At 70.2% G+C, this 41,074-nt stretch carries 33 protein-coding genes, 1 tRNA gene and 1 pseudogene; 12 read left to right on the top strand and 23 right to left on the bottom strand.

Annotation, left to right across the window (positions count from 1 at the left end):
• The 5 genes from AB0J58_RS34015 to AB0J58_RS34035 form a co-directional block, all read right to left on the bottom strand.
• Window positions 1-502, bottom strand: a 502-nt coding sequence (locus tag AB0J58_RS34015) for a hypothetical protein (RefSeq protein WP_364223654.1), incomplete at its 3' end; no start/stop codon positions are given.
• A gap of 26 nt (window positions 503-528) precedes the next feature.
• Complete coding sequence (locus AB0J58_RS34020) at window positions 529-1,470, bottom strand: glycosyltransferase (RefSeq protein ID WP_343962563.1); 942 nt, start codon at window positions 1,468-1,470, stop codon at window positions 529-531.
• Window positions 1,467-2,399, bottom strand: a complete 933-nt coding sequence (locus AB0J58_RS34025; protein WP_364223656.1) for a sulfotransferase — start codon at window positions 2,397-2,399, stop codon at window positions 1,467-1,469. The genes AB0J58_RS34020 and AB0J58_RS34025 overlap by 4 nt, the downstream gene beginning before the upstream one ends.
• A 218-nt stretch (window positions 2,400-2,617) precedes the next feature.
• Window positions 2,618-3,748 (bottom strand): virginiamycin B lyase, encoded by a 1,131-nt coding sequence (locus AB0J58_RS34030; protein ID WP_364223658.1) that lies wholly within the window; start codon window positions 3,746-3,748, stop codon window positions 2,618-2,620.
• A gap of 396 nt (window positions 3,749-4,144) precedes the next feature.
• Window positions 4,145-4,714 (bottom strand): hypothetical protein, encoded by a 570-nt coding sequence (locus AB0J58_RS34035; RefSeq protein ID WP_364223660.1) that lies wholly within the window; start codon window positions 4,712-4,714, stop codon window positions 4,145-4,147.
• A 484-nt stretch (window positions 4,715-5,198) separates the two neighbouring features.
• Here AB0J58_RS34035 and AB0J58_RS34040 point away from each other — a divergent pair, with 484 nt between their 5' ends.
• Both AB0J58_RS34040 and AB0J58_RS34045 read left to right on the top strand, forming a co-directional pair.
• Complete coding sequence (locus AB0J58_RS34040; protein ID WP_364223662.1) at window positions 5,199-5,723, top strand: hypothetical protein; 525 nt, start codon at window positions 5,199-5,201, stop codon at window positions 5,721-5,723.
• The gene (locus AB0J58_RS34045; protein WP_364223664.1) at window positions 5,716-6,777 is read left to right on the top strand and encodes a hypothetical protein; all 1,062 of its coding nucleotides are present in this window, start codon (window positions 5,716-5,718) and stop codon (window positions 6,775-6,777) included. The genes AB0J58_RS34040 and AB0J58_RS34045 overlap by 8 nt, the downstream gene beginning before the upstream one ends.
• A gap of 139 nt (window positions 6,778-6,916) precedes the next feature.
• Here AB0J58_RS34045 and cysN read toward each other — a convergent pair whose 3' ends face one another.
• From cysN to AB0J58_RS34065, 4 genes are all read right to left on the bottom strand, one after another.
• Window positions 6,917-8,179: a sulfate adenylyltransferase subunit CysN gene (gene cysN / locus AB0J58_RS34050; protein ID WP_364150874.1), complete on the bottom strand. Its 1,263-nt coding sequence runs from the start codon at window positions 8,177-8,179 to the stop codon at window positions 6,917-6,919.
• A gap of 79 nt (window positions 8,180-8,258) precedes the next feature.
• The gene (gene cysD, locus AB0J58_RS34055; RefSeq protein ID WP_364223666.1) at window positions 8,259-9,173 is read right to left on the bottom strand and encodes a sulfate adenylyltransferase subunit CysD; all 915 of its coding nucleotides are present in this window, start codon (window positions 9,171-9,173) and stop codon (window positions 8,259-8,261) included.
• Between the two features lie 19 nt (window positions 9,174-9,192).
• Window positions 9,193-9,960, bottom strand: coding sequence for a 3'(2'),5'-bisphosphate nucleotidase CysQ (locus AB0J58_RS34060; protein ID WP_364223668.1), 768 nt, complete (start codon window positions 9,958-9,960; stop codon window positions 9,193-9,195).
• Entirely contained in the window at window positions 9,960-11,345 is a 1,386-nt protein-coding gene (locus AB0J58_RS34065) for a sugar transferase (protein WP_364223710.1), read from the bottom strand. The genes AB0J58_RS34060 and AB0J58_RS34065 overlap by 1 nt, the downstream gene beginning before the upstream one ends.
• Before the next feature lie 198 nt (window positions 11,346-11,543).
• Between AB0J58_RS34065 and AB0J58_RS34070 the strand changes: the two genes are divergently transcribed.
• Window positions 11,544-12,047 carry a 3'-5' exoribonuclease gene (locus AB0J58_RS34070; protein WP_364223670.1) on the top strand — a complete coding sequence of 168 codons (504 nt, stop codon included), beginning with the start codon at window positions 11,544-11,546 and terminating at the stop codon, window positions 12,045-12,047.
• A 345-nt stretch (window positions 12,048-12,392) separates the two neighbouring features.
• Here the strand turns inward: AB0J58_RS34070 and pth are convergent, their stop codons facing one another.
• From pth to AB0J58_RS34095, 5 genes are all read right to left on the bottom strand, one after another.
• Complete coding sequence (gene pth / locus AB0J58_RS34075; RefSeq protein WP_364223672.1) at window positions 12,393-12,998, bottom strand: aminoacyl-tRNA hydrolase; 606 nt, start codon at window positions 12,996-12,998, stop codon at window positions 12,393-12,395.
• 64 nt (window positions 12,999-13,062) lie between these two features.
• Window positions 13,063-13,677: a 50S ribosomal protein L25/general stress protein Ctc gene (locus tag AB0J58_RS34080; protein ID WP_364223674.1), complete on the bottom strand. Its 615-nt coding sequence runs from the start codon at window positions 13,675-13,677 to the stop codon at window positions 13,063-13,065.
• A 418-nt stretch (window positions 13,678-14,095) separates the two neighbouring features.
• Window positions 14,096-15,073 (bottom strand): ribose-phosphate diphosphokinase, encoded by a 978-nt coding sequence (locus tag AB0J58_RS34085; RefSeq protein ID WP_343962590.1) that lies wholly within the window; start codon window positions 15,071-15,073, stop codon window positions 14,096-14,098.
• 73 nt (window positions 15,074-15,146) lie between these two features.
• Window positions 15,147-16,598, bottom strand: a complete 1,452-nt coding sequence (gene glmU, locus AB0J58_RS34090) for a bifunctional UDP-N-acetylglucosamine diphosphorylase/glucosamine-1-phosphate N-acetyltransferase GlmU (RefSeq protein ID WP_364223676.1) — start codon at window positions 16,596-16,598, stop codon at window positions 15,147-15,149.
• 166 nt (window positions 16,599-16,764) lie between these two features.
• Window positions 16,765-16,836, bottom strand: a tRNA-Gln gene (locus AB0J58_RS34095).
• 310 nt (window positions 16,837-17,146) lie between these two features.
• On the opposite strand from AB0J58_RS34095, the gene AB0J58_RS34100 reads away from it, so the two are divergent.
• From AB0J58_RS34100 to AB0J58_RS34115, 4 genes are all read left to right on the top strand, one after another.
• Window positions 17,147-18,088: a fatty acid desaturase gene (locus AB0J58_RS34100; RefSeq protein ID WP_364223678.1), complete on the top strand. Its 942-nt coding sequence runs from the start codon at window positions 17,147-17,149 to the stop codon at window positions 18,086-18,088.
• Window positions 18,089-18,328: 240 nt separating this feature from the next.
• Window positions 18,329-19,408: a TetR family transcriptional regulator gene (locus AB0J58_RS34105; RefSeq protein ID WP_364223680.1), complete on the top strand. Its 1,080-nt coding sequence runs from the start codon at window positions 18,329-18,331 to the stop codon at window positions 19,406-19,408.
• Between the two features lie 62 nt (window positions 19,409-19,470).
• Complete coding sequence (locus AB0J58_RS34110; protein ID WP_364223682.1) at window positions 19,471-21,534, top strand: RNA degradosome polyphosphate kinase; 2,064 nt, start codon at window positions 19,471-19,473, stop codon at window positions 21,532-21,534.
• A complete protein-coding gene (locus AB0J58_RS34115) occupies window positions 21,527-22,405 on the top strand; it encodes an NUDIX hydrolase (protein ID WP_364223684.1) in 879 nt (292 codons plus the stop codon). The genes AB0J58_RS34110 and AB0J58_RS34115 overlap by 8 nt, the downstream gene beginning before the upstream one ends.
• Window positions 22,406-22,460: 55 nt before the next feature.
• Here the strand turns inward: AB0J58_RS34115 and AB0J58_RS34120 are convergent, their stop codons facing one another.
• Window positions 22,461-23,939: a CYTH and CHAD domain-containing protein gene (locus AB0J58_RS34120; protein ID WP_364223686.1), complete on the bottom strand. Its 1,479-nt coding sequence runs from the start codon at window positions 23,937-23,939 to the stop codon at window positions 22,461-22,463.
• Window positions 23,940-24,056: 117 nt separating this feature from the next.
• Window positions 24,057-24,821: a trans-aconitate 2-methyltransferase gene (locus tag AB0J58_RS34125; RefSeq protein WP_364223688.1), complete on the bottom strand. Its 765-nt coding sequence runs from the start codon at window positions 24,819-24,821 to the stop codon at window positions 24,057-24,059.
• Window positions 24,822-24,877: 56 nt separating this feature from the next.
• Between AB0J58_RS34125 and AB0J58_RS34130 the strand changes: the two genes are divergently transcribed.
• Window positions 24,878-25,429 carry a MarR family transcriptional regulator gene (locus AB0J58_RS34130; RefSeq protein WP_343962607.1) on the top strand — a complete coding sequence of 184 codons (552 nt, stop codon included), beginning with the start codon at window positions 24,878-24,880 and terminating at the stop codon, window positions 25,427-25,429.
• A gap of 74 nt (window positions 25,430-25,503) precedes the next feature.
• Here the strand turns inward: AB0J58_RS34130 and AB0J58_RS34135 are convergent, their stop codons facing one another.
• The 3 genes from AB0J58_RS34135 to rsmA form a co-directional block, all read right to left on the bottom strand.
• Window positions 25,504-27,315, bottom strand: a complete 1,812-nt coding sequence (locus tag AB0J58_RS34135) for an ABC-F family ATP-binding cassette domain-containing protein (protein WP_364223690.1) — start codon at window positions 27,313-27,315, stop codon at window positions 25,504-25,506.
• Between the two features lie 144 nt (window positions 27,316-27,459).
• Complete coding sequence (locus AB0J58_RS34140) at window positions 27,460-28,362, bottom strand: 4-(cytidine 5'-diphospho)-2-C-methyl-D-erythritol kinase (protein ID WP_364223692.1); 903 nt, start codon at window positions 28,360-28,362, stop codon at window positions 27,460-27,462.
• A 90-nt stretch (window positions 28,363-28,452) separates the two neighbouring features.
• On the bottom strand, window positions 28,453-29,313 hold the full coding sequence (gene rsmA / locus AB0J58_RS34145; protein WP_364223694.1) for a 16S rRNA (adenine(1518)-N(6)/adenine(1519)-N(6))-dimethyltransferase RsmA: 861 nt from the start codon (window positions 29,311-29,313) through the stop codon (window positions 28,453-28,455).
• Window positions 29,314-29,784: 471 nt separating this feature from the next.
• On the opposite strand from rsmA, the gene iscB reads away from it, so the two are divergent.
• From iscB to AB0J58_RS34160, 3 genes are all read left to right on the top strand, one after another.
• On the top strand, window positions 29,785-31,092 hold the full coding sequence (gene iscB, locus AB0J58_RS34150; RefSeq protein WP_364223696.1) for an RNA-guided endonuclease IscB: 1,308 nt from the start codon (window positions 29,785-29,787) through the stop codon (window positions 31,090-31,092).
• 192 nt (window positions 31,093-31,284) lie between these two features.
• Complete coding sequence (locus AB0J58_RS34155; RefSeq protein ID WP_364223698.1) at window positions 31,285-33,021, top strand: protein kinase; 1,737 nt, start codon at window positions 31,285-31,287, stop codon at window positions 33,019-33,021.
• Entirely contained in the window at window positions 33,018-34,403 is a 1,386-nt protein-coding gene (locus AB0J58_RS34160) for a hypothetical protein (protein ID WP_364223700.1), read from the top strand. Before AB0J58_RS34155 ends, AB0J58_RS34160 begins: the two co-directional genes overlap by 4 nt.
• Before the next feature lie 5 nt (window positions 34,404-34,408).
• Here AB0J58_RS34160 and AB0J58_RS34165 read toward each other — a convergent pair whose 3' ends face one another.
• The 3 genes from AB0J58_RS34165 to AB0J58_RS34175 form a co-directional block, all read right to left on the bottom strand.
• Window positions 34,409-35,278 (bottom strand): TatD family hydrolase, encoded by an 870-nt coding sequence (locus tag AB0J58_RS34165; protein WP_364223702.1) that lies wholly within the window; start codon window positions 35,276-35,278, stop codon window positions 34,409-34,411.
• Window positions 35,279-35,551: 273 nt separating this feature from the next.
• Window positions 35,552-37,333: a methionine--tRNA ligase gene (gene metG, locus AB0J58_RS34170; protein WP_364223704.1), complete on the bottom strand. Its 1,782-nt coding sequence runs from the start codon at window positions 37,331-37,333 to the stop codon at window positions 35,552-35,554.
• A gap of 25 nt (window positions 37,334-37,358) precedes the next feature.
• Window positions 37,359-38,615, bottom strand: coding sequence for a glycosyltransferase (locus tag AB0J58_RS34175; RefSeq protein ID WP_364223706.1), 1,257 nt, complete (start codon window positions 38,613-38,615; stop codon window positions 37,359-37,361).
• Between the two features lie 101 nt (window positions 38,616-38,716).
• On the opposite strand from AB0J58_RS34175, the gene AB0J58_RS34180 reads away from it, so the two are divergent.
• Entirely contained in the window at window positions 38,717-40,282 is a 1,566-nt protein-coding gene (locus AB0J58_RS34180; RefSeq protein ID WP_364223708.1) for a hypothetical protein, read from the top strand.
• Here the strand turns inward: AB0J58_RS34180 and AB0J58_RS34185 are convergent.
• Window positions 40,230-41,074: pseudogene (locus tag AB0J58_RS34185) on the bottom strand (phospholipid carrier-dependent glycosyltransferase); the annotation flags it as partial. The gene AB0J58_RS34180 and the pseudogene AB0J58_RS34185 sit on opposite strands and share 53 nt — an antisense overlap.

A 41,074-nucleotide genomic window follows, 5' to 3' on the forward strand; every position in this document is an offset into this window, starting at 1 on the left:
AGCCGCCTGAGTCCTTCATCCAAAATTGGTCTCCAACCGCGATCTGAACCGGCTTTCCCGATGGAAAGTTGGACCGCCTCCCAACGCTCGCCCGCCCGGCGACGGCGGGCAGGCCGGGCACCGGACCGTACCCGGTGGTCGCGGACCGGTGGTCGGTGACGGGCGGGATCGACATCACGGCGTGAACGGCCTTGCCCGTCGTGAACGGGGCGATCTGCGGGTCGTAGCGAGATGGCGCCAAAGGATGCCCGGTGACCTGCCCCATCACGGCGGGAACCACCGGCGGGCCGTAGCGGGCGGACGCGCGCGGACGATCGGCGGTCCGCCCCACCTCCGGCGGAGCGGCGAGCAGATCATGGCGAGCGGTCATTGACGGGCGCTCGGCGCCCCGCCCCGGCAGGAGCGGGACGACCCGCACGCCGTGGCGCGCGAGCACCGGCAGGCGTTCGACGGCCTGACCGGCCGAGGGCGGGGCGGCCTGCGGGCCATAGCGGACCGTCACCCGCGGACGCTCGGTGATGGGCGCCATCAGATGCCGTGCCCTCGGTGGTGCAGGACGCTGAGCAGGGTCCGCGCGGGGACCAGGCCGGCCGCCACCGCGAGCGCGATGGGTGCCCGGGGCTCACCGTGGCGGGCGGTGAACGCCCGCCAGGCCCAGCGGCCCGCCTCCCGCCGCTGGCCGAGGGCCGCGTGGTGGAAGGCGAGCTGACCGTAGACCCGCGCCGCGCCGCGCGGATCCACGGCCAGATCAGGGTGCCGGGCGAGCATCCACTGCAGCCCGGCGATCCGGTCGGCCCAGCGGGCCACGTACGAGGAGCCTCCCCAGCGCACCCGGACCAGAGGCCGGTCGACGTGCACGATGGGGTGCTGGGCCGCGGCGCGCAGCGCCAGGTCCCAGTCCTCGTTCTGGCCCTTGGGGGCGCTCTCGTCCACCCAGAGCCCGCCGCGCCGGAACACGAACGTCGAGGAGTGCACCATCACCATGCGCGAGCGCACCAGGTGACGGTAGGTGACGCGACTGGTCCCCGCCAGGCGGGGAATGCGGCGCGAGCCGTACTCGACCTCGATGGCGCAACTGGAGAAGCGGGCGTCCGGCTCCGCCTCAAGCGCGGCGACCTGGGCGGCGACCTTGCCGGGCAGCCACTGGTCGTCGTCGTCGCAGAAGGCGACGAGATCGGTGCCGAGGGCCGCGATGCCGGTGTTGCGGGCGCCGGGCAGGCCCGGGGTGAGCCGGTTGGCCATCACCCGCACTCCCCGCGAGGGCGCCCCGCGCCGGCCGGGTGCCAGTGCCCTGCTGGCCAGGAGGTCGGCCACCTGGTCGGCGACCCAGGCCGGATCTCCACCGTCCACGACCACCACCACCTCGACGGGGCCGGAGTGGTCCTGACCGAGCACCGCGAGCGTGGCCGCGCGCAGCTGGTCGGGCCGGTGCCCCCGGGTGGGGATGACGACACCCACCGATGTGTTCACGCGAGTCTCCTGTGATAGCCATACTTGATCATGAGCGGCCAGGTCAGCGCGGTGACCAGGCGCAGCTGCCGGGACCCCGCGGCGGCACGCCAGCCGTCGTCCCTGGTCAGCTCGGTACGGCCGACCGTGAAGCGGATGGGGTTGCCCGAGGCGGTGTGCGCAGTCGAGAGCTCCGCCCAGCTGCCCGAGAGGAAGTCGAGGCGGCAGGAGAGGCCGATCCCGGCGACCAGGCGCCTGAGCGTGTCGGCGGGGGCGCCGAGCAGGTCCTCATAGCGGACCCGGGTGACCGGGACACCCCTGCGGGCGAGGAGTCCGAGGCCGAGGTTCTCGCTCAGCCAGTGCAGCGAGGTGCGGGAAGGTGACCAGTGGGTCATCGGACGCCCGTCCTCCGGGCGCTCGACCCGCCTGCGCCAGGAGTGCGCGACCGCGCGGGGGTCGCGGACCACGTGCACCACGTGGACGTCGACCCCGGCCGCCGCCAGGCAGAAGGCCAGCGAGGCGTGCTTGCTCGAATCGATCACGACCGGGCAGTCGGCGACCTCCCCCGCCGCGTCGTACAGATCGCGGTGGACGGCGACATACTCGTCCAGCTCGGCGGTGCCGGGTGTCGGCCACCTGCCGTTCCCCGCCCGCTCCTCGGCCAGCATCCTGGCCAGGGTCGGGATGCGCCGGGTGCGGTCGACGCGGGCCCTGAGCGCGATCATCCGGCGGGCCAGGTCCGCGGACCAGCCTCCGAACGCGCGCATCCCGACCTTGTCCCAGAAGGGGCACGTCCCGAAGGGCTCGCCGCATCCGCAGGCCTCGTCCGCGAGCACGCTCCTGGCCCAGAGGTGGACGACCTCGCCGAGCGGCACGATACCGGGGACCTCCCCGAGCAGGCGCTCCAGCAGCGTGGTCCCGCTGCGGCCGAGGCCGCCCAGGAAAACCACCCGAGCAGGTGACGGACTATCAGACACAGGCACGAATCCTTACCCGACGGATACGGAACGTGCCGAGGCTAGCGCGGAGCGTAACGGAGGGGTCAGAGAACGGACAAAGGATCTACCCAGCGAACGCGGCACCGTCCGCCGGTGCCGCGTTCCCGCGATGAGGGCCGACCCGGGTGCGGGATCTGGAGCACCCCGCACCCGGTCGCCGGCCGGCGTGCTCAGGGAGTCACGACGGCGATCTTGTCGACGTAGTCCTCGGTGACCCAGAGGTTGTCGTCGGGGCCGGCCGCGATGTCGAACGGCCCGGAGATGGCGGTCGGCAGCGAGGTCTCGGTGATCGTCCCCGAGGTGGTGATACTGGCGACGTTGTTGGCGCACTGTTCGACGAACCACAGGTTGTTGTCCGATCCGACGGTGATGCCCCACGGGCAGCTGTCGGGATCGGCGAGCGGGTACTCGGTGAAGGTGCCCGCGGTGGTCATGGAGCCGACCTTGCCGTTGGCGTCGGTGTACCACAGGTTGCCGTCCGGTCCCGTGGTGATCCCGATGGGGACCGCGCCGGAGGACGGGACGGCGAATTCGGTGATCGTTCCGCCGATGGTGATTCGCCCGATGTTGCCCACGAGCGCCTCGGTGAACCACAGGGCGCCGTCCGGGCCGGTGGTGATCCGCCAGGGGTAGGCGCCCGCGGTGGGCAACGGGTACTCGGTGATCGTCCCCGAGGTGGTGATCCGCCCGATCTTGTTGCCTTCCACCTCGATGAACCACAGAGCGCCGTCCGGACCCGCGGTGATCCCCCAGGGGTAGGCGCCCGCGGTGGGCAGCGCGTATTCGGTGATCGTCCCCGAGGTGGTGATCCGCCCGATCTTGTTGCCCACCGCCTCGGTGAACCACAGAGCGCCGTCCGGACCCGCGGTGAGGTGCCCCGGCTGGGAGTCGGTGGTGGGGATGGTGTATTCGGTGAACAGGCCCGCCGTGGTGACGCGTCCGATCTTGTTGGCGTAGTTCTCGGCGAACCACACCGCGCCGTCCGGCCCGGTGGTGATCCCGATGGGGGTCGACGGGCTGGTCGGTATCGACAGCTCGTTGATCGTCGGTGCCCGCAGGATCTGTGCCGTGCGCCCGGCCTCCGTGGCGAACCGGGGCCGGGGCGCGGGCGGGAAGTGACAGCGGATGCGCCGATGCTGTGGCATCTGCTTGAGCTTGAGGCAGATCTTTATCCATGGACGCGGCAGGGAGGGCTGGTGTGGCGGGGTACCGGAGGCGGATACCGGCAGGGGGATGCTCGCCGCCAGGATCAGGGCCATGACCACGAGCGGATATCCCAGGCGCCTTGAGTAGCGATGCATGACGTCCCTTCGAAAAAGAAAGCCCAAAAGGAAGGCGGGTGGACCGCCGGGTGTATTCGAGCGATGTGAGATCCGCGGCGTCGGAGCGCCGTGAGCGAGAATCCGCGGGCATCGGCACGAACACCCTGAAGGCCCGCTCCGGACGATGTTCGTCACCGCTGTCCGGCCTCGGCGATCCCAATATCCCGCTCGGCCGCCGTTCGTCGTCGATCATCTGCGTCCGTGGCTGGTCATGGAAGCGCCAACTCATCGGCGGCGACCAGGGGCGCGTCCGGTTCCATCGGCGGGCGATCTCCGACGCGTCGGACGCGCGGACTCCGGGTGGTCCCCGCGGACGGCAGAGCGGCTCGATCGGCCGGCGTCATCGTCGTCCTACGCCGGACAACGGACCGCCGCTCAGGCGACCGAGTGGGTGATGACACCGCTGTAGACACCCGTGGCGGTGGCGGCCGAGACGGTGACGACGAGCGTCGGCGCCCAACTCGTGGAGCTGGGCAGAGATATCGTCTTGCGCCCGCCGAAGGCGGTCACCGACGTGGACAGGGGGACCGCCTGGGCCGCGGTGGCCTGTCCGGGAGTGCGGTTGCCGCCACCCGATGAATCGGTGACCGTGCCGGACCAGTAGGAGATGTTGGCTTTTGTGATGGTCTGCGCCGGCGATCCGCCGCCGGTGGTGAAGTTCGTGGCCGATACGGTCGCCGTCCAGGGGGGGACTCCGCTCCGGGTGTCGACCACGGTCACCGTACCCAGAGAGGCGCTGATCGTGTCGCCCGCGGCGCCGCTGCCGAGATTCGCCGAGGCGGGCACGGTGATCGTCAGCGTGTCGGCGCGCCAGGCGACCGTCGCGCCGGCCACGGCTGCGGAGGTCGGAGCCGCGGGAGCGCCGAGGGCCAGCGGCAGGACGATCGACGCCACCAGCGACAGGGGGGTCCGCGCGACGAAGCTGCCGGCCCGGCTCTTCCTCATAACGATTCCTCACATGTGAGTCGTGGGCGATGCGCGTGGAGCATCCGTTCGGTGACGCACGGAAACCGATGGCAGCCTAGATCACACGATTCGGGGGACGTTCTCCAAACTCGTCCGTGGGCGGTAAGTCCCCGGCAAAGGCATCAGGGGAAACCTCGCGCCGACGCGGATGGGCCGGCCGGCCACGGCGGGAGACGGCCGTGGCCGAAGAGGTGGCGATGGCCCGCCTGGTCCAGCCACCCGGCCGGTTCGTCCGCACGCCCTTCCCGGCGATCAGGCCACCGGCCCGACAATTACCGGTAGACACCATGTGATCACCAAATGTTTCCAGATGCCTCCGGAGGCGGCTCTCGAAAACCGATCACCGCGCAAGATGTGATCACGTAAGAACGGCCCAGCGGCGAAAGTCCGGCGGAGGAGATCAGCAGTGTCCAGAAACCGTCTTTGCATTCCTCTGGCAGGTATCGCCGGAGTGGTGGCGGCCATGATGACGGCTCCGAGCTCCCAGGCCGACACCTGCCCCGCGTCGACCACCTGCTCCACCACGGTGACCTTCACGGTGACCGCCCCGAACGGGCTGACGATCACCGTGCCCAACGGTCCGGTCAGCGTTGGAAGCGGCACGCCGGGCAACCAGATCAGCGGGCAACTCGGCTCGATCACGGTGTCCGACCAGCGTGCCGCGCTCACCGCGACCTGGATCGCGACGGTCATCGCGGCCTCGGGAGGCTTCACCACGGGAGGCGGCACGGCCGCCGAGACCATTGCCACCGCCAACGTCTCCTACTGGGCCGGCCCCGCGACCGCCACCACCGGCACCGGCACCTTCGTTCCGGGCCAGGCCAACGCGGCGGCCGCGCAGACGCTGAGCGCGTCGCGCACCGCCTTCAGCAAGACGACCGGCTCCGGCAACAACTCCGCCACCTGGAACCCGACCGTCGTCATCAACGTTCCCGCCCAGGCCGTGACCGGCACCTACACCGGCACGGTGAGCCACTCCGTTGCCTAGCCCACTGCTGCGGCGGCTCGTCTCGGCGGCGCTGCTCGCGCTCCTGTCGCACCCGATGATCGGTGCTCCGGCGAGCGCGGGCACCGGGCACCGGGAGGCGCGTCCGGCCGACGAGGCATTCCTCGGCATCAGGTTGCTGGAGATTCCCGCCAACCGGATGGACGACCCGCGATCACATGCCTTCATCGTCGACCATGTCAATCCCGGCACCACCTTCACCCGGCGTTTCGAGGTCTACAGCACCTCGGCCAAGCCCCAGCACGTGCGGCTGTATGCCGGCGCGGCCGATATCCGCGGCGCCCGCTTCACCTTCGCACCGGGCCGCACCCCCAATGAGCTGAGCTCATGGATCACGCTCAACCGCCCCGCGGCCGACCTGCCGGCACACGGCAGCGCACCGGTCAAAGCCACCATCGCCGTGCCGGCATGGGCGACCAAGGCGGAGCGGTACGCCGTCATCTGGGCGGAGGTCTCCTCGGCCGGCCCGGGCCCGGAGGGCAACGTCGCACTCGTCAACCGCGTCGGGATCCGCGTCTATCTCGACGTCGGCCCGGGCGGTGAACCGCCCTCGGACTTCCGGATCGGCAAGATAGTCCCGCAGCGAACCGGAGACGGACAGCCGAAGGTCGTGGCAACCGTCGCCAACACCGGCCGGCGCGCCATCGACGTCGAGGGACAGCTGACCCTGTCAGCAGGGCCCAGCTCGCTGAGCGCCGGCCCCTTCCCGACCGACCGCGACACAACGCTGGCACCCGGCGAGCAGGGAGAGGTCACCGTACTGCTGGGCAAGGTCCTCCCCGACGGGCCCTGGAAGTTCCGCCTCGCCCTCCGCGGCGGCCGGATCGGTCACACCGCGACCGGAACGCTCACCTTCCCCGCCAAGCCCGGCAGTTGGGGCCCACCGGCGTCGTTGGACTCCCCACTGACGCTGGCCCTCTCGCTCACCGGGCTGGTGGCCCTTGTCGCCGTGGTGATCCTCCTCATCGGCCTCCGTCGTCTCCGCGCACGTCAGCGGATCCAGGCCGCCGGTCATCTCCATGGCGACCTCGTCTGACGTCGGCCGGCGTACCGCGCCGACGGCCGGACGACAGTGGCCGGCCCCGAGGACACGGAACCGCCCGCGGCCCGGGCCTGGTCTCCTCCGTGACGTACCAGGAAGGAGACCACGGCGCCGGGCGCGGGCGGTGGGCGGGCTACTTGGCGTCGACGATCATGCCGGCGCCGACGGTGTTGTTGGTGGCCTCGTCCACGAGGATGAAGCCGCCGGTGAGGCGGTTGCGGGCGTAGTCGTCCACGAACAGGGGCTGGGTGACGCGGAGCGAGACGCGTCCGATCTCGTTGAGACCGAGCGAGGAGGCGGCCTCGTCCCGGTGCAGGGTGTTGACGTCCAGCCGGTAGTGCAGGTCCTTGACCAGGACGCGGGCCGTACGGGTGGTGTGCTTGATGGTCAGCTTGGCGCGCGGGGCCAGCTTGCTGGAATCCGTCATCCAGCAGATCATCGCCTCCAGTTCCTGGGAGACGTGCGGCTGGTTGTTCGGCCGGCAGATCATGTCGCCGCGCGAGATGTCGATGTCGTCCTCCAGCCGGAGGGTCACCGACATCGGCGGGAACGCCTCGTCGACCGGTCCGTCGAAGGTGTCGATCGACGCGATGCGCGTGGCCAGGCCCGAAGGCAGGTGCATGACCTCGTCCCCCGGCTTCAGCACGCCTCCGGCGACCTGGCCGGCGTAGCCTCGGTAGTCGTGGAAGGCCGGGTCGGTGGCCCGCTGCGGGCGGATGACGTACTGCACGGGGAAGCGCACGTCGACCAGGTTGCGGTCGGAGGCGATGTGCACGTGCTCCAGGTGGTGCAGGAGCGAGGACCCGTTGTACCAGGGGGTGTTCTCCGAGCGTGCCACCACGTTGTCACCGTGCAGCGCCGAGATCGGGATGAACGTCAGGTCCGGCGCGTTCAGCTTGGAGGCGAAGGCGGTGAACTCCTCGCGGATCTCCTCGAACCGCTCCTGCGAGTAGTCGACCAGGTCCATCTTGTTGACGGCCAGGACCAGGTGCGGCACCCGCAGCAGCGTGGTGAGGAAGGCGTGCCGCCGCGACTGCTCCAGCACGCCCTTGCGCGCGTCGATCAGGACGATCGCCAGGTCGGCGGTGGAGGCACCGGTGACCATGTTCCGGGTGTACTGGATGTGCCCAGGGGTGTCGGCGATGATGAACTTGCGCTTGGGAGTGGCGAAGTAGCGGTAGGCCACGTCGATGGTGATGCCCTGCTCCCGCTCGGCCCGCAGGCCGTCGGTGAGCAGCGACAGGTCGGTGTACTCGGTGCCGCGGTCCCGGGAGGTGCGCTCGACGGCCTCCAGCTGGTCCTCGAAGATCGCCTTGGAGTCGAAGAGCAACCGCCCGATGAGCGTCGACTTTCCGTCGTCGACGCTTCCCGCCGTGGCAAAGCGAAGGATGTCCATCAGAGGTGCTCTCCAGAGGTCGTACGGCTTGCGGCGCGGGACCGCGCGGGAAGAAGGGAGACGGGAGGGTGGGTGAGCACTAGAAGTAGCCCTCCCGCTTGCGGTCCTCCATGGACGCCTCGGAGGCGCGGTCGTCGGCGCGGGTGGCGCCGCGCTCGGTGATCCGGCTCACCGCGATCTCCTCGATGATCGCCTCGACCGTCGCGGCACCCGACTGGACCGCGCCGGTGCAGGTCACGTCGCCGACCGTGCGGTAGCGGACCGTCATCTCCTGGAGCGGCTCGTCCTCGTCGCGGGTGATGAACTCGCTGTCGGCCAGCAGCATGCCGTCGCGCTCGAACACCTTGCGGGTGTGGGCGTAGTAGATCGAGGGGATCTCGATGCCCTCGCGCCGGATGTAGTCCCAGATGTCGAGCTCGGTCCAGTTGGACAGCGGGAACACCCGGATGTGCTCGCCCTTGCGGATCCTGGCGTTGTAGAGGTTCCACAGCTCGGGCCGCTGGTTCTTGGGGTCCCACTGGCCGAAGTCGTCGCGGAAGGAGAACACCCGCTCCTTGGCGCGGGCCTTCTCCTCGTCGCGGCGGGCACCGCCGAACACGGCGTCGTACTCGTTCTCCTCGATCGCGTCCAGCAGCGTCGTGGTCTGCAGCCGGTTGCGCGAGGCCCTGCGGCCGGTCTCCTCGACGACGCGCCCGGCGTCGATGGAGACCTGGACGCTGGCGACGACCAGGCGCGCGCCCAGCTGCGCGGCGCGGCGGTCCCGGAACTCGATGACCTCTGTGAAGTTGTGGCCGGTGTCGACGTGCATCAGTGGGAAGGGAATCGGCGCGGGCCAGAACGCCTTCTCCGCGATGCGGAGCATGACGATGGAGTCCTTACCACCGGAGAAGAGCAGACAGGGACGCTCGAACTCGGCCGCGACCTCACGCATGATGTGGATGGCCTCTGCCTCGAGGACGTCGAGCTGCGACGTGGTGTAGTCGCGCTGAAGCATCAAACTCTCCTAGCGGGGATTAGCGGTGCAGATCCCGGATTCCAGCGAGCAACGTCGGCGCCAGTCCCGGTAGGGATACAAGGATATCCGGCAATGAGGGGTCGGGCTGGTTGTAGGCCAGCTGCGAGCCGTCGATGCGGCTGGCGTGGGCCCCTGCGGCGAGGGCCACCGCGACGGGCGCGGCGGAATCCCACTCGTACTGGCCACCGGCGTGCACGTAAGCCTCGACCGCTCCGGTGAGCACTGCGGAGATCTTGGCACCGGCCGACCCGATCGGTATCAGGTCCGCGCCGACGAGAGCCGCCAGTTTCTGGACGAACTCCGGCGGGCGGGTCCTGCTGACCGCGATCCGCGGCCTGGCGCCCGCCTCGGGGGCGGGCCGCACCGGAGGTTCGGCGGTGGAGAGCGTACGACCCTGGGCCGGTAGCGCGACGGCACCGGCCGTCAGCGTGCCATGCTCCCAGAGCGCCACGTGGACCGCCCAGTCCTCACGGCCCTCCTCGGCGAACTCTCGGGTGCCGTCCAGCGGGTCGACGATCCAGACCCGCTCGGCACGGAGCCTGCGCGGGTCGAGCCGCTCCTCGCTGGTCGCCTCCTCGGACAGCACGCTGTCGTCCGGGCGCAGCCGCGCCAGGGCCTCCATCAGGAACAGGTGAGAGGCGATGTCACCCTCCTTGCGCAGCTCGGAGGGGTTGTCGAAACCCCGCTCCGCGCGCAGGGCCGCCAGCTTCTCGCCGGCCGTCGTCGCCAACTCCGCGGCGAGTGTGTGATCGTCGCGAACGGTCATCAGTATGCTCCAGCTCCTCGCGCGACAGCCGACCAGGTCTTCCACAGGATCTGCAGGTCCAGCATGAGAGACCAGCTCTCCACGTAACGCAGGTCCAACCGTACCGATTCCTCCCAGGACAGGTCAGAGCGACCGCTCACCTGCCACAGACCGGTCATGCCCGGCTTGACCAGCAACCGGCGGCGGACATCGTCACCGTACCCCGCCACCTCCTCCGGTAGTGGCGGCCGGGGGCCCACCAGTGACATGTGTCCCAGCAGCACGTTGATCAGCTGGGGCAGCTCGTCCAGCGAATGGCGGCGCAGCCGGGCACCCAGCGGGGTCACCCTCGGATCGTTCTTGATCTTGAAGAGCGGACCCTGCCCGTCGCTGGACAGGGTGATCTTCCGGCGCTCGGCGTCGGCGCGCATCGTCCGGAACTTGTAGATCGTGAACTCCGCGCCGTCGCGGCCCACCCTCGTCTGCCGGAAGAACGCCGGCCCCGGCCCGGAGGCCCGCACGGCCGCCGCCACCACCACCAGCAGCGGGAGCAGCACCGCCAGCAGCACCCCGGCGCCGATCCGGTCGAACAGGTTCTTGACCACCTGGCGCAGGCCGGAGATCTCGGGGTGGTCCACGTGCAGCAGCGGCAGCCCCGCCGCCGGACGGATGGTGATCCGCGGCCCGGCCACCTCCATCAGCGCGGGGGCCACGACCAGGTCCGTGTCGGTCTTCTCCAGCCGCCAGGCCAGTCGCCGCAGCGCCACCCCGTCCATCTCCGGGCAGGCGAGCACGGCCACGGTGTCGGCGTGGACCTGCCCGACCGCGAGCGCGACGTCGGAGAGGTCACCGAGAACCGGTACACCCTCTACGTCGCCCATCCCGTCGCGCGGGGCACAGGCCCCGACGACCTCCATGCCGTGGTAGCGCTCCCGGCGGAACCTGCGGACCAGCTCGCCGATCGCCACCCGGTGACCCACCGCCACCACCCGCCGCATGCACCTGCCCCGGGCCCGCCTGCGGTGCAGGGAGCGGCGCAGCCCGTACCGCGTCAGGAGGGTGAGCAGCGTCGTCAGCGGGAGTGCCAGCACCACGTAGCCGCGGGCCACATCGGTCTTGGTGAGGTAGGCGCCGACGGCGAGGGCGGCGGTGAGCATGAAGCCACACTGGAGGATCCGCTGGAACTCCTCCGAGCCCAGGCCGATGAGCCGAGGCTCGTAGGCGCGGTTCAGCGCGACCACGCAGACCCAGACGGCGGGCAGGGCGGCGCTCAGCATGACGTACGGGAGAACGTAGGCGGTAACCTCGCCGAATCGAACGAGCAGCGCGAGAGCTCCGGCCAGGGCGGCGCAGACGGTGTCGGCGGCGAGGGCCATCGCGCGGTGCCCCCGTACCCAGTCCGGCATCTGACGGCGCGAGACCGGCACGGCTCCGGACCCGGCCTGGACTGCGGTCACGTCACGCACGCGCTCCCCCTGCGTAACCGTTCATGGACAGACAGTTACGTAATGGTAGCGGCGACAAGAGAGGCCCGAAGGTTGAAGACCGAAACGTACATCTCTGTGGATGTCGAGGCCGATGGCCCCATTCCGGGACCGTATTCAATGGTCAGCTTTGGTATGACGGTGGCCGGGCGGATGACCGGAAAGGTCTTCGAGCCGGTCGATCCGCAGACCCGTACGTTCTACGCGGAGCTGCGGCCGATCAGCGACGACCATGTGCCCGAGGCGCTCGCGGTGAGCGGGCTTGACCGGGAGACGCTGCTCCGCGAGGGCCGCGACCCGGCCGAAGCGATGCGGGAGGCCGCCGCGTGGATCCGCGACGCGTGCGGGAACAGCACACCGGTACTGGCCGCCTACCCGCTCTCCTACGACTGGATGTGGATTTATTGGTACTTCATGCGATTCGCCGGTGTCTCACCGTTCGGGCACTCGCGCTGCATCGACATGAAGACGCTGTACGCGGCCAAGGCGGGAGTGCCGATCGGCTGGGCGACCAAGCGGCAGATGCCCAGGCACCTGCTCTCCCAGCGGCCGCACACGCACAACGCCCTGGACGACGCGATCGAGCAGGCCGAACTCCTCCAGAACCTGATGGCCCTCGCCTGATCGAACCACCATCACCCCACGAGGACGCCCGGCGTCGCTATCAACTCGCGAGGCCGCGCCGGCGAGTCGCCCCCAAGAAGGGCAATGGGACGTGCTCTTCCTACGTCCCTGAGGGACTACCCGTGAGGCCGCGCCGGCGACTGGACTGAGGAGAGGGAGGTCGCGAGGAACGAGTGACCTCCCTCGACGAGGGAAGGAGCCGGACAAGAGCGGCCGAACCGCGACGCGTCAGCGTCGCCATGTAACAGCCGAACCGCGACGCGTCAGCGTCGCCATGTAACAGCCGAACCGCGACGCGTCAGCGTCGCCATGTAACAGCCGAACCGCGACGCGCCAGCGTCGCAATCAACGCGGCGGTCCCGAGATGTTCAGGTCGCCGGCGTGGAAGGCGTTCTGGGTCGGCTCCAGGCCGAGCCTGATCAGCGACTCCACCACGTCGGCCGCACGGTCGACCAGGAACCCGAGATCCTTGCGCTCGGCGGTGGCGAAGTCGCGCAGGACATAGGTCGCGGCGTCCATCCGGCCCGGCGGGCGGCCGATGCCGAACCGGACCCGCAGGTAGTCCTTGGTGGCCAGCGACTTGGTGATCGACTTCAGCCCGTTGTGACCGTTGTCGCCGCCGCCCAGCTTGGCCCTCAGCGCGCCGTACGGGATGTCCAGCTCGTCGTGGACCACGATCACGCGGGCCGGGTCGACCTTGTAGAAGTCGGCCAGAGCCTTGACCGGTCCGCCGGACAGGTTCATGAAGGACAGCGGCTTGGCCAGCACCGCGGGGACACCCGCCAGGCGGCCCTCCAGCACCTCCGAGCGCGACCTGTGCGCCTTGAAGCGCCCACCGGCGCGCGCGGCCAGCTCGTCCAGGACCATGAACCCCGCGTTGTGCCGGTTTCCTACGTACTCCGGCCCGGGGTTTCCCAGGCCCACGACCAGCCAGCGGTCCACGATCGGCATCCCCTTCATACGCGCGTCAGGGCGGCCCGGGAACGGGCCGCCCTGACAGATCTAGCAGAGAAAACTACTCGGCGCTCTCGGCACCCTCGGCGGCCGCGCCCTCGGCCGGAGCGGCCTCGGCGGTCTCGCCCTCGGCCGCGGGCTCGGCGGTCGGGGCCGCGGAGACGATCAGGACCAGCGCCTCAGGGTCGGCGGCGAGGCTCGTGCCCTTGGGCAGCTTCAGGTCGGCGGCGGTGATCTGGGTGCCGACCTCCAGGCCCTCGACGTCGACCTCGACGCCCTCGGGGATGTGGGTGGCCTCGGTCTCGACCGAGACGGAGACGAGCTGCTGGTCGAGGATGCCGTCGGCGACCTCGCCGGTCACGACGACGGGAATGTCGACGGTGACCTTCTCGCCGCGCCTGACGAGCAGGAGGTCGACGTGCTCGAGGAAGCCCTTGATCGGGTCGCGCTGGACACCCTTGGGCAGCGCGAGCTCGTCGACCGCACCCTCAAGGCGGATCAGCACGTTCGGCGTACGCAGGGCGAGCAGCAGCTCGTGACCCGGCAGGGACAGGTGCCTCGGCTCGGAGCCGTGTCCGTAGAGGACGACGGGGACCTTGTCCTCGCGACGGATCTTGCGGGCGGCGCCCTTGCCGAACTTGTCGCGGAGCTCGGTGGCGATTACCACTTCGGACATGCTGATCTCCTAGGGATCTCAAGAATCGGAAGATGCGTTCCCCCTCACCCGCCCTAGCGGAAGGCGTTACGAACGCAACCTGACAACCCTACCGTGTTGCTGGCGACGTTAACGCGTCGCGGTCGAGGCTGGACCGACCATTCCCCCGAGGTAGCCGCACAGTTCCGTGTCGAACCCCCTCGTCGACTCCCTCACCGGGACGACCCGTGAGGCCGCGCCGGCGACTGGACTGAGGAGAGGGAGGTCGCGAGGAACGAGCGACCTCCCTCGACGAGGGAAGGAGCCGGACAAGAGCGGCCTCACCGCGACGCGCCAGCGTCGCCAGCAACTCGCGAGGAACGAGCGACCTCCCTCGACGAGGGAAGGAGCCGGACAAGAGCGGCCTCACCGCGACGCGTTGGCGTCGCAGATAACACAGCTAGCTGTCGCCTTCGAAGAGGCTGGTCACCGAACCGTCGCTGAAGACCTCGTTGATCGCGCGGGCGATCAGCGGGGCGATCGACAGGACCGTGAGCTTGTCAAACCTCTTCTCCTCGGGGAGCGGCAACGTGTTGGTGACGATGACCTCGGAGACCCTGGAGTTCTTCAGCCGGTCGACCGCGGGGTCGGAGAAGACCGCGTGGGTGGCCGCCACGACCACGTTGGTGGCGCCCTGCTCGTAGAGGGCGTCGGCCGCCTTGCAGATCGTGCCCGCGGTGTCGATCATGTCGTCGATCAGCACACAGGTACGGCCCTTCACCCGGCCGACGACCTCGCTCACCTTCACCTGGTTGGCCACGTCGAGGTCGCGGCGCTTGTGGATGAAGGCCAGCGGGGTGCCCAGCGTGTCGGCCCAGCGCTCCGAGAGCCGCACCCGCCCGGTGTCGGGTGAGACGATCGTGGTCGTCTCCAGATCGAGCTTGTCCTTGAGGTAGTTGACCAGGACCGGCATGGCGAACAGGTGGTCCACCGGGCCGTCGAAGAACCCCTGGATCTGGGAGGTGTGCAAGTCGATCGACATCAGCCGGTCGGCGCCGGCCGTCTTGAACATGTCGGCCATCAGACGGGCGGTGATGGGCTCGCGGCCCCGCCCCTTCTTGTCCTGGCGGGCGTAGCCGTAGAACGGCATGATCACGGTGATCCGCTTGGCGGAGGCGCGCTTGAGCGCGTCCACCATGATCAGCTGCTCCATGATCCACTGGTTGATCGGCAGAGTGTGGCTCTGCATGACGAACGCGTCACAGCCACGGACCGACTCCTGGTAACGGGCGTAGATCTCCCCGTTGGCGAAGTCACGCAGCGTGGTCGGCGTCTCCACGATGCCGAGGTGGCTCGCCACCTCGGCTGCCAGCTCCGGATGCGCCCTGCCGGAGAAGAACATCATGTTCTTCTCACCGGTCTTCTTGATGCTGCTCATGCCGTCCCCCTCGCCGGAGAGCACATCGATGTCCGCGCGACGCCGCGCCCACCGGGCCGCTCGCTCCGCTCACTCACGTCTGGCTCCCCTGCTGTTTCCCCGACTCGGCGGCCTTCAGCGCCGCCTGAGCCGATCTGGTGCCCGCGCGTCTGCGCACGACCCACCCTTCGATATTGCGTTGCCGCCCGCGGGCCACCCCGATGCTCCCTGCCGGGACATCTCCGTCGATGACCGAACCCGCGGCCGTATATGCGCCGTCGCCGATGTTGACCGGCGCGACGAGCATGGTGTCGCATCCGACGAAGGCGTGCTCGCCCACCGTCGTGTGATGCTTGTTGACCCCGTCATAGTTGACGAAGATCGCCGAGGCGCCGATGTTGGCGCCGGCGCCGATCGTCGCGTCGCCCACGTAGCTCAGGTGCGGCACCTTCGCACCCTCTCCGACCTGGGCGTTCTTCATCTCGACGTACGTTCCGGCCTTGGCCTTGCGGGCCAGCACGGTGCCGGGGCGCAGATAGGCGTACGGCCCGACCAGGGCCTCGGGGCCGATCACGGCCTCGGTGCAGACGGCGTTGCGCACCAGCGCCCCCTCGCCGACGACGGTGTCGGTCAGCGTGCTGGCGGGACCGACCTCGGCGCCCTCGGCGACCGCCGTACGGCCGTGCAGCTGGGTGCCGGGGTGGATCACCACGTCCCGTTCGAGGGTGACGTCCACATCGATCCAGGTGCTGGCCGGGTCGACCACGGTCACCCCGGCCCGCATGTGCGTCTCCAGCAGGCGCGCGTTGAGAACCTGGCGGGCGAAGGCGAGCTGTACGCGGTCGTTGACGCCCTCCACCTCCACGTAGTCGGCCGCGACGTGGGCGCCGACCCGGTGGCCGTCCTGGCGCAGGATCGCGAGGACGTCCGTGAGGTACTCCTCGCCCTGGGCGTTGGAGGTGGACACCCGCTTGACCGCGTCGGCCAGCAGGGACCCGTCGAAGGCGTAGACGCCGGAGTTCATCTCCTTGATCGCCCGTTGCGCGGGGTCGGCGTCCTTCTCCTCGACGATCTCCAGGACCGCCCCCGAGGCGTCGCGGATGATCCGGCCGTAGCCGTACGGGTCGGGCACCTCGGCCGTCAGCACGGTGACGGCGTTGCCGTCCTCGCCGTGCCGTTCGAGCAGGGCCGCGAGGGTCTCGGTGCGCAGCAGCGGCGTATCGCCGTAGGTCACCAGGACGGTGCCGCCGATGGTGCCCACCGTCTCCAGGACGGTACGGACGGCGTGGCCGGTGCCCCTCTGCTCGGCCTGCACGACGACCCGCGCGTCAGGGGCGGTGCCGGTCAGGTGCGCCTGGACCCGCTCCCGTTCGTGGCCGATGACAACGATGAGCCGCTCGGGTTCGAGCCCCCTCGCGGCGGCGAGCATATGGTCGACCAGGGTACGGCCGCACAGTTCATGAAGGATCTTCGGTGTTCTCGACTTCATCCGGGTGCCCTCGCCTGCGGCAAGGACAATGACGGCGGCCGGGCGCGGCACACTCACGGACGAGGCTCCCTCGGCGTCGCGGCTGAGACATGACGAAGCACGGCGACGGACGTCCACCCCCAGGGCATGGCACCGTCACCTGCTCGACAACGTGAGGATACCTTCCCGTTCGGGAACCCACCCAGCCGACTAGCCGAGCCAATAAAGCAGACATAAGAGACGGCTCCGGCACCAGGACTCGAACCTGGACAACAAGGACCAAAACCTTGCGGGCTGCCAATTACCCAATGCCGGATCGGCCAGACAGCGGGGACGACCCCGTACGCCTGGCACCCCTACGATACAGAGCCCGCGGTGTCGAACGCGCGCCGTTTGGGGGCCGTCCTGTCCGCAAAGTCGAGCGGTCCCGGCAACGAGCCTGGGGAACCCGTCGTTTGGCAGGTCAGACACGGGTAGAACAGATTACGAAGCCGCTGCGGCGCCAGCCCCAGCGGCCCATCTTCCACACACTTGGTGCTTAGGGATTCCTAACTTACGATGGCGTAGGTTACGGTGGCGTAGCCGCACGTGAATCCTTGCCTTTCCGAGCCACCGCGAGGTAGCGCATGACCGTCATCGAAGAACGCCCTGCTCCGGGCCCCAAACCCGACGTAGACCCAGAGCGGAAGACACTGCCGGAGATCATCACCTTCGGGGTGGTCGTCGGTGCCCCGCTGATCGCCCTGGCCGCGGCCGTCCCGTTCGCCTGGGGCTGGGGACTCGGCTGGTCCGACATCGCGATCGCGGCGGTCTTCTACGTGGTCACCGGGCTGGGGGTCACCGTCGGCCTGCACCGCCACTTCACGCACGGCTCGTTCAAGGCCAAGCGTCCGCTGAAGATCGCGCTGGGCATCGCGGGCAGCCTCTCGATGGAGATGTCGGTGCTCGACTGGGTGGCCACCCATCGCAAGCACCACAAGTTCTCCGACAAGGAGGGCGACCCGCACTCGCCGTGGCGCTTCGGCACCGGCTTCGTGGCCGTGTCCAAGGGCCTGCTCTGGGCGCACATGGGCTGGCTGTTCGAGGCCGATCGGGCCAACCGTGAGAAGTACGCCCCCGACCTGGTCAAGGACCCGGACATCATCAGGCTGCACAAGTTCTTCCCGGTCCTGGCGATCACCACGATGGTCATGCCCGCCCTGCTGGGCGGCCTGCTGACCTGGTCGTGGTGGGGCATGGTCACCGGTTTCTTTTGGGGCACGCTGGTCCGGATCGGCCTGCTGCACCACGTGACCTGGTCGATCAACTCCATCTGCCACGTCTTCGGCGAGGAGTCCTTCGAATCACGCGACAAGTCCCGCAACGTGTGGTGGCTGGCCATCCCCTCCTTCGGCGAGTCCTGGCACAACCTGCACCACTCCGACCCCACCTGTGCCCGGCACGGCGTGCTGAAGGGGCAGATCGACCTCAGCGCGGGTGTCATCCGCTGGTTCGAGAAGGCAGGCTGGGCCCACGACGTCCGCTGGCCCACCCCCGAACGCCTGGCCGCCAAACGCATCACCGCCTGACCCGCCCTCCAGCACTCCCTCCCGGAGCCATGCCTCATGCTCTGCCCCTGAGGGACTCCCGTGAGGCCGCGCCGGCGACTGGACTGAGGAGAGGGAGGTCGTGAGGTACGAGCGACCTGCCTCGACGAGGGAAGGAGCCGGGTAAGAGCGGCCGAACCGCGACGCGCCAGCGTCGCCATCGGCACGCGTCGCCATTGGCTCGCGTCGCAATAAACACCCTGGAGCAGCATTATTAGAACCGTGAGCGAACCCCGACGGCGGATGTCAGGCAAGGAACGCCGGGAACAGTTGATCCAGATCAGCAGGACCCTGTTCGCGGAGAAAGGGTTCGACGGCACATCGGTCGAGGAGATCGCGGCGACCGCCAACGTCTCCAAGCCGGTGGTCTACGAGCACTTCGGCGGCAAGGAGGGCGTGTACGCGGTCGTCATCGACCGGGAGATGCAGAAGCTATTGATCATGGTAACCGAGGCCCTGTCCGCCTCGCACTCGCTGATCAAACTGGAGCGGGCGGCCCTGGCCCTGCTGGCCTACGTGGAGGAGAACAGCGAGGGTTTCCGCATCCTCGTCCGCGACTCGCACGCCGCCTCGGGGACCGGGACGTTCGCCAGCCTGATCAACGACATCGCCAGCCAGGTCGAGGACGTCATGGTCGACGAGTTCGTCGAACGGGGCTATGACCCCAAACTGGCCCCCATGTACGCCCAGATGCTGGTCGGCATGGTCGCGCTGACCGGCCAGTGGTGGCTGGACGTGCGCAGACCGTCGCGCGAGGAGGTCGCCGCGCATCTGGTCAACCTGGCTTGGAACGGTCTGACCGGGCTGGACCCGAGCCCTCGGCTCACCGCCTCCTCTCGCGGCCTGGGGCAGCGGCTGGCCCAGGCGCACCAGCGTCCGGCCGACGCCGGCCACCATCCACCGGGATCGCGCCCGCAGCCCCATCCCGCTGCATCGCGGTCGCCCGCGCCCCAGCCGCCCGCGCCCCTGACCGAAAAGGAGCTTCGGGAGCTGGAGAAGGCCCGCGAGCGGGAGCAGAAGGAACAGGAGAAGCTACGCGAGCGCGAACAACGCGAGGCCGAGAAGCTGGCCAGGGAGCAGGAGAAGGCACGGCTCCGCGAGCAGCGGGAGCTGGAGAAGGCCCGCGAGCGGGAGCAGCGGGAGCAGCAGCGGCTGCTGAGGGAGCAGGAGCGGGCCCGCGAGCGGGAGCAGAAGGAGCTGGAGAAGGCGATGCTCCGTGAGGCCAAGGCCGCCGAGCGCGAGGCCGTCAAGCGAGCGAAACTCGTTGGTGAAGAGCAGGAAAAGCTTGAGCCAAGTGAGTAAACAACAACGCCCGTTGAGCCGAAATTAACGTTCCGTTCAACAAAAGCGGGCATTCTGGTCATATGTCCGCTGAACCCGCTCGTTCCACCCCCGACGGACTTCCTCTCCCGCAAGAGCGCTTCCTCAACCGGGAGGAGAGCTGGCTCCAGTTCAACCAACGGGTTCTGGAGATGGCGGAGGATCCGTCTCTGCCGTTGCTGGAGAGAGTACGGTTCCTTGCCATCTTCGCCAGCAACCTGGACGAGTTCTTCCGGGTACGGGTGGCCGGGCTGAAACGGCGGATGGCCACCGGTCTCCTGCTCCGCACGAAGAGCGGGCTGAAGCCCCGCGAGGAACTGTCCAGGATCGCGGCGATCGCCAACGACCTCGCGCTGCGGCAGTCGGCCTGCTTCTACGAGCGGATCCGCCCGCAGCTGAGCGCCGAGGGCATCGAGATCGTGCGCTGGGACGACCTCGGCCGCGACGAGCGCACCGAGATGCGCAGGCTCTTCAGGGAGCGGATCAGGCCGGTGCTGACGCCGCTGGCCGTCGACCCGGCCCATCCCTTCCCGTACATCTCGGGACTCTCACTGAACCTGGCCGTCACCGTCCGCAACCCCTCGACCGGCAACACGGTCTTCGCCCGGGTCAAGGTGCCCAGCAGGCTTCCCCGCTTCGTCGCGGCGTCCGTGAATCGTTTCGTCCCGCTGGAAGATGTCATCGCCGCTCACCTGGGGCAGCTTTTCAAAGGTATGGAGATCGTCGAACACCACGCCTTCCGGGTGACCCGTAACGAGGACCTGGACGTCGACGAGGACGTCACCGAGAACCTCATGCAGGCCCTGGAGCGCGAGCTCCTCAAGCGCCGCTTCGGCCCCCCGGTCCGGCTGGAGGTCGAGGACACCATCACCCCCGAGGTGCTCGACCTGCTGGTGGACGAACTGGGGGTGGCCGAGCACGAGATCTGCCGGCTGCCGGGGCCGCTGGACCTGACCGGGCTGCACGCGATCGCCGACCTCGACCGGGGCGAGCTGACCTTCCGCCCGTTCGTGCCCGCGGAGGTGGTGCACGTCGAGGACGACATCTTCGCGGTGCTGCGCGAGCGGGACGTGCTGCTGCACCACCCGTACGACTCGTTCTCCACGAGCGTGCAGCGGTTCATCGAGCAGGCCGCCGCCGACCCGAACGTGCTGGCCATCAAGCAGACGCTCTACCGCACCAGCGGCGACTCACCGATCGTGGACGCGCTGATCGACGCCGCCGAGGCGGGCAAACAGGTGGTCGTGGTCGTGGAGATCAAGGCCAGGTTCGACGAGCACGCCAACATCAGCTGGGCGCGCAAGCTGGAACGGGCCGGGTGCCACGTGGTCTACGGCGTCGTGGGGCTGAAGACCCACTGCAAGCTGGCCCTGGTGGTGCGCCAGGAAGCCTCGGGCGAGCTGCGCAGCTACTGCCACATCGGCACGGGCAACTACAACCCCAAGACCGCCAGGTTGTACGAGGATCTGGGCCTGCTCACCGCCGACCGGCTGGTCGGCGAGGATGTCACGGACCTGTTCATCCACCTGACCGGCTACTCCAACCACTCGGCCTACCGGCGGCTGCTGGTCGCCCCGCACTCCCTGCGCGGCGGGCTGCTGGCCAGGATCGAGCGGGAGATCGCCCATCAGGAGGCGGGCCGCCCCGCCGGCATCAGGATGAAGACGAACTCCCTGGTCGACGAGCCCATCATCGACGCCCTCTACCGGGCGTCGCAGGCCGGCGTACCGGTGGATCTGTGGGTGCGGGGAGTCTGCACGCTCCGCCCAGGCGTACCGGGGCTGTCGGAGAACATCCGGGTCAGAAGCGTGCTGGGCCGTTTCCTCGAACACTCGCGGATCTACGAGTTCGGCCACGGCCGGCGCCCGGAGGTCTGGATCGGCAGCGGTGACATGATGCGCCGCAACATCGAGCGCCGGGTGGAGGTACTGGTCAAGGTCGCCAGCCAGCAGCAGCGGAACTACCTCAGCGGCCTGCTGGACCGGGCCATGTCCGACGACACCGCGACCTGGTGGCTCAACCCGGACGGGACCTGGGTCCGGCACCCCGGTAATGACCTGCAGACCTATCTGCTCGGCACCCGTAGGTGGAGGGCCGTCGATGGCTGAGCGCACCACCCATCCGGACGGCATGATCCGCGCGGCCGGGGCGGTCGTCTGGCGCGGTTCACCGGGCGCGCCGGAGATCGCCCTCGTCCACCGGCCCAGGTACGACGACTGGTCGTTCCCCAAGGGGAAGCTGAGGAACGGCGAGCACCCCATCGCCGGCGCGCTGCGCGAGGTGGCCGAGGAGACGGGGATCACCGTGGAGCTCGGCCGGTCGCTGCCGCCGAGCCACTACACGAAGGACGGCCGGCCCAAGCGCGTCGACTACTGGGTGGCCAGGATGCTCTCCGAGGAGCGCCGTACCGACACGCGTGAGGTCGACGACGTGGTCTGGCTGCCTGTCGAGGAGGCCGCACGGCGCCTGACCTACGACTGGGACGCCGGGCTGCTCCGCGCGCTCGGCGCGGCATCGCTCGCGACCACCCCGCTCGTGCTGGTGCGGCACGCCCTGGCGGGGAGCCGGCAGGACTGGAAGGGCGACGACGACGACCGGCCGCTCGACGAGAACGGCCTGAGGCAGGCCGAGGTGCTCGCGAGGGTGCTGGGCGCCTTCCGCCCCGCGGAACTGGTCAGCTCCCCCAGCAGGCGGTGCGTGCAGACCCTGGAACCGTACGCCGAACGAGCAGGCCTGCCGGTCCGGCTCGAACCCGTCCTGTCGGAGACCCACTACGACTTCCAGGGCTCCCTGCTCCTGGTCAAGGAGGCCCTGGCCGCGAACCGGCCCGCGGTCTTCTGCGGCCACGGCAAGACCCTGCCCGACCTGATCTCCGAATTCGGTGGCCGGTCCGGCGACACGCGGCCGGCCAAGGGCGCGTTCACGGTGCTGCACCACAACGGCGGCCGTGTCGTGGCCGTGGACCGTTACACCGTCTGACGCGATCTCCAGCGGGTTCCTCACCGGTCCCGGGCACGTGGCGGTCGAGAGGACGTCAGAGAAGCTTCGCGACGGCGTTCTCGGTGTCGGCCCAGAGCCGGGGGAACTCCTCGGCGGCGCGCTCGGCCCCGGCCCGCTCCACGCCGGTCAGCACGCCGTAGGTGTAGGTGTCCTCCCCCGCCAGGCGGGCGTTCGCGGCCTCGGCGGCCAGCCGCTCCTGCGCGACGACGCCGTCCATGTGGGTGCCCAGCGCCTCTTGTATCGCCTCCGCCCGCTTGGCCAGCTTCTTCATACCGAGCACCTCCGCGGTGTACCGGGCCCGCTTGGCCGCCTTGCGCACTTCGTGCATGGCGGACTCGTGCTCGGCGGGGTTCTCGATGGACAGCGCGGTGTCGTAGGCCCTGGCGACCCGGCGCCAGCCCTTGGCCGCGACTGCCTTCAGGCTCTCCGCGGGCCTGCCGGCGGCCTTGGTGAGCACGGGGGTGGCGATCAGGTCGTCGAGGGCGTCGAGCAGGGCGAAGTAGCGCTCCCCGCTGAGGGCGTCCCTGATCCGGTCGAGGGCCTCGTGCTCGTCGTCCAGCAGGTCGGAGCTGAGGCGGGCCCTGATCGGACCCACGATCAGGGCGCTGTCCAGGCTGTCGAGCCTGCTCGCGAACCGCTCGCGGATGACCTCCAGGTCGCGTGCCTCACCGAGGACCGCGCCGAGCCACTTGAGCTCGTCCTGGACACTCCCGGTGCCCCCGACGACCGTCCTGAACGACTTCATCGCGCTGCGGAGCCGCCGGGTGGCGACGCGCATCCGGTGCACGGCGTCCTCCTCGGCCTTACGGACCCGGGGGTCCTGCGCGAGCAACGCGCCGACCTGGGCGGTGAGATAACCGACGGCGACCTCACCCGCGGAACCCGGGGCCGTCCTGGCAGGCGGCTGCCTGTGGATCGCTCCGGCGCCGTCGAGCAGGCGAGCGAGCTTGCTCGCCGACTCGGCGGGACCGGCGCCGGCCTTGCGCAGCCGCTTTCCGACCTTCTTCAGCAGCCTCTCGTCGCCATGGAGGATCTCCGCCTCGACCTCGTGCCAGCGTTCGACGTGGGGCTCGTCACCTAGCACCGTGCCCTTGACCCGGTCGTCGGCGATCTCGACCAGCCTCACTCCGGCGCCGTTGACCAGCGTGGTGACGGCACGGCGGGTGTCCAGCTCGGCGACGGGCGCCAGCGGGGCGCCCCGGGTGTAGGCGAGCACCAGATCCGCCAGCTCGGCAGGAACGATCTTGATGCTCCGGGTCAGCGGGTGGGTGATCTCCTGCCGTACGCCCTTGGCCTTGGGAAGCTTGAGGTGCCAGCCGGGATCGGTACCGCCCCTGCGCCTTCTCAGGGTGACCCCCCGCGCGGCGAGCCTCAGATCGGGCGTGTCGAAGTAGAGGGCCACCAGCCGATGGGTCTTCGGGCCCACGACCTCCCCGACGCCCGGAAGTCCGGTGAGATCCGGCAGCTGGTAATCCTCCGGCACGTCGAACTTATCCTCGATCTCTATCGCCACAGGTCATCCCCTAATTTGCCCATATATCCATTCATGCCCGGTTGTTTGGCCAGAAACCCGCTCCTGAGATCAGCGGTCCACCGGCACCCGCCGGGCGGGCGGCGGCGCGTCGCCCGGTCACCTCCCGGCGACCACGAAGATCCTGCGGAAGGGGAAGACCGTGCCGTACGGCCCGCGGGGATAGGCCTCGCGGAGCAGGGCGGCGCAGTCGGCGAGGAAACCGGCGGCCTCGGCGGGGTCCAGCCGGTCGAGCATGGGGCGCAGGGCGGTACCGGTGATCCAGGAGAGCACGGCGTCGTCGCCGGGGAGCACGTGCAGGTAGGTGGTCTCCCACGCGTCCACCCGGCAGCCCAGTCGAGCGAGCAGGTCGTGATAGCCGGCCGGGTCGTCGACCGGGGAGGGGCGGGCCAGGTCGCCCAGCCGGTCGCGCCACCTCGTCCGGCAGAGCTCGCGGACCAGGGCGTGGCTGGGAGCGTCGAAGTTGCCGGGGACCTGGAAGGCGAGCCGGCCACCGGGGGCGAGGGCCTCCACCCAGCGCGGCAGCAGCTCGCGGTGGCCCGGCACCCAGTGCAGGACGGCATTGGACACGATCACGTCGACCGGCCGCCCAGGGCGCCAGCGCGTGACGTCGTCGACGGAGAAGGAGAGCGAACCGCCCGCCGGCGCCTTCTCGATCATGGCGGGTGAGGAGTCGAAGCCGTGGACCCGGGCGTCCGGCCAGCGCCTGGCGAGCTCGGCGGTGAGCTCGCCGGTGCCGCAGCCCGCGTCGACCACGTAGCCGGGGTTCGTCACGGCTACCCTGGAGACAAGATCGAAGAAGGGGCGCGAGCGCTCGTCGGCGTAGCGGCCGTAGATCACGGGGTCCCAAATATATCTCGACATCAAGACAATTGATATCCGGCGAGATATCTCGATGTCAAGACAGATAGACTCCTGACATGACCCTGCACCACGCGGACCATGACTCCGGCCGTTCGGCCGGAGCGAAGGACGAGGTCGACCTGCTGGTCGCCGCCTGGAACCAGGAACGCCCGGATCTCGACGTGGAGCCGCTCCAGGTGCTCAGCCGAGTCTCCCGGCTGGCCCGCCATCTCGACCGCGCCCGCCGGGCCGCCTTCGCCGAGCACGACCTGGAGACCTGGGAGTTCGACGTGCTCACCGCCCTGCGCCGGGCCGGGGAGCCGTACCAGATGAGCCCGGGAGCCCTGCTCCGCGCGACGCTGGTGACGTCGGGCACGATGACCAACCGGATCGACCGGCTGGCCGCGGCCGGGCTGGTCAGGCGGCGCCCCGACCCCGAGGACCGGCGCGGCGTCCTGGTCTCCCTGACCGACGCCGGTCGGACCCGGGTGGACAACGCCTTCGCCGACCTGCTGCGCCGCGAACGCGAACTCCTGGCGAGCCTGCAGGAACGCGAACAGCAGGCCCTTTCGGACCTGCTGCGCACGCTACTCGTCCCTTTTGACGCGACCGACACCGGAGCGCACTGACCCTCCCATGCCCGAGGGCGGCGGGATAAACCCGGCGCGCCCCGAAGGCGTGTTCCCGGCCACCCTCGCGGGGCTCACTCGCCCAGGCGGTCGGCCAGCTCCAGCCACTCGCCCTCGATCGAGTCCTTCTCCGCGAGGATCTCCTTCAGCTGCGCGTCGAGCGAGGCCAGCCGCTCGTAGTCGGCGGCGGCGTCGGCCATCGACTCGTGCAGCTTCGTCTCGCGGCCGCTCAACTTGTCGAGCTGGCGTTCCAGGCGGGAGAGCTCCTTGCGGAGATCGCGCTCCTCACGCGCCGACAGACCGGCCGTCGTCTCCTTCGCGACCGTGGCCGAGGTGGCGGAGGCCGCACCGGAGACCGCACCGGACGCCGCGCGCGCGGACAGCGCCGCCCCCGAGGCCCGCCGGGACAGGTACTCGTCCACTCCGCCGGGGAGCATCGACAGCCTGTGGTCACCGAGCAGGGCGACGGTCCTGTCGGTGACCCGCTCCAGGAAGTAGCGGTCGTGACTGACCAGGATCAGCGTGCCCGGCCAGCCGTCGAGCAGGTCCTCCAGCTCGTTGAGCGTCTCGATGTCGAGGTCGTTGGTCGGCTCGTCGAGCAGCAGCACGTTGGGGTCGTCCATCAGGAGGCGGAGCAGCTGCAGGCGGCGCCGCTCGCCGCCGGACAGGTCACCGACGACCTTCCACTGCGCGTCCCCCTTGAAGCCGAGGCGCTCCAGCAACTGGGAGGCGGTCCACTCCCTCTTGCCGACCTGCACGAACTTGCGGACCTCCTCGACGGTCTCCAGCACCCGGCGCTCAGGGTCGAGCTCGCCCAGCTCCTGCGACAGGTGCGCCAGGCGGACCGTCTTGCCGCGTACCAGCCTGCCCGAGTCGGGGTGCACGGTACCGGCGAGCAGGCGGAGCAGCGAGGACTTGCCGGAGCCGTTCACCCCGATCAGGCCGATCCGGTCGCCGGGGCCGAACTGCCAGGTCGAGTGGTCGAGGACCAGCGGTCCCTGGCCGGGTCCCCCGGCGTGCAGCGTGACGTCCTCAAGGTCGTAGACCGTGCGTCCCAGCCGGGCCGCGGCGAACTTGACCAGTTCGACGCTCTCCCTGGCCGGCGGCTCGTCGGCGATCAACGCCTGGGCGGCGTCGATGCGGAACTTGGGCTTGGAGGTGCGGGCGGGCGGTCCCCGGCGCAGCCAGGCGATCTCCTTGCGCATCAGGTTCTGGCGGCGGGCCTCGGAGGCGGCGGCCACCCGGGCGCGCTCGGCCTTGGCCAGCACGTACGCGGCGTACCCGCCCTCATAGCGCTCGACCGCGCCGTCCACGACCTCCCACGTCCTGGTGGAGACCGCGTCGAGGAACCACCGGTCGTGGGTGACGACCAGCAGTGCCGTCCTGCGGCCGGCCAGGTGCCTGGCGAGCCAGTCGATGGCCTCGATGTCGAGGTGGTTGGTGGGCTCGTCCAGGATGATCAGGTCGTGCTCGTCGATGAGCAGCTTGGCGAGGGCGGTGCGACGCCGTTCACCTCCCGACAGGCTCCCGGCGAGCGCGGTCAGGTCGATGTCGCCGAGCAGACTGGCGAGGATCTCACGGATGCCCGCGTCACCCGCCCACTCGTGCTCGGACCTGTCACCGAGGACGATGTCGCGCACCGGCCGCGCCGGGTCGAGGTCGTCGCCCTGCGACAGCACCCCTACCTGGAGTCCCCGGTTATGGGTGACCCGCCCGGCATTGGGCTTGAGGTCACCGGCTATCACCGAGATGAGGGTGGTCTTGCCACCGCCGTTGCGGCCGACCACGCCGATGCGGTCGCCCGCCTCGATGCCGAGTGAGACGTCGTTGAGCAGGGGCTTGGGACCGTAGGAGTGGGAGACCGACTCAAGATTGACCAGATTCATCGCCAGACAAGCGTATCCGCTCCCGGCCCACCCGGCCCCCGCCGCGAGAACCGTCCCGTCCAGGACGGCGCCTCCGTCGGATGGCCGCCCCGGCCGGCGAGACGGCCGGTCGTGCGCCCGCGGGGGACGGGTGACCGGGAGAGCCTAGACGACCGCCGGGCCGGGCACGGGGCCGTGGGCGGTGATGACGTCGCGCGCCACGCCGGCGTCCTTCAGGCAGGCCGCCAGCTCGCCCGCGTGGGCCGCCGACCGGGCGAGGAAGGCACAGGTGGGCCCGGAACCGGAGACCAGCGAGCCGAGGGCGCCCTGCTTCCGCCCCGCGTCCAGGGTGTGGGCCAGCGAGCCGCGCAGCGCCACGGCGGCAGGCTGCAGGTCGTTGCCGAGCTGGGCGCCGAGGGCCTCAGCGTCTCCCTCGCGGAGCGCGGTCAGCAGTGCCTCGGCGGCCTGGGGCCAGGCCACCAGCTCGCCGCTCGCCTGGCGGAGGCGGTCGCACTCGGCGTAGACCGCGGCCGTGGACAGGCCGCCGTCGGCCAGCGCGAACACCCAGTGGAAGGTACCCGCGACGTCCAGCGAGGTCAGCCGCTCCCCCCTGCCGGTGCCGATCGCCGTACCACCGAGCAGGGCGAAGGGGACGTCGCTGCCGAGGTCGGCGGCGATCTCCATCAGGTCCTCGCGCGGCAGGCCGAGACCCCACAGCTCGTTGCAGGCCACCAGGGCCGCGGCGGCGTCGGCGCTGCCGCCCGCCATGCCGCCCGCCACCGGGATCGACTTGCGGATGAGCAGGTTCACCCCGTACGGGCGGCCCGCGTGCCCGGCCAGCGCGATGGCCGCCCGGATCGCGAGGTTGTCGCCGTCCTCGGGCACCTGGTCCGCGGACTCGCCCTCCACCCGGACGCTCATCCCGGTCTCCGCGGTGGCCGTGACCTCGTCGAAGATCGAGACGGCGTGGAAGACGTTGACGAGGTCGTGGTAGCCGTCATCCCGGAGCGGTCCGACGGCAAGTTGCAGGTTGACCTTCGCTGGTACGCGGACGGTCACGGAGTTCATGCGTCCCCCATGGGGGCTCGCTCACTGGTCACGACGTCAGATCGTAACGGGATCCCTCCCCCCCGCACGCAAACGAACCGGCAAATCACACTATGTACTGCTTTCAGACGTACGGTTCTCGGCGATCCGCGCGAAATCCTCGACCGTGAGCTGCTCGCCGCGCGCGGCGGGATCGATCCCGGCGGCCCGCAGCGCCCGCTCCGCGGCGGGGGCCGTACCGGCCCAGGAGGCGAGGGCGGCACGCAGGGTCTTGCGGCGCTGGGCGAAGGCGGCGTCCACCACCGCGAAGACCTCCTCGCGGGTGGCCAGCGTCGTGGGCGGCTCCCGCCTGACCATCGCGACCAGGCCGGAGTCGACGTTGGGAACCGGCCAGAAGACGGTGCGGCCGACGGGACCGGCCCGGCGGACGTCGGCGTACCAGGCGGCCTTGACCGAGGGGATGCCGTAGACCTTGGAACCGGGGACGGCGGCCAGCCGGTCGGCGACCTCGGCCTGAACCATGATCAGGACCTTGCGCAGCGACGGCTGCGTCTCCAGCAGGTGAAGCAGCACCGGGACCGACACGTTGTAGGGAAGGTTGGCGACCAGCGCGCTCGGCCGCTCCTCGGGCAGATCCTCGGGCAGCACGCGCATGGCGTCGGCGAGCACCACGGTGAGCCGGTCGGCTAGCTCCGGGGCGTGCCGGTCGACCGTCAGCGGCAGCTGGGCGGCGAGAACGGGATCGATCTCCACCGCGATCACGCCGCGGACCTCGGGAAGCAGCGCGAGCGTGAGCGACCCCAGCCCTGGACCGACCTCGATGACCACGTCGTCGGGCTCAAGCTCGGCCACCCTCACGATCTTGCGGACCGTGCCCGCGTCGATCACGAAGTTCTGACCGAGCTTCTTTGTAGGACGAATATTGAGCTTGTTCGCCAAAGTACGTATCTCCGCGGGGCCAAGAAGGCTCATGATGATTCCTCACGCAGCGGCTCGAACTCGCCACTGCGGTCTCCGACTCGTCTGCCTCGATCACCCAAGGTTGCTCTCCCATGTCATTCGACAAGTTTCCCGCACCCAAGCCCATGCGAGGACGCGTCAACGACTCCCTCCTGAAGGAGAGGGCTTGAGGTGCCACACCGCGCACCGATAGCCCCGCGTTGACCAGCCCGAGTCGTCACGAACTGGAGGTGCAACCAGATGACTACGTTGAACACAAGATCGCAGACCGACCTTGGGGTGCTTCCTCAGCCCCAGGCTCTCGAATCCGTGGGAGCAGACACGCCCGAGGGTGGGCACGAAACGGCTCACGGACACCGCCTCGCGGCGGTATCTGGTGTTCAACCTGGGCGAGGGGAGACCGGCCAGGCCGCACCACCGCACCGGCGTCGCCCCGAGGGCGCCACGGCGCCCGAGGGAGCGGGCAGTTCAGCCCACCCGGCCGTGTTCGTCCTCGACAGGCACGGCCAACCGTTGCAACCCACCAGCCCGGCCTACGCGCGTAAACTGCTGCGCTCAGGCCGGGCCGTGGTCCACCGCCACACCCCGTTCGTCATCCGGCTACGCGACCGCGCGGCCGCCGACTCCACCGTCCACGGCGTGCAGGTCGGTATCGACCCCGGCAGCAAGCACACCGGCATCAGCGTGTTTCGCGCCGACAGTGCCGACCGTAGCGGCCTGTACAGCATTCAGCTTGAGCATCGGGGCGGACGGATCCGCGACAGACTCACCGCGCGGGCCGCATACCGGCGAGGTAGACGGTCGCGGAACCTGCGCTACCGCGCCCCCCGGTTCGACAACCGCACCAGGCCGCAGGGGTGGCTGGCGCCGTCGCTGCGCCACCGCGTCGACATCACCATGTCCTGGGTGGTCCGGCTGACTCGGTGGGTGCCCGTCACGGCCGTCCACGTGGAGAAGGTCTCCTTCGACACCCACGCCCTGTCAGCCGGGAGGCCTTTGGAAGGCGTTGAGTATCAGCAGGGCACCCTGGCCGGGTACGAGGTCCGCGAATACCTGCTGGCCAAGTGGGGGCGCGCCTGCGCCTACTGCGGCGCGAGCGGCGTACCGCTCAACCTTGACCATCTCCACCCGCGTTCCCGGGGCGGCTCGGACCGGGTAAGCAACCTGACCCTGGCCTGCATCCGGTGTAACCAGGCCAAGAACGCCACTCCGGTGGAGGAGTTCCTCAAGGGCAGGCCCGCTCTGCTGACGAAGATCCTCCGGCAGGCGAAGGCTCCGCTGCGAGACGCAGCCGCCGTCAACGCCACCCGGTGGGCGCTGTGGCGGGCGCTGGAAGCGACAGGTCTGCCCGTTCACACCGCCTCGGGCGGTCGTACGAAGTGGAACCGCTCCCGCACCGGCGCCACCAAGTCGCACACGTTGGACGCGCTGCACGTCGGCCACCTCGGCACCGTGACCGCCTGGCCGTCCACGGTCCTGGTGGTCACGGCGACCGGTCGCGGTACCTACGCCCGCACCATCCCCGACCGATACGGGTTCCCCCGTCTTGCCCGGCCACGGAGCAAACTGCACCACGGCTTCCAAACCGGCGACCTGGTCCGGGCAAACGTCCCGGCGGGCAAGAAGGCCGGGATTCACCTCGGGCGAGTCCTGGTCCGCTCCTCCGGCTCGTTCGACATCACCACCCGGCACGGTCGCGTCGCCGGGATCAACCATCGGCATGTCCGTCATCTTCAGCGCGCGGACGGCTACGGCTACACGACCCGGAAAGAAGCCGATCGAAATGACTGACCGGTCAGGGCACGCTCGGGCCTTGACGGCCATCCCGCTCCCGGCTCCTCCCCCGCCTGAAGGAATCCGTTGCTTAATTGCCGCCGGTCGACGTCTGGCGTCGTTATCCAGTGCCGAACACGCAGGTCGCGGAGATCGAAAACGAATTGGGCAAGGGAGTCCTGAAGGCCGGGGCATCCTCGGGAGGTTACGGTGAACCAGCCCGGTGTCGAAGGACTGCGATCCAGCGACCCCGAGCGCATCGGGGCCTACCGCCTGCTCGGGCGCCTTGGCGAGGGCGGGATGGGGACCGTCTACCTGGCACTGGCGCCGGCGGGACGACCGGTCGCGCTCAAGGTGGTGAAGGCGGAGGTCGCGGTCGAGGACGGCTTCGCCGCGAGATTCCACGCGGAGGTCGAGAACGCCCGGCGGGTGGCCTCGTTCTGCACGGCGCAGGTGCTGGACAACGGCACCGGCGACGACAACCGGCCGTACATGGTCACCGAGTACATCGCCGGCACGCCGCTGTCCCGCCAGATCTCCGAGCACGGCGCGCTGGAGCCCGGAACGCTGCACGGCGTGGCCCTGGGGGTGGCGGCGGCGCTGGCCGCGATCCACGTCGCCGGCCTGGTGCACCGCGACCTCAAACCCGCCAACGTGATCCTGTCCATGTCCGGGCCCCGTGTGATCGACTTCGGCATCGCCAGGGCCCTCGACTCCACGCACAGCTTCACCCGCTCGGGCGAGGTGCTCGGCAGCCCCGGCTGGTGGGCCCCCGAGCAGGTCCGGGGCCTGGACATCACGCCGGCCGCGGACATCTTCGCCTGGGGCTGCCTGGTCGCGTACGCGGGCAACGGCCGCCACCCCTACGGGCGGGGCGACCTGATAACGATGGCCACCCGGCTGCTCAACAGCCCGCCCGACCTGGGCGCGCTCCCCGCCCCGCTGAACGACCTGGCCCGCCGCGCGACCGCGATGGACCCCTACCAGCGGCCCACCGCCCAGGACCTGCTGATCGCCCTGGTCGGCGGTGGGATCGCCGCCCCGTCCTCACCGGCCCCCACCCGGGCCGATCCGCCCACGCTGATAGCCAGTGATCTGCTCCACGAGTCCTGGCAGCCGCCCGCCAACGTGGAACCCGACTCCACCCGGACGCTCGGCGCGCTGAACCTGGGGGCGCGGTTTCCCGCTTCGCCACCGACCCAGGAGCCCGCGGACCCGGCCACCGCCCCCGCCACGCCCGCGCCGCCCGGCCCTTCCACGGCACCGGTGCCTGTGGACTCCCTCTCGCCGCCGCGGCCCGAACCCACGACATCGCCGTCACAACCGTTCACCGGCCCCGTCCCGGCCGGGACTTCGCCCGGCTTCCGGCTCCCCGCGGGATCGGACGCGCCGGGCGCCGAGGGGACGGCACCCCGGCGGCGCTGGCTGTTCGCCGGACTGGCCGTGCTCGCGGCACTGGCCGTCACGGTCGTCGTGCTGCTGAACCTGCGTGGCCCGGACCCGGGTGACCGGGGGGAGCCTCGGGCGGGCAGCACCGGCGGCACCGGCGGTATCGTCGGCGATGGCGCCACCGACGTGGGCCGCCGGGTCACGACAGGCTCCTTCCTTGAGGATCCACAGCTGATCATCCCGCGCGCCCCGGCGTGCGGGCTCACCGTCTACGAGAACGCCACCCCGGTACGCGGCAGGCTCTGCGCGATCCCGTGGACGCTGGTCAACACCGGCGCGGAGGCGGCCCGGCTCAGCCGCACCCCGCTCACCCTGCTCGACGACGCCGGCACGGCGCACACCGCCGAGAGCGCGTCGACGAAACCGCCTGCCACCCTGCCCCCCGGGGCGAAGGTGGACGGCGTCCTGGTCTACGACCTGCCCCCGTCCCGCAAGCCCGCGAAGCTGACCGGAACGGTGATCGAGGGCGGCGGGGAGATAGAGGTGAGGGTGTCATGAGGCTGCTGCTCTCTCTCGTGGCCGCGGCCGCGGTCGTGTGGTCGTCCACCGGGTCCGCCTGGTCCGATGCCGCTTCCGCCCCGGCCGCCGACTGCACCGGAACGGCCACCGGCGACTTCGACGGCGACGGGGTGGACGACATCGCGGCCGGTGACCCGTTCGCCGACCCCGGCGGGCCGGCCGGCGCGGGGGCCGTGCACGTGCTGTTCGGCCGGGGGGAGGACGGGAAGGCCGTGACCGTCGCCGAGACCGAGGCGGGCGACGGCTTCGGGTGGTCGGTGCGGCTGGCCAGGATCGACGGCGACGGCTGCGCCGACCTGCTCATCGGCGCCCCGTACGCGGACGTGGCGGGCTACCGGGACGCGGGCGCGGTCTATGTGGTGCACGGCGGTCCCGACCCCAGGACGATCCGCCTGGTCTCTCCCTCACCCGAGGCCGACGCCCACTTCGGCTGGTCCCTGGCCTCCGGCGGGGCGCTGGTGGCGGTCGGCGCCCCGCACGAGAACGCCGATGGTGTCGCCGACTCCGGCGCGGTCTACCTGTTCGACACCGAGGCGTCCGGCGAGGGCCGGCGGATCTCCCAGGAGTCCAGGGGCGTCACGGGCAACGGCGAGGCCGGCGACATGTTCGGCTGGTCGCTGGCGATCGGCGAACTGGGTGGCACCTCTGGCCAACCGGATCTCGCGGTCGGGTCGCCGTACGAGAACGACGACGGAACGGGGCCCCAGGCCGGCGGGGGCGAGCTGGACGCGGGGGCGCTCACAGTGATCTTCGACGTACGCGGGTCCCGGAGCGAGTACCGGAGCAGGAAGTGGGAGCTCCGCGAGATCGTCGACGCCGGCGCGGGCGACCGGTTCGGTTACGCGATGGCCTACGCCGAGGAGGGCGACGTCGGCTATCTCGCGGTGAGCGCCCCGCTCGGCGACCGCGGGGGCGTGCGGGACTCCGGTCTCGTCCAGTTGTTCCGGGCCTCGAGCACCCTGGAGATCACCCCTGCCGCCACCTTCGACCAGGGCTCCGAGGGGGCGGCGGGCGAGGGGTACGGGTTCTCGCTGGCGTTCACCGCCTCCGGAGGGGTCAGGCTCGCCGTGGGCGTGCCCTTCGACGGCCCCGACCGGCGCGGCGGCGTGCGGCTGGTGCCGGTGGACGACCCGGCGGGGAGCCGGCTGATCACCCAGAGCCAGGCCGGCGACCACTTCGGCTGGTCCGTCGGGTTCAGCGGCAACCGGCTGGTCGTCGGCGCCCCCGACCAGACGGGCACCGGAACGGTCATCCTGCTGGGCCGCAACGACGCCCAGGGCGTCCCGCTCTCGCCGGGCACCGGAAAGGTCCCCGCCCTGGACGGCGGCGTCTCCGCCGACTTCGGCGCCGCGGTGGGCTGAGCCCGTCACCAGGAGCCGAAGACGGTCTCTCCGTTGGCGCTGACGGCGGCGGCGAGGTCGGCGAGGCCGATCTCCTTGACCTCCGCGAGGCAGCGCAGCGTGAGCGGGATGAGGTAGGGCGCGTTGGGCTTGCCCCGGTGCGGCGTGGGCGGGAGGTAGGGCGCGTCGGTCTCGACGAGGATCAGCTCGCTCGGCGCGACCCTCGCGGCCTCGCGGAGGTATCCGGCGTTCTTGTAGGTGACCGGCCCAGAAAATGACATGAAATATCCGGCATTGACGCACTGCTTGGCCATCTCGGCGTCGCCCGAGAAGCTGTGGAAGACCACTACCTCCGGGGCGCCCTGCTCGGCCAGCACGCGCAGCACGTCGTCGTGGGCCTCGCGGTCATGGATCACCAGGGCCTTGCCGGTCCGCTTGGCGATCTCGATGTGCGCCCGGAAACTGGCGTGCTGGTCCTCTTTCGACGCCCAGTCGCGGTAGTAGTCGAGCCCGGTCTCCCCCACCGCCCTGACCTGCGGCAGGCGGGCCAGCCGCTCGATCTCGGCGAGGGTCTCCGGCGTCGAGGCGTGCGCCTCGTTGGGATGGACGGCCACCCCGGCGTAGACATCGGGGTGGAGCGCGGCCGTCTCGGCGTTCCAGCGCGAGGACGGCAGGTCGTAGCCGATCGTGACGAGCCGCGTCACGCCGACGGCGCGGGCCTCGTCGAGGATGCCCTGGACGCTCGCCTGAGCCGCCTGCGCGGCCTGCGCGGCCTGCGCGACCGGGTCGCCCGAGGACGCCTGGCGGTTGCCCACCATGATGTCCAGGTGACAGTGGCTGTCGAACACCTCTGCCGGCAGGGGCTCGGGGGCGGCGGGAAGCTTCTGCGTGCTCACGCCGTCCAACCTACCGAGGAGCCGGCCCGGCCCGCGCCCGGCGCCCCCGCGCGGACCGGCCCGTTCCCAGGCCGGGACCGGGCCGTGGCCCCGCGCGCACCGGCCCGCCCGCCGACGGTACCGGACACCGGCCGGGCAGGGATTGGGCAGGGATTGGGCACAGACCGCCAGCCTTCGTACAGGGTCGGGCACCGGCCCGCGGCTCCGAACATCCGCCGGGCAGGCGCGGACCGGGTGAGACCGGTCCGCTTCCGAGCCCGGGGGCCTTCGCCGCTACTCGCCCAGACGGGCCAGTTCCTCGTCGACGATCTTCGGGTCGAGCTTGACGAAGAGCGGGGTCGGCGGGGAGAGCGGGGTGCCCACCCGGATCGGGACGGATTCCCAGCGCGCGGCGCCGTCGTAGCGGCCGGTGATGATCGGGTAGCTCCGGCCGTCCTCGTCGGTGACCTCCTGGATCTCCGGCATGCCCGCCCAGACCCCGGTGCCGCCGAGCATCGCGTAGATCTTGTTGGAGGAGTTGGGCAGCACCGGGGTCAGCAGGGTCTTGGCGTCGTCCACCACCTGCAGGGCGACGTGCAGGATGGTCTTCACCCGCTCGGGGTTGTCCTTGATCTTCCAGGGCTCCTGCTCGGCCAGGTACCTGTTGGCCTCGCGGATGACCTCGAACGCCTCGTTCGTCGCGTTCTTGAACCGGCACTGCTCGAACTCGGCCGCGACCTTCGGGAAGGCCGAGCGGCTCCGCTCCAGCATGGCGCGGTCGACATCGGTGAGGTCGCCCGCCTCGGGGATGACCCCGAAGTTCTTGGCGGCCATCGAGATCGAGCGGTTCACCAGGTTGCCCCAGGCCGCCACCAGCTCGCCGTTGTTGCGGTTGAGGAACTCCGACCAGGTGAAGTCGGTGTCCTGGTTCTCCGGGCCCGCCACCGCGATGTAGTAGCGCAGCGCGTCGGCGTCGTAGCGCTCCAGGAAGTCACGAACGTAGATGACGACCTGGCGGGAGGAGGAGAACTTGCGCCCCTCCATGGTCAGGAACTCGCTGGAGACGACCTCGGCGGGCAGGTTCAGCGCGCCGAGCGAGCCCGGCTCGCCGTCGCGGGCGCCCTGGCCGTTGTAGCCGAGCAGCATCGCCGGCCAGATCTCCGCGTGGAAGACGATGTTGTCCTTGCCCATGAAGTAGTAGCCGAGGGCCTCAGGGTCCTGCCACCAGCGGCGCCAGGCCTCCGGGTCGCCGGAGCGGCGCGCCCACTCGATGGAGGCGCTGAGGTAGCCCACGACCGCGTCGAACCAGACGTAGAGCCGCTTGTTGGCCTGGTCGCTCCAGCCCTCCAGCGGGATCGGCACGCCCCAGTCGAGGTCGCGGCTGATCGCGCGGGGGTGCATGTCGCCGAGCATGTTGAGGGCGAACTTCAGCACGTTGGGCCGCCAGTCGCCCTCCTTGGAGCGCAGCCACGATGCCAGAACCTCGGCGAACGCGGGCAGGTCGAGCATGAAGTGCTCGGTCTCCACGAAGACCGGCGTCTCGCCGTTGACCTTGCTCACCGGGTTGATCAGCTGGACCGGGTCGAGCTGGTTGCCGCAGTTGTCGCACTGGTCGCCACGGGCGCCCTGGTAGCCGCAGATGGGGCAGGTGCCCTCGATGTAGCGGTCGGGCAGGGTGCGCCCGGTGGAGGGCGAGATGGCGCCCATCGTGGTCTGGGGGAAGATGTAGCCGTTGGCGTGGAGCCCCTTGAAGATCTCCTGCGCCACCGCGTAGTGGTTCGCGGTCGTGGTCCGGGTGAACAGGTCGTAGGACAGGCCGAGCGCCTGGAGATCCTCGACGATCACCCTGTTGTAGCGGTCGGCGAGTTCGCGGGCGCTCAGGCCCTCCTTGTCGGCCTGCACCTGGATCGGGGTGCCGTGCTCGTCGGTCCCGCTCACCATGAGCACCATGTTGCCCGCCATCCGCTGATAGCGGCTGAAGACGTCGGATGGCACGCCGAATCCGGAGACGTGCCCGATGTGGCGGGGGCCGTTGGCGTAGGGCCAGGCGACCGCGGTCAGGATGTGCTGGGACATGGTGCCCAGCCTAAGGGACGCGGGCTCAGGCCTTGGTGCTCTCCCTGCCGGTAGTGGCACTCGCGGCCGCCTCCGCGGCGCGGTTGACGGCTTCGGCGGCCTCCTCCGCCGCGGAGGCGGCCACGTCGATGGGCGTCTCCTTGGTGCGGCGGATGCCGAGGATGCTGATGAACAGCGCGGCGAAAATCGTCTGGAAACTCACGATCAGCGCGGTGGCCGAGGGCACGACGAGGCGCAGCGACTCCGAAGGGATCAGCGGGCCGAAGCTGCGGGTCTGCCAGTGGACCAGGGAGGCGACCAGGCCGCCCAGACCGCCCAGGGCCAGCAGCCCGCCGACGACCAGCCCCTTCTCCAGGGAGACGATGTCGATGAGCTTGCGCACCCGCCTGTCTTCCGGCAGGAAGCCCTCCTCGGCCGCGTACACCTTGGTGAACAGCGCGAACAGCACCGCCTGGAAGCCGATCACCACCATGGCGGAGGCGCCGACCAGGGTGTCGACGTCGAAGGCGAGCTTTCCGATGTAGACCGGGCCGAAGGTCAGGGCGGCGCCCGCGACCAGGCCGAGGGTCATCAGCACCAGGCCGGGGATGAAGAACAGCCAGCGCGGGCTGTAGAGCATCAGGAAGCGCAGGTGGCGCCAGCCGTCACGCCAGGAGCGCAGGTGCGGCGGGCGGGAGCGGCCGTCGGGCGAGAGCGTGGTGGGCACCTCGCGTACGTCCAGACCGGACAGGGTCGAGCGGACCACCATCTCGCTGGCGAACTCCATGCCGCCGGTCTGCAGGCCGAGCTTGAGGATGGAGTCGCGCCGGAACCCGCGCAGGCCGCAGTGGAAGTCACCGATCGCGCTGGGGAAGAAGAGGCGCCCGATGAAGGAGAGCACCGGGTTGCCCAGGTAGCGGTGGAGCGGGGGCATGGCGCCCGGCGCGATGCCGCCCTTGAACCGGTTGCCCATCACCAGGTCGGCGCCGTCACGGAGCTGCTCGACGAACGGCAGCAGCGCCGTGAAGTCGTAGGAGTCGTCCGCGTCGCCCATGATGACGTAGCGGCCGCGCGCGGCGCGGATGCCGCCCATCAGGGCGTTGCCGTACCCCTTGGCGTCAACGTGCACGACCCGGGCCCCGGCCTCGCGCGCGAGCTGCTGTGAGCCGTCGGTGCTGCCGTTGTCGGCGATCAGCACTTCCCCGTCGATCCCGTGCTCCCGCATGCAGGCGAGTGCCTTGCGTACGCAGGTCTCCACGGTCTCCGCCTCGTTCAAACAAGGCATGACCACGGTCAGTTCCACGTCTCAACCCTTCGCTCACGGCACAAGCCAATCTCACCATGATGCCCTCTGAAGCCCCTTGCCCGGGTCAACTCCCTGAAACGGCTGGCATCCTGTATTGCATGGTGACCGTCGCCGACCGCCCTCGCCTGGACGTGCCTCCGCCCGACCGGGTCACTCGCCTGCGGGCGTTCCTGCACCGGCATCGCCTCTTCGTGGCCGCCCTCGTGCTGGCATTCCTGCTGCGTGTGGTCACCATGCTCGGCTACGGCCCGGCCCTGTGGTTCAACGACTCCTACGAGTACGTCTCCGGGGCGGTGAACCCCGACCGGCCCAGTGCGCTGCGCCCGAACGGCTACTCCTTCCTGCTCCTGGCGCTGCGGCCGCTGCACAGCTTCGGCCTGGTGGTCTTCGTGCAGCACCTGATGGGCCTGGGCATCGCGGTGCTGATCTACACCCTGTTGCGCGGCAGGTTCGGCCTGCCCGGCTGGGGGGCGACGCTGGCCGCGGTGCCGGTGCTGTTCGACGCCTACCAGATCCAGCTCGAACACCTGGTCATGTCCGACGCGATGTTCATGCTGCTGGTCGTGGCCGTGATCACGCTGGTGCTCTGGCACCGGCGGATGTCCTGGCGGATCGGCGCGGTGATCGGGCTGCTGCTGGCCCTCACCGCGCTCACCCGGTCGATCGGCCTGCCGATCCTCGCGCTGGTCGTGGCCTACCTGCTGGTCAAGCGCACGGCCTGGAAGACGATCGCGGCGATGATCACCGCGTGTGCGCTCCCCGTGGTCGGCTACATGGCCTGGTTCGCCTCCGCGCACGGCAACTTCGCGATGACCAACAGCGACGGGGCGATCCTCTACATGCGGACGGCGCTCTTCGCCGACTGCGAGAAGATGCGGGTCGACCCCCGCGAGGAGCTGGAGCTGGCGCTGCTGTGCATCAGCGCGCCGCCGGGCCAGCGCGGCTTCTCCGGGCAGAAGTACCTCTGGTGGGCGCAGAACGGCCAGCGCTTCCACGCCTTCGGGGTGGGCAGCACGTTCACCCCGGAGACGAACAAGACGGCGAGCGCGTTCGCCCAGCGGGCCATCCTGTCCCAGCCGCTCGACTATCTGAGCCTGGTGGCCGGCGACTTCTTCCGCGCCTTCCACTGGGACCGACCGCGCTTCCCGGACTTCAACACCTACCGGCAGTACGAGTTCCTGCCGGAGAACAAGATCCTCCCGGCCTGGAGCTCCTATCGGGGCAGCACCGACACCGACGCGCAGAAGTACGATCCGGGCCTGCGGACCGCGCAGATCCAGGGCAAGCTGCGGGTGATCGGCACCGACGTCCACGACCCGTGGGCGGGCTTCATGCAGGGCTACCAGCGGATCGTCCGGCTGCCCGGCCTCGTGATCGGCGTGCTGCTGCTGATCGGCCTGGCCGGGGTGGCGGTGCGCTGGCGCAGGCTGGGCGGCCCCGTGCTGCTGCCGTGGCTGGCCGCCTTCGGCCTCATCCTGGCCCCGGCCGCGACCGCCGAGTTCGACTACCGCTACCTGCTGCCCGCGGTGCCGCTGGCCTGCCTGGCGGCCGCGATCTCGCTGCGCCACGGGCTCTCCCGGCCCGCCGCCTCCGGCGCGCCTGCCCCGCCCGTCACGCCCAGCTCCGGAACAGCATCCGCGCCCACCACTGGGAGTGCGGGATGACCTCGGCGGCCAGCACCGGGTGGAGCCACCAGAAGTTGACCAGCGCCAGCAGGGTGAAGGCCCCGACGGCCGCCGCCCCGAGCGCCCTGCGGTTGGGCGCGGCGCCGGCCCGACCGATGATCAGCCCGGCCGCCATGGTCAGCGCGAGGATCATGAAGGGGACCATGGGGATCGCGTAGAACAGGTACATGGTCCGGTTGTCGGCGAGGGCGTAGTAGAACCAGGGGAGCCAGCCCGCGGCATAGCCGAGGAGCACGGCCCCGGCGCGCCAGTCGCGGGTGGCGACGTACCAGGCGACCATGGCGATGAGGGCGGCCAGGCCGCCGTACCAGATGACCGGGGTGCCGACGCCGAGCACCGCCTCGGCGCACTCGTCGGCGCCGCAGGCGCCCTTGGGGGTCTGGTAGTGGAACGCCACCGGACGCGAGAGGACGGGCCAGGTCCAGGGCGTGGACTGGTAGGTGTGCCCTTCGCTCAGCCCGGTGTGGAAGCTCAGCACCTGGAAGTGGTAGCTCAGCCAGGAGCGCAGCGAGTCGAAGACGAAGAACCCGGGACCCTGCGAGGTCGCCTGCGCCCAGTTGCGGCCCCAGCCGAGCGACGAGGCGAACCAGCCGGTCCAGGAGGCGATGTAGGCGAGGGCCGGCAGCAGGGCCAGCGCCGACAGGGCGCCGGTCAGGTCCCGGTTGACCACTCCCAGGTACGGTCTGCGCAGGCCGACGGCCCGGCGGGCCCCGGCGTCCCAGACCAGGGACATGACCGCGAAGGCGATCAGGAAGAAGATCCCCGACCACT

Source organism: Streptosporangium sp. NPDC049644, from assembly GCF_040675205.1.
Lineage (GTDB): Bacteria > Actinomycetota > Actinomycetes > Streptosporangiales > Streptosporangiaceae > Streptosporangium > Streptosporangium fukuiense.

What these genes read in the sequence shown, in the direction of transcription:
- AB0J58_RS34030 (WP_364223658.1), bottom strand. Translation starts at nt 3,748, where the DNA reads ATGCATCGCTACTCAAGGCGCCTGGGATATCCGCTCGTGGTCATGGCC.
- AB0J58_RS34035 (WP_364223660.1), bottom strand. Translation starts at nt 4,714, where the DNA reads ATGAGGAAGAGCCGGGCCGGCAGCTTCGTCGCGCGGACCCCCCTGTCG.
- AB0J58_RS34040 (WP_364223662.1), top strand. Translation starts at nt 5,199, where the DNA reads ATGATGACGGCTCCGAGCTCCCAGGCCGACACCTGCCCCGCGTCGACC.
- cysN (WP_364150874.1), bottom strand. Translation starts at nt 8,179, where the DNA reads ATGGACATCCTTCGCTTTGCCACGGCGGGAAGCGTCGACGACGGAAAG.
- cysD (WP_364223666.1), bottom strand. Translation starts at nt 9,173, where the DNA reads ATGCTTCAGCGCGACTACACCACGTCGCAGCTCGACGTCCTCGAGGCA.
- AB0J58_RS34060 (WP_364223668.1), bottom strand. Translation starts at nt 9,960, where the DNA reads ATGACCGTTCGCGACGATCACACACTCGCCGCGGAGTTGGCGACGACG.
- AB0J58_RS34065 (WP_364223710.1), bottom strand. Translation starts at nt 11,345, where the DNA reads ATGCCGGACTGGGTACGGGGGCACCGCGCGATGGCCCTCGCCGCCGAC.
- AB0J58_RS34070 (WP_364223670.1), top strand. Translation starts at nt 11,544, where the DNA reads ATGGTCAGCTTTGGTATGACGGTGGCCGGGCGGATGACCGGAAAGGTC.
- pth (WP_364223672.1), bottom strand. Translation starts at nt 12,998, where the DNA reads ATGCCGATCGTGGACCGCTGGCTGGTCGTGGGCCTGGGAAACCCCGGG.
- AB0J58_RS34080 (WP_364223674.1), bottom strand. Translation starts at nt 13,677, where the DNA reads ATGTCCGAAGTGGTAATCGCCACCGAGCTCCGCGACAAGTTCGGCAAG.
- AB0J58_RS34085 (WP_343962590.1), bottom strand. Translation starts at nt 15,073, where the DNA reads ATGAGCAGCATCAAGAAGACCGGTGAGAAGAACATGATGTTCTTCTCC.
- AB0J58_RS34100 (WP_364223678.1), top strand. Translation starts at nt 17,147, where the DNA reads ATGACCGTCATCGAAGAACGCCCTGCTCCGGGCCCCAAACCCGACGTA.
- AB0J58_RS34110 (WP_364223682.1), top strand. Translation starts at nt 19,471, where the DNA reads ATGTCCGCTGAACCCGCTCGTTCCACCCCCGACGGACTTCCTCTCCCG.
- AB0J58_RS34115 (WP_364223684.1), top strand. Translation starts at nt 21,527, where the DNA reads ATGGCTGAGCGCACCACCCATCCGGACGGCATGATCCGCGCGGCCGGG.
- AB0J58_RS34125 (WP_364223688.1), bottom strand. Translation starts at nt 24,821, where the DNA reads ATGTCGAGATATATTTGGGACCCCGTGATCTACGGCCGCTACGCCGAC.
- AB0J58_RS34130 (WP_343962607.1), top strand. Translation starts at nt 24,878, where the DNA reads ATGACCCTGCACCACGCGGACCATGACTCCGGCCGTTCGGCCGGAGCG.
- AB0J58_RS34135 (WP_364223690.1), bottom strand. Translation starts at nt 27,315, where the DNA reads ATGAATCTGGTCAATCTTGAGTCGGTCTCCCACTCCTACGGTCCCAAG.
- AB0J58_RS34140 (WP_364223692.1), bottom strand. Translation starts at nt 28,362, where the DNA reads ATGAACTCCGTGACCGTCCGCGTACCAGCGAAGGTCAACCTGCAACTT.
- rsmA (WP_364223694.1), bottom strand. Translation starts at nt 29,313, where the DNA reads ATGAGCCTTCTTGGCCCCGCGGAGATACGTACTTTGGCGAACAAGCTC.
- AB0J58_RS34160 (WP_364223700.1), top strand. Translation starts at nt 33,018, where the DNA reads ATGAGGCTGCTGCTCTCTCTCGTGGCCGCGGCCGCGGTCGTGTGGTCG.
- metG (WP_364223704.1), bottom strand. Translation starts at nt 37,333, where the DNA reads ATGTCCCAGCACATCCTGACCGCGGTCGCCTGGCCCTACGCCAACGGC.
- AB0J58_RS34180 (WP_364223708.1), top strand. Translation starts at nt 38,717, where the DNA reads ATGGTGACCGTCGCCGACCGCCCTCGCCTGGACGTGCCTCCGCCCGAC.